Genomic DNA, 57,478 nt, shown 5'->3' with positions numbered 1-57,478 from the left:
TGGGCGCCGAGGCCGAGGTCGGGCGTGCCGACGCCGTGGGTGTGCAGCTCGGCGTTCTGGACGTACAGCCCGCCGGTCACGGCGGGGTCGGCGGCGACGCGGTAGTCGCCGTCGACGGCGAAGCGGCCGCGGTCGTCCCAGCGGATCAGCGCCGCCATCGGGGTGAGGCAGGTGGGGACGTCGGAGCCGTAGCCGGTGGCGAGCACGACCTTGTCGGTCGTCACGCCGAACTCCTCGTCGCGCTGCAGGTGCCGGCAGCCCAGCTCGATCCGCGAGCCGTGCCGGTCGGCGGTGACGACCTCGGCATTGGGCAGCAGCTGGGGAGCAGGCTCCGTGCCGGCGACGAGCCGTTCGTACAGGACATCGTGGATCTCGGCGATCGTCTCCGCGCTGATCGCCTTGTGCAGCTGCCACTGCGCGGGGACGAGATCGTCGCGCGTCCCGCGGTCGAGGGAGCGGAAGTACTCGGTGTACGCGGGGGTGAAGTGCTCCAGGCCGAGCTTGGAGTACTCCATCGGCGCGAACGCCGGCGACGAGGTGAGCCAGCGCAGCCGCGTGCCCGACCGCGAGCCACGGCGCAGCAGGTCGAGGAACACCTCGGCGCCCGACTGGCCCGAGCCCACCACGGTGACGTCGGACGCACCGTCGAGCGTGTCGGCGCGCGGGAGGTACTCCGCTGCGTGGAAGACGTCGTCGCCGAGCAGTGGGCGCAGCGGGTCGGGGACGGTCGGCTCGGCGCCGACACCGAGGACGACGTTCGCGGCCCGCACCGACGTCCCGCCCGCGGTGACCGTGAACGCGGTGCCGTCCCATCGGACGGAGTCCACGGTGCTGCCGAACCGGCACGACGGCAGCGCCGTCGCGACCCAGCGGCAGTAGTCCTCGTACTCGTGCCGCGAGACGTGGAAGCGCTCGGCGAAGTAGAAGGGGAACAGCCTGTCGTGCGCGCGCAGGTAGGAGAGGAACGACCAGCGACTGGTGGGGTCGACCAGCGTGACGAGGTCGGCGAGGAACGGCACCTGCAGCGTCGTGCCCTCGATGAGCATGCCCGGGTGCCAGCGGAACGTGTCGTCGCGCTCGAAGAACGCGGCCCGCAGGCCGAGCGGGTCGGCGAGGGCGGCCAGCGCCAGGTTGAACGGCCCGATGCCGACCCCGACGACGTCGTACGTGTCAGTGCTCACGCGCGCCCGCCTCCGCGAGGGGGTTGGCCACGTCGACGTACACCGACTGCGTCTCGACCGGACCGACGAGCTCGTCGAGGCCGTGGACGCGGGTGAGCAGGTTTCCCTTCGCGCGCAGCGTCGGCGCGTCGAGCAGCAGCGCGGCCGGCGGCGCGCTGTCGGCCAGCGGCTCCAGCGCGCGGCGCGCGTCGGCGAGGAGGTCGTCCTCGCGGGCGAGCCCGGCCGACCCGAGGGCACCGACCACGCCGAGCAGGTTGTTCACGCCGAGGTAGTACGTCAGCCGCTCGTCGATCACGGCGTCGGCGGTCACGATGTCGGTCTGCGTGCCGAGCCCCGGCAGCAGGGCGTACGCGTCGTGCGCGCGCTTCTCCGAGAGGTAGTAGCCCTGGTTGTCGCGGTACCACCCCCCGACCGGCCAGCCCTGCCCGTCGAGCGCGACGAGGGTGTTCTGCTGGTGGGCCTCGACGGCGAGGCCGTACGTGCCGTACAGCCAGAGCACCGGCAGCACGAGCACGTCGAGATACCGGCCGAACCACTCCGCCGCGACGTCGCCGGTCGTGCGTCCGGTGCGTTCCGCCGTACGCCGCACGATCGCGGTCAGCCGCGAGTCGGCGCCGAACGCGCCGGGCGCGGTCAGGCCGGCGACGCACGCGACGTCGTCGGTGCGCCCGAACGGGTTGTCGCGGACGACCAGGTTGAGGCCGGTCTCGTGCGGCTCGACGGCGAGCCAGCCGGGGTCGCGCAGCAGCCGGAACGCCGGGTGCGCGGCGGCGATGCGGTCGGCGAGTCCGGCGTCGAGCAGCCGGCAGATCTCGGTGCCGCGCAACAGCTCCTCCCGCAGGTTCTCCCTGCGGGAGTTGGTGATGCGCATACCGAGCGAGAGCTTGAGCATGACCGGCTCGCCGGCGCGGTAGACCGTGCGCAACGAGCTCGTCGGATGCCACGGCGGCCCGTCGGGGCCGAGGTAGCGCAGTCGCCCGTCGTCGAGCAGAGACCGGACGGCCGGGCGGTCGAGCAGGTCGCGCGCCTGCCAGGGATGGGCGGGCACGAGCGCCGTGCCGTCGGGTCCGTGGCCGAACAGCGCGCTCGACGGCCGCCCGTCGGCGGAGTCGTAGCGCACGACGTCGAACGCGGCGGCGAACCAGTGCAGCGCGAACGACCCGCGCAGCTCGGGCGAGTACGCGCGCGCGGCGACGTCGCCGATGCCCTCGCGGCTCTTCGGCGCGGGATGCCACGGATGCCCGTCGAGGAGCGCCTGCTCGGCGGTGAGGAACGCCGGCGTGCCTGGCGGGCCGTGGGGACGTTGCTGCCGATACGCGTGGTGTGCCGCGATCCGCCGCGTCGAGTCGGCGACCCGCCCCACCAGGTCCGCGACCGAATCCGCGTCACCGGACAGGTCGGCGGTGAGCAAAGCCGCCAGCGTCGTCGCGTCGACCGAGCGGCCGGTCGCGAAGCGTGCCGGACCGAACAGGTGCCAGCCGGTGGCCGAGCGGTACGTCACCGGCGCCACGATCTCGGTGCCCGCCCGGGGCAGCGGGATGCGCAGCTCGTCGCCCGGCTCGGCACCGCACTCGCGCGCCCAGCACCGCAGCAGGTTGCCGGCGGCGACGAGGTCGGCGTGCTCGAACGCATCGGTCACGAGCCGTCCTCCGGAGTGGGCATCGCAGCGGTCCGTAGTGCAGAGCATGGGCACAGTGCAACCGAGCGAGGAGCGGAGCGGAGGAGGGCGGCGGGAGGCACAGTCATGATGACCGCCCCGCCTCGCGGACTGCGTCGAGGACGGCATCGACGTCCGACTCCGCCGTCGACGGGTTGAGCAGTGTGAGCTTGAGCCACACCGCGCCGCCGATCTCGGTACGGCCGACGACCGCCCGGCCCGACGCCAGCAGCGCGCGCCGTACCTGCGCGTTGACGAGGTCGCCGCCGCGGAGCCGGAACACCACCGTCGTGAGCACCGGGTCGGCGTACAGCTCCAGGTCGTCGTGCGCCTGCACGCGGTCGGCCGCGTACGCCGCCAGCGCGTGGCAACGGTCGACGCGCGCGCCGAGCCCGTCGCGGCCGAGTGCGCGCAGCACGACCGCGATGCGCACGACGTCGGCGCGTCTCGTGGTGCGCAGCGAGTGGCCGAGCAGGCTCGGGTAGCCGGCCTCCTCGTCGTCGGCCGCGTTGAGGTAGGCGACGCTCCTGGCCAGCGGCGCGAACGCGGCGTCGTCGCGGACGAGGAACACCCCCGATGCGGCCGGCAGCCAGCCCACCTTGTGCAGGTCGAGGCCGACGGAGTCGGCGAGCGCGATGCCGTCGAGAAGCGGCGCGAGGGCGCGGGAGAACAGTGCCCCGCCGCCGTACGCCGCGTCGGCGTGCAGCCAGGCGCCGTGCTCGCGGGCCGCCGCGGCGACCTCGCGGAGCGGGTCGATCGCGCCGAGGTCGGTCGTGCCCGCGGTCGCGACGACGGCGACCGGACGCTCACCGCCCGCCTCGACCGTGGCGAGCGCCGCGCGCAGCCCGGCGGCGTCCATCCGGTGGTCGGCTCCGGTCGGCACGACCACGACGCTGTCCTCGCCGAGGCCGAGGAAGCCGGCGTTGCGCGCGACGGAGAAGTGAGCGGCCGCCGAGCACAGCACTCGTGCGCGCCGGCCGTCCGTGCCACGGTCCCTGGCGAGCAGCAGGCCCATCAGCATCGACTCGGTGCCGCCGGTGGTGACCACACCTCCGGCCACGCCGGGGTCGTACCCGACGAGTGCGGCGAGCGAGCGGATCACCGGGGGCTCCAGGGAGGTGCCCGCCGGCGCCTGGTCCCAGGAGTCGAGCGACTGGTTCAGTGCCGAGATCGCCACGTCGGCCGCGACGGCGATCGGCAGCGGTGGCGGCTGCAGGTGCGCGACGCACGCCGGATCCGCGGGGTCGACGGAGCCCGCCGCGTACCGGCGGACGATGTCGGCGAGCGCGTCGGCGCCGAGACCCTCGTCGGGCACGTTCTCGAGGTCGAGCCAGGACGCGGCGAGCTCCTCCGGCGTGGTCGACGGCGCAGGCCCGCCGCGCTCGGCCGACCCGGCGGCGAGCGCGTGGACGACGACGTCGAGCAGGCCGCGTAGGTTCGCCAGGTCGGCGGAGGGCACGGTCACACCTCCGCCAACGGGTTGCGGACCGTGCCACTGATCTCGTCGAACGCCTCGTCCTTCTCGGCCCGGTCGTGGAACGCGCCGCTGGTCAGCTGCTCGGTGTTGAGCACGACCCGGCCGAACTCCGCCGCGGTGAGGCCGTACGGGTCGCTCGCGGTGGCGGGGAACGTCTCGCGGTACGCGTCGACCTCGGCGCGCAACAGCCGCCAGAACGCCTGCTCCGGCACGCCGAGGTGCTCCTCGACCAGCGGCGCCAGGTGCCTGAAGTGGCCGGCGACCAGGGCGCTGAGGATCGAGTGGGCGAGCTCCTCGTGCGGCCAGCGCAGCAGCAGCCGCGGCGCCTCGGTCGACGGCAGCACGTTGACGTCGTCGGCGAGGTCCTTGACGAGGATGCGGTCGGGCACGCCGTCGGTGTCGTACACGACCACGGTGTTCTCGCCGTGCGGGCAGAACGCGACGCCGTACGCGTGCAGGAAGTGCAGCAGACCGGGCAGCACCGCGTGCGCGAGGCCGGTGAGCCAGCCGGTGGCGTCGCGCCCGGAACGGTCGACCAGCTCGATGACCAGCGCGCGTCCGTCCGAGCCCACCTGGAGCAGCCCGGCGAGGCTGCGTGCCCGCTCGCCGGCCGCGAGGTGCGCCTCGACGGGCTCGCGCCACACCGCGCCGAGCAGCTCGTGGTAGCGGTACGGCGCGTCGGGCACCTCGGCGTACGCCGGATGCGTGACCGCGACGGACGCCACCTCGCCGAGGATGTCGAAGCGCGTGACGTCGCGCAGGTACGGGTCCGCGTCGCGGATGCCGCGCAGCCAGCCGGTGACGGCGGGCGCCTCGGCCGTGGTGTCGGCGGGCAGGCCGCGCCAGACGAGGGTGTTGCGGATCTGCAGCGGCAGCTTCACGGTCCTGCGCAACGGGTGGTCGGTGTTGACGAGCGTGCGCACGGACGCCAGCGGACGGTACGCGTCGGGCGCCTCACCGAGCTCCACGACGCGCCCGTCGGCGAGGTACGGCGCGAACAGCGTGCGCACCACGTGATCGAGGTGGTACGGGTGGACCGGCAGCCAGACGTGGCCGGGACGCGGGCACGCGGCGGAGAACCGCGCGCGGGTGTCGTCGTCGAGCTCCTCGGCGAGCAGCCGGTCGGCCGGCACCCCGTGGTGGCCCGCCAGGCTCTCGTCGACCGCGATCCACGGCAGGCAGAAGGTACGGCCGGACTCGGGTGCGTACGCCGCGGCGTCGGCGGCCGAGAAGCCGAGCCGCCCCTTGTTGAGCACCATGCCCGGGTGCCCCTGCTGCCACGACTCGAGCTCGGCCGTCCCGGCGTCGGCGAGGGCGGCGGCGGTCGGCGTCGTCGCGAGCAGCCGGGCGTCCGCCGCCCAGGTCGCGGTCATCTCGTCGACCGCCTCGGCGAGCCGGAGCCCGTCGAGGCCGAGCGCGGGGGCGGCGTCGAGGAGGAAGCGGACGGGGTCGGTGGCCTCGGCTCCGTCGCGGCGTACGGAGTGGGGGTCGACGGTCCAGTGCCCACATCCGCCGCGGGTCGCGGCGAAGGTGTGGCCTGCCACGCGGTAGCCCGCGGCGTCGGGTTCGGGGCGGAGCAGCTCCTCGTAGCCGAGCTCGGCGACGGCCTTGGCGACCAGGAGGCGTCCGGCCCGCCGCCAGTGCTCGGCCTCGTCCACAGCGCGGCCCTCCGTCGAACTTAGGTCTACCTAACTTCAGGCTATCGGGAGGGTGATGCGCTCCGCAGGTGGGTGTCCGAGGAACGCGGGCATCGCGAACTCGAAGCCGTACGCGCCGGCGTTGGGGAACACGACGACGTCGCCGGCCCGCAGCGCGCCGACGGTGACGTCCCTGGCGAGGACGTCCTCGGGCGTGCACAGCTCGCCCACGACCGTGACGGGCGCGTCGCGTGCCTCGGGACGCGGCAGGCCGTCGGGCCAGGCGTCGACCGGCAGCACCGCGAAGTTGTGCCTGATGTCCCACGACGTCGGCAGCTGGAAGTGGTTGATGCCACCGCGGACGACCGCGAACCACGCGCCGCGCGACTCCTTCACGTCGGTCACCTGCGCCGCGTACCAGCCGACGGGCGCCGCCAGCCAGCGTCCCGGCTCGAGCGCCACGCGCACGCCGGGCGGCGGCTCGATCTCGCGGAGCAGCGCGCCGAACCGGTCGAGGTCGAACGGCGCCTCGTCCTCGAACGGCACGCCGATGCCACCGCCGGCGTCGACGGTGCGCAGCGCGATGCCGTGTGCGGCGGAGCGTTCGACGGCCAGCCCCAGGCACTGCCGGACGTACGCCGCGTGGGCGTCGGCGTCGAGGTTGCCGCTGACCGCGTGCACGTGGAAGCCGACCGGGTCGAGGCCAGGCAGTCGAGCCGCCAGGGCGATCGCGGCGTCGAGCCGTTCCTCGGGGATGCCGAACGGGCTGGCCACGCCGCCCATCCGCAGCGACCCGGCCATGTCCGTGCGATCGGGGTTGACCCGCAGGGCGACCGGGACGACCCGGCCGGCCGCGACCGCGGCGCGGGAGAGCCGGTGCAGCTCGAGCTCGCTCTCGGCGTTGACGATCGCTCCGTCGAGGCGGGCGAGGTCGTGCAGCAGCGAGTCCTGCTTGCCGGGACCGCTCGCGGTCACCCAGGTGGGCACGCTGGCCTTCGCGCAGGCGTCGTCGGCGAGGGCGACCTCGCTGCATGACGCGACCTCGAAGCCCGTCACCGTGCCGGCGAGCGCCTCGACGAGCGGGCCGTACGGGTTGGCCTTGACGGCGTAGTAGACGTCGACCCATGCGGGCAGCGCCGCGGTCAGTCGCTCGGCCCGCGCCACGGCGGCCGCGGTGTCGTACAAGTAGGCCGCCACCGGCTCGGGACCCGCGGCACGCCGCGCCAGCTCGTCGCGCACGGCGGCGGGCAACCGGTCGACCGGCACGGCGGGCGCGCCGTCGAACGACGGCGGCAGCTCGATGGACACGCGGCCACCATAGACAGGCCCGCGATCACCTTGACCTGTCGAAGGCGTCGGCGGGCGGTGGTGGGGAGGGCGCCGCGGTCGCGTCGGTGACGACGGGAGCGCCGGACGCGAACGCGGCGAGGTCGCCGCCGGTCACCAGCCGCGCGGGGAACGGTCCGCCGGCGAGCCTGCGGCGCAGGGCGGGCCACCACGGCACCGCGGTGCCGGACGCGACGAGCACGACGTTGCCGAAGCGGCGGCCGCGCCAGGTCGAGGCGTCGGAGATCGCCCCGAGGTCGGTGAAGACGGTGCGCGCGGTCGCGGTCATCGCGCGTGCGAAGGCCAGCGGCCTGCCGTCGGCGAGGTTGACCACGAACGTGCCGCCGGGACGCAGGGCGCCCGCGGCGAGCACCATCGCCTCACGGCAGGCCAGGGAGGCCGGCATCCGCGCGCCGGCGTAGACGTCGAGGACGACCACGTCGTACGTGCCCGGCCTGGTGCGTTCGAGCAGGTCGCGGGCGTCGCGGCGGCTCACCGTGATGCCGTGGCCGCGTGGCAGCGGCAGCGCCTCGCGGACCAGCTCGACGAGGGCGTCGTCGAGCTCCGCGACGCGCTGCCGCGAACGGGGACGCGTGGCGTGGACGTACCGTGGCAGGGTGAGGCCGCCGCCACCGAGGTGGAGCGCGCTGATCGGGGCTCCGGCCGGGAGGACGAGGTCGAGCACGTCGCCGATGTACCGCACGTACTCGAAGGCGAGGTACTCCGGTTCGGCGAGGTCGACGTGCGACTGCGGGGTGCCGGCGACGTACAGCTCGGCGGCGTACGGCCGGCCGGGATCGGGCACGATCTCGGCCATGCCGCCGGCGACGTGCGCGCGTGCCGGGCTCGGCTTCGGCGGCTCCCTCCGGCGTGTCATGGCACCAGTATCGTGGGACCTCCCCTTCCGTAAAATGGGATACTCTCTCGTATGCCAGAAAGTCGTAGGGGCGTCCAGTCCATCGACCGCGCCGTCGCGATCCTCCGCTGCTTCACGGCGCGGGAGCCGGAGCTCGGCATCAGCGAGCTGTCCCGCCGCACCAGCCTGTCCGTGAGCACGACGCATCGCCTGCTCGCCGCCATGCAGGACAACCGGCTGGTGCGCCAGTCGGCGGACCGCCGGTACGCCCTCGGCCCGCTGCTCGTGCAGCTGGCCCGCAGCGGTGCCGTGCCGACCACCCTGCGCGACGCCGCCTTCCCGATGATGCGCAGGCTGTGCGACGAGGTCGACGAGACGGTCGGGCTCCACGCGCTGCTGCCGACGTACGAGCGCACCGTCGTCGACCAGATCGAGAGCCACCAGCCGTTGCGTCGCACGTACACCGAGTTCGGCACACCGATCGCGCTGACGCTCGGTGCGCCGGGCAAGGCGTTGCTCGCGTACCTCCCCCGCGAGCGGCAGGAGTCGATACTCGCCCAGCCCATCCCGCACGTGACCGCGACCACGGTGACGGATCCCGGCGAGCTGCGCGCGGAGCTCGCCGAGGTACGGAGCCGCGGCTTCGCCGTCTCGCTCGCCGAACGCATCGCGGGCATCCGCACGGTCGCGGCACCGATCTTCGAGCGCGCCGACGGCGTCGTCGGCGCGATGAGCGTCTCCGCCCCGGAGGGACGGATGCCACTCGACCTCATCGACGACGTCGGTGCCCGGTTGGCGGCCACCGCGTGGACGGTCTCGGAGCTGCTCGGCGCCACCCGCGACGGGCTCGAACGCCTCGGCGAGGCCGCGTCCTAGCATTCGGCGGCATGGTCCGGGGAGGCGGTTCTCGCTAGGGTGCCGCTGTGGAGCGCGGCGAGCTGGTGGACCGGTTGGGGCGGCATCTCCGGGAGTACCCCTGTGACAACGGGCGCCGGCTGCGCCACGGCATCTGGTCGCTGGCCGTCGTGGTCGTCTTGGTGCCGATCGGCCTGGTGTCGTGGTTCCTCCACGACGACTTCGTCAGCAGCGTGCCCAACCCGCCGACCTATACGCCGTTCACGCTGGTGGGCAGTGCGGCCTTCGGGATATCCGTGCTGCTGCTGCCGTACGGTTGCCGGCGACTGATCCAGGGCCTGCGGAGCCGGGGTGAGCGGATCGACCTGCACGAGAACGGCTTCGTGCACCACCTCCCCAGGGGTGACGAGGCGTTCGCCTGGCACGACATCACCGTCGTCGACCCCAGAGGGGTGTGGCAGATGAACAGGGTCAGCCACGCGATCGGCATCGACTACCGGTGCGTCGTCCGCCGCTCGGACGGGCGCAAGGTCGTGCTCAACTCGTTCTACTCCGACGTTCTCGAACTGGTCGCACACATCAGCAACGCGGTCGACAAGCGACCGGGCTGACGGTCGGCTGTCGATCGGGCGGATCTCGTTCGTCATCGGAACGACCGCTATGGCGAAAACGGAGGACCCACCGTGAAGTACGCACTGCTCATCTACACAGGCGGCGGCTTCGCCGCCCTGACCGAGGCCGAGGGAAAGGCGGCGCACGCCAGGCACGACGTCTTCGGCGCGACATACGGCGACCGCCTCAGAGCGGGAGCCGAGCTGCGTGATCCCGACACCGCCACGAGCATCCGGCACCGGCCCGAGGGGATCGTCATGACCGACGGGCCGTTCGCCGAGACCACCGAGGTGCTGGGCGGCTTCTATCTGATCGAAGCGGACGACCTCGACCAGGCGATCGAGATCGGCAGGGAGGTACCAGCCCTGCCCGGTGACGTGATCGAGGTGCGCCCGCTCGTCCGCCCCTCCTGACGACGCCGCACCCCGGCGCCCATCGCGCGCACGTGAAACGGCCCCCGAGCAACTTCTCCGCCAGAGAGGCGGAGCCGGTCGGACTGAACCGGTGCTCGGGGGCCGGGTGGATGCCTGGAATTCGCCGTCGCCACTGTCGCAAGACCGCCGAAGGCGGTCAGCACTGCAACGACCTGCGAAGCAGGTACGAAGGTGCGGCGACTAGCTGACAGCCACCTCACGAGTCCGATAGCTACACATCTACTGGACCACCTCCTCTCGCGTGTACGGCCACCCTATGCCAGTGATCACCTGGCTGTGCACCATTTTTTCGCGCTCGGTGTTTCGCGCAGCGCGTACGCGGAGGTGGTCAGGCGACCTCGGGCGGGTTGCCCGTCTCACTCTCCATCGGCTTGCCGGCGAGCGACCACGCGGTCATGCCGCCGGCGACGTTGACCGCGGGGTAGCCGGCCTGGCCGAGCGCCTCGGTGGCCCGCGCCGAGCGGCCACCGCCCCGGCACACGACGTACATCTTCTCGTCGCCCTCGACCGCGGGCAGGTCGGCGAGTCGGGCGCCGAGCTCTCCGAGGGGCACGTGGACGGCGTTCGGCGCGTGGCCGGCCACCCATTCGTCGGGCTCGCGAACGTCGAGCAGCACGGCGTCGTCGGGCAGCGCGGCCGCCTCGACCTCGGGGACGGGAGAACCGAACATCACACGCCTTTCCTCGGGAACACCGGGACTCACTTGAGCAGCCGCGACATGCGCCGGTCGGCGAGCACCTTGCCGCCGGTCTGGCAGGTCGGGCAGTACTGCAGCGAGGAGCTGGCGAACGACACCTCGCGGACCGTGTCGCCGCACACCGGACACGCCTCGCCCTTGCGTCCGTGCACGGCCATGTTGGTCTTCTTGTCGCGCTTGAGGTCGCCGGCGGCGAGGCCTCTCGACCGCTCGACCGCGCCGGTCAGCACCTCCATCATCGCGTCGTAGAGTCCCTGGACGCCCTCGGCGTCGATGTCGGCCGCGAGCCGGTACGGGGACATGCGGGCGGCGTGCAGGATCTCGTCGCTGTAGGCGTTGCCGATGCCCGCGATGACGGACTGGTCGCGGAGCAGGCCCTTGACCTGGGTACGCCGGCCGGTCAGCAGGTCGTGCAGAGACGCGACGGTGAAGTCGTCGGCGAGCGGGTCGGGCCCGAGTCGCGCGATCCCGAGGACCTCGCCCGGGTCACGGACGAGGTAGGCGGCGACCTTGCGCTGGGTGCCGGCCTCGGTGACGTCGAAGCCCGAGTCGTCGGCGAACCGCACCCGCAGCGACAACGGCCCCTTGCCCCTGCGCGGCACGCCGCCGGGGAGCTCCGCGCGCCACCGGAGCCAGCCGGCCCTCGCGAGATGGATGACGAAGTGGAGCGGGTCGTCCTCGACGGAGAAGTCGAGCACGAGGAACTTGCCGCGCCTGGCCGTCCCGCGCAGGGAACGGCCGGTGAGTGCGGTGACGGGCGGGTCGTACGTCTTCAGCGCGCTGAACGCGAACACCTCGACGCCGGTGACGGCGGCCCCGTGGGCCTGTTCGTCGAGGAACGACGCCAGGGACTCGACTTCGGGAAGCTCGGGCACCAGTCCAGTGTGCCTGAGCGCCCGCCCGGAGGTGCGGGCTAGGACGCTAGTTGCCGCAGAGGGCCTGGACGAACGGGTACGGGTTGATCGCGCTGCCGCCGCCGGGCCACAGCTCGAAGTGCACGTGCGGCACGGTGCCCTGGGCGTTGCCGGTCATGCCGACCTTGGCGATCTGCTCGCCGGCGACGACCTTCTGGCCCGTGTTGACCAGGTTGGCGCTGTTGTGCGCGTAGTAGTACTGGTCGCCGCTCTTGCCCTGCAGGATGATGACGATGCCGCCGAGGCCGTTGTTGCCGGCCCGGTTGATCGTGCCGTCCTCGACGGCGAAGACCGGGGTGCCCATCGGCGCGAGCATGTCGGTGCCCTGGTGCGCGCGACCGCCGCTGCGCGAGGCGCCCCAGGTGTCGGAGATCGTCAACGGGTCGCCGACGGGGCAGGCGCCGCCGTTGGCGAACTTCGCGCCGCGCGAGGCCTTGCCGTTCTTGCGCTTCGCGAGTGCCTGGGCGGCCTCGAGCAGCGCGGCGTTGAGCTTCTTGCGCTGCTTCGCGATCTTGGACTGCTCGGACCTGGCGTCCTTCTTCGCACGCTCGAGGTTGTCGACCTGGATCTCGAGCCGCTTGCGCTCGCGGTCGGCCGCGCGGAGGGCCGCGTCGTCGGTCGCGCTCATCATCGACATTGTCGTCATGCGCTGGACGAGCTCGTTCGGGCCGCTGTCGTGGGTCAGGGCGAGCACGGTGCTGTCGGAGCTGCCGTTGGTGTACGCGATCTCGGCGGTCTGCGCGACCCGGCTCCGGCGCTCGGCGAACAGCTTCTTGGTCGCCGAGATCCTCCGGGTGAGCGTCGTGCGCTGGTGGGTGAGCCGGTCGAGGTTGTCCTGGCTCTGCTCGTACTCGTCGGCGATCCTCTTGATCTGTCCGCGGATCTCGTCGGGCGACCTGGTGTCGTTCTTGTCCTTGCTGTCGACCTTCTTCGCGGACTTCTTCTCACCGGACCGGTTCTTGCCGGTCATCGCGTCACCGTTCGCGGTCGGCGCGGCGGCAGCGGTCCCGCTGGAGAGCACCAGGGCGACCGTCGCCACGAGGACGGCGAACAGGCTTCGGGGGCGTTCGGGGCGTTTCATGGGGCTGGACGTCACTGTAGACGATGATCACGGGGAGGTCACGCCTCCCCCCGTCTTTACTTTCCGACCAGGTCAGGACGGGTGTGGGCGGGCCGTGACGCCCCGATTTCGGAGCGTGGCGAAGGGTCGGCGCGCCCCTGCCGAGTTTGCCGATGCCTTACCTTGGCGGGAACGTCGACACACGTACGAAACCAGCCAGGGAGGGGCAGTGGCCAACTGTCCACGGTGCGGCATCTTCGCCCCGCCGGACGACCGCTTCTGCCAGGAATGCGGTACGCCGCTCGAGGCGTCCTCGCCGAGTTTCGACGACCTCGAGGAGCAACGCCACGGACCCGCCGGCCACGAGACGGGGACCCAGCCGTTCTCGCCGGTGCAGTTCTCCGGCCCGCCCGTCCCCGCGATCGACGACACCGGGCAGCCGATGTCGCCCTACCCGGTGGAACGCCCGACGGACGAGACGTGGGGCGATGAGCCGACGCGGGAGTGGTACCCCGGATACCAGCAGGCCGATCACCAGACCACCCAGTACCAGCAGGCCGACTACCAACAGACCGAGTACCAGCAGGCGCAGTTCCCGCCACCCCAGTACCCGCCGCCGGACTACCCGCCGCCCGGCGGGTACGACCAGCCGCGGCGCGAGTCGCGGGGTGGTCGCCGGCAGGGCGTGCTCATCGCGGCGCTGGCGGTGCTCGCCGTCATCGCGATCGCGTCGGTGAGCATGCTGGTCGTCGACGCGCGCGGCGACGACAGCGCGGAGCCGGTCGCGTCGTCCAATGCGCCGTCGCCGAAGGTGAGTGAGTCCTCGCCCGAGCCGACCGATGCCCAGTCGCTGCCGGTGAGCTCAGCGGAGTCCCAGGCGAAGGCCGTCGACGTGCTGCTCACCCGCGCGGCCGCGGGCAAGAGCATGCTCACCACCACATACGACAGCGCGCTCGCGTGCAAGATCTCCCCGGCGTCCGCGGAGCGGAAGTTCGAGGCAGCGGCCGAGAACCGGCGTGGCATCGTCGCGTCCGGCCGCAAGCTCGACACGTCGCAGCTCGAGAACGGCGAGCAGATCAAGAGCCTCATCATCTCGATGTACGGCACCTCCGCGCGGGCCGATGACGCCTTCGCGGCCTGGGCTGGCGCGGGTGACGCCAAGAACGTCAAGTGCCTGAAGGGCAACAAGCTCCGCACCAAGGGCAACGACCTCTCCATCCAGGCCGGAAAGACCAAGCAGCGGTTCGTCAAGGTCTGGAACCCGGTCGCCGGCTCGTACGGCTACACCAAGCGCACCAAGGCCAGTCTCTAGCGGTTGCCGGTCAGCGCATCCCGCCGGCGTCGCAGGAACGCGCGCTCGGATGCGTTCTCGGTACGCGCCATCGCCTCGTCGTACGCGGCGGCCGCCTCGGTGTCGCGGTCCAGGCGCCTGAGCAGGTCGGCGCGGATAGCGTGGAACAGGTGGTACCCGCCGAGGCCGAGGTCGTCGACGAGCGCGAGCGCGGCGCCCGGTCCCTCGACCTCGGCCACGGCGACCGCGCGGTTGAGGGCCGCGACCGGGTTCGGCGCGATCGCCACGAGCTGGTCGTAGAGTCGCACGACCTGGTGCCAGTCGGTGGTCTCCGCCGTCGATGCGTCGCTGTGGACGGCGTTGATGGCCGCCTGGATCTGGTACGGGCCCGGCCGGTTGCGCCGCAGGCACCGGCGGACGAGGTCCTGGCCCTCGGCAACGAGGCGAAGGTCCCAGCGGCTGCGGTCCTGGTCGCGGAGCAGGACGAGGTCACCGCCCGCCGTCGACCGGGTCGCGCGACGCGATTCGACCAGCAGCATGAGGGCGAGCAGCCCGAGGACCTCGGGCTCGTCGGGCATCAACTCGGCAAGCAGGCGGCCGAGCCTGATGGCCTCCGCGCAGAGGTCCTCGCGCGCGAGCCGGTCACCCGAGCTCGCGGTGTGGCCCTCGTTGAAGATGAGGTAGACGACGGCGAGGACGGCGCGCAGGCGGTCCGGGAGGTCGGCCTCGTACGGGATCCGGTACGGGATGCCGGCGTCGCGGATCTTGCCCTTCGCCCTGACCAGCCGCTGGGCCATCGTCGGCTCGGGCACCAGGAACGCCCGCGCGACCTCGGTGGTGGTGAGCCCGCCGAGCAGCCGCAGCGTCAGCGCGACCTGAGCCGTGGTGGCGAGCGCGGGGTGGCAGCAGGTGAAGATCAGGCGCAGCCGGTCGTCTCGCACGGGTCCCTCCTCCGCCGGTTCGTCGCGGGCGTGCAACAGCGCGGCCTGGGCGTGCCGGTCGTCGCGGGACGCCTCGCGCCGGAACCTGTCGACGGCCCGGTTGCGCGCGGTGGTGATGATCCAGCCGGCCGGGCTCGGGGGGAGTCCTGCGGACGGCCAGCGCCGCACCGCGGCGGCGAACGCCTCCTGCACCGCCTCCTCGGCCGTGTCGATGTCACCGAGGAGGCGGACCAGGACGGAGACGGCGCGTCCGTACTCCTCGCGGAACACGCGCTCGATCTCGCTGTGCGGGACGGCCGGCACGCCAGGCAACCTCCTAGGCCAGGTGGGTGTCGGGCTCGCCCTGGAACGGGCGTACCTCGATCGGCAGCGTCGTCGCCGCGGCGAGCTTCCTGCCCCACTCCAGGGCGGCGTCGAGGTCGGGTGCCCGCAGGACGGTGAGCCCGCCGACGTGCTCCTTGCCCTCGACGTACGGGCCGTCGGTGGTGAGCGTCTCGCCGTCCGTCACGCGCACCACGGTGGCCGTCGCGGCGTCGTGCAGGCCGCCGGCGAAGACCCACGCGCCCGCCGCCCTGAGCTCGTCGTTGAACGCGCCGATGTCGCGCATGATCGGCTCGATGACCTCGGGCGCGGGCGCGCCGCCGTCGGGCTGCTGGATGCTGAGCAGGTAGTGCTTCATCGGTGATGCCTCCTCGGTTCCGTTGCTGTCACCCTCCACACGAACGGCCGTCCGCGGAATCGACACCGGAGGCCCGAACCTAGTCGTATGGCGGCCGGCCTACCAGCATGGCGGCCGCCGCCCGACCCGCGCTGGGGTCCCCGGTCGTGGCGCTGACCACCGCTGGGGTCCCCGGTCGGGGTAGGCGCAACGCCACGGCTCCCCACAGAGGGCGGGCGCACCTGATCAGCCGAGACGCCGAGACCCAGCGCTTCGTCGTGGCGGCCAACGTCGCGCACCCGGAGCAGCACCGTCCCAGCATGATCGTCTCGCCGCGAGGCGAGGTCCTCGCGGAAGCGACCGGCGGTGGTCCGGCCCGGTTGGAGCACGCCCTCGATCTCGGTGCCGTCCGCGACGACTACCTCGGCCAGCGGCGTGCCGACGTCGTGAGTGTCAGCTACCTGCCGACGCCGGGGGTCGGCTCGCGGTGAGGATGCGGAAGTCCCACGGGCCAAGGGCGAGCCCGGTCGCCGGCGCCGGCGCGTCGGCGAACAGGTCGGTGCCGGTGATCGACGGGTCGATCACGGTGTGGGGGTCGAACGACCAGTTGGCCACGAAGGTCAGCGGGTCGCCGGTCGTCGTGCGCGCGGTGGTGACGCGGACGGGCTCGGGCAGCGCGGCGCCGAGCGTACGTACGCCCGACTGCTCCAGCACCCACGACGCGATCGCCCGGCCGAGCGGCGGTGTCGGGAGCGTGCCGACGTACGTCACGCGGCCGCTGCCGACGCGGTGGGTGACGACGGCGGGGTAGCGGCCGAAGTGCGGGTGGTCGTAGTGCACCAGCGCGTCCGCGCCCTCGAGCTCCAGCTCGTCGGCCCATCCGGTCGCCCGCGACCCGGTGGGGACGTCGATCGCCGATGACGTCGCGCGCACGTCGATCGGCGTCGCGAGGTTGGAGTAGAGGTGGTAGCTCGCGCCCACGGCGGCGCGCAGCGGTCCCGGCGCGCGCTGCCAGCGGGCGCGGGCGAACTCGTCGGCGTAGCCGGAGCGGAACGTCAGCACGAGGTGGCCGCCGGCCTCCGCGTACGCCGCGAGCCCGTCGAGGGTCGCCTCGTCGGCGATGTAGAGCGCGGGCGCGACGACGACGGGGAACCCGCTGATGTCGTCGCCGGTGTCCAGGACGATCGACTGGGCGCGGGCGTCGAAGAACGACCGGTAGGCGTTGTCGAAGATGTGGGCGTACGTCGAGTGGTCGGGCCTGCCGTCCGGCGTCTTCAGGCAGGGCTGGCACGACAGCGCGTACCTGCTGTCGTAGGAGTAGAGGAACGCAACGTCGGCGTCCGGGGTGAGTCCGGTGAGCCGGTCGCCGTGCCGCTGCAGGTCAGCGCCGATCGTGGCGAGCTCGTCGTAGCAGCGGTTCGGTTCGAGGTCGTGGTTGAGGATGCCGTGCGAGTACGTCTCGTGCCCGTAGTGGAGGCTGTGCCAGTGCCAGTACGCGACCATGTCGGCGCCGCGCGAGATGGTCGCGAACGCCGCCTGCCGCCACTGCCCGTCGTACTCGGGGAAGGTGTTCTCCGAGCCGCCGACGCTGAGCGGGTTCATCTCGGTGATGAAGAAGTTCGCGCGCTTGGCGCCGTACGCCATGTCGGAGCGCTGGTACAGCTGCGCGGGTCCCGTACCGAGCGACCGTGCGGGGAACATGACGGTGCTCTCGATCGGCGGGTGCAGCAGTCCGTCCTGCGGCGCGTGCGGGAAGTTCTCCGCCTGTACGTCCATCGCGGCGCCGATGCGGTACCTGTCCGCCTCCGGGCGCCCGTGCAGCCCGACGAGGTCCTGGGTGACGAACTGGTCGTCCCGCGCGTACTCCCGGACGATCTCCGCCTGCCAGGTGAGGAACTCGGTGACCTGCTCCGCCTCGAACCGGCGCCACTCCAGGTCGTAGCCAGGGCTCGTGTTGCCCGCCGGCGGCCACAGGTCGGCCCAGTCGGCCAGCCGGTGCGACCAGTACGTGAGGCCCCAGGTCTCGTTGACGGCGTCGACGGTGCCGTACTTCGCCTTGATCCGCTCGACGAACCTGTCGAACAGCGCGGGGTTGCGCGCGCCCGCGATGCCGGTCTCGTTGTCGACCTGGAAGCCGACGACGGACAGGTGCCGCGCGTACCGGTCGAGCAGCACGCGGGTGATCCGCTCGGCGTGGAAGCGGTACGTCGGGTGCGAGATGTCGACGTTCTGCCTTCCCCCGTACGGGACCGCGCGCCCGTCCGCGCGGATCGCCATCACGTCCGGGTGTCGGCGGGCGAGCCACGGCGGGATCGCGTACGTTGGCGTCACGAGCACGACCGCGATCCCGGCCTCGTGCAGAGCGTCGAGCACCGGCCGCAGCCAGTCGACGTCGATCTCGCCCTCGACCGGCTCGCACAGCGACCAGATCGAGTCACCGAGCCGCGCGTAGTTGATGCCGGCGCGGCGCATCATCGCGATGTCCTCGTCGAGCCGGTCGTACGGCTGGTACTCGGGGTAGTACGAGACTCCGAACAGCACGGAAGACCCTCCAGGTGTCGGTGCGGTGCGTAGGTGGCTGGTCAGGCGCGGACGGCTCCGGCGACGCCCTCGACGAAGTAGCGCTGCAGCAGCAGGAAGACGACGACGATGGGCAGCAGCGCGATCGTCGACGCCGCGGCCATGCCGGACCAGTCGGTGAAGTTCTCGCCCTGGAACGAGTACACGCCGACGGCCAGCGTGCGCAGCTCAGGTCGCGGCAGCGTGAGCACGAGAGGGATGAGGAAGCTGTTCCACACCCGCATCAGCGTCATGATGATCGCGGTGGCGATGGCCGGCTTGGCGAGCGGGAGCATCACCTGCCAGAAGATCCGCAGGAACCCGGCGCCGTCCATCCGCGCCGCCTCCTCCAGCTCCCTGGGCAGCTGCCGGAAGTAGCCGGCGAACAGCATGATCTGGATGACGTGCGCCCCGCCGGACTCCGCGAGGATGATCCCCCACAGTGAGCCGGACAGGCCGAGGCTGTTGACCAGGTCGAAGACGGGGATGATCGTGTAGCCCTCGGGCAGGAACAGCGACGCGACGAGGACGCCGACGAGCACCTTCTTGCCCGGGAACGGGTACCTGCCGATGACGTAGCCGATCATCGCGGTCGTCACCGTCACGATCGCGATGACCGCGACGGTGACGATGAGGGTGTTGAAGAAGTACGGCCCGATGTTGGCCTCGTACCAGGCGCGGGCGTAGTTCTCCCAGACCGGCGTCTCCGGCAGGATGCCGACCCGGCCGAAGATCTCCGAGTCGGACTTCAGCGACGCCCCGACCATCCACAGGAACGGGTAGATCCAGAGCAGGCAGATCGGCAGCAGGATCAGGCTCACGATGATCTCGCGGGCCAGCCCGCGCCCGCCGCCGCGGCGCCGGCGGCGTGGTGTGGTCACTGGCGGTGCGGTGCCGGCGACCGCGGGGACGGTCCCGGTGGCACTCATGAGCCGTCCTCCAAAGCGAGCATCGCAGCGAGGATGGAGTCCGCACCCTCGACGCGTAGCGCAAGTGAGCGAGGAGCGGAGCGGAGGAGGGCGGCGGGAAACACTGTCACGACGCACCGCCGATGTCGCGCTTGAACGCGCCCGCACGGCGGATGCCCCAGGCCTGGGCGAGGGTGAGCACCAGCACGGTGAGGCCGAAGAAGACGGCGACCGCCGAGGCGTACCCGAGTCGCGGGGTGCTGTCGGCGGCGAACGCGAGCCGGTAGATGTAGACCTCGACGAGCTCGGACGAGAACGCCGGGCCGCCCTGGGTCATCGCCTGCACCAGCGGGAAGGTCTGCAGGGCGCCGACGAACGTGACGAGGATGATGATGATCGCGAACGGCGTGATCAGCGGCACGGTGATGTGCCGGTGCGTCCGCCAGCGCGACGCGCCGTCGACGCGCGCCGCCTCGTACAGCTGTTCCGGCACGGTCTGCAGCGCGACGAGCCAGTAGATCATCGACATGCCCATCCACTTCCACACGAACACCCCGGCGACCGACCACAGGGCGAGGTTCGGGTCGCCGAGGAAGTCGATGGGCGCGTCGACGATCCCGATGGTGAGCAGCGCGGAGTTCAGCGGTCCGTCGAACGGGTTCATGATGAGCGACATCACGACACCGACGATCGCGGTGGTGGTGACGACCGGCAGGAAGAACATGGTGCGGAACACCGCGCGCATGCGCAGCGCCTGGTCGTTCAGCGCGAGTGCGGCGAGCAGCGCGAGCACCAGCATGACCGGCACCGCGACGAGCGTGAACGCGAACGTCCTGCCGAACGCGTCCCAGAACGCGGCGTCGCCGAGCGCCTCGCGGTAGTTGGCGAGCCCGACCCACCGCCGGTCGGAGTCGAGGCCCGACCAGTCGAGGAACGAGATGTACCACGACGCGACCATCGGGTAGAACGTGAACAGGGCGCCGAGCACCAGGGCGGGGAGCATGAACAGGTAGCTCCAGCGTGCGTGCCACAGCCGCTGCCGCAGCGACCCGGCGTCCTGCCCGCCCGTACGCCCAAGCCGCGCTGTCTGCATCATGCGCGCCCGCTCGCTCGCTCGCCTCCGGCAGGTGTCGCGGTAGCTATCGCGCCGGTACAGGACCGCGTCGCGACCCCTACCTCCGGCTCTCTCGCTCTCTCCTGCGCTGTCTGTCCGAGTGCCGCCACGGATCACCGGCCCTTGTAGTCGGCGGGCAGGTAGTCCTTCTTCGGGTCCCAGTTCGAGAAGACGTAGTCCTCGCGGCTGACCTTCGCGCCCTTCTTCCCGGCCTCCTTGATGGCCGCGTCGAGGTTGCCGTTGCATCGGTCGGCGAGGGCGGTGAGCGCCTTCTTCGGGGCGTCCTCCTTGCCCACGAGGATCGCCTGGATCACCTGGCCGAACTCGAACTGCGGCGGGATCTTCAGTAGCGGCGCCACGGCCGAGGTGTCCGGGTTGACGATGACCGCCTCCGGGTTGATCACCATGGTGTCGGCCACCGCCAGGCAGTCCTTCGCCTGGGCGCTGTAGTCCTTTGCGCCCGCCTCGCGTGCCTTCTCGACGATCGGCGGGTTGCCGACCTTGACGATCTCTGCCCACCGGGCCTGACCCTGGTCGCTCAGGACGTACGAGATCACGTCACCGGCGATCGCCTTGTTCTTGCTCTTCGAGAACACCGAGAGCCAGTCTCCGCCGAACGCGGGGTAGCCGATGGGCAGCGGGTCGTCGGTCGGCGTGGGGTGCGCAGCGACCCCGAACTCGAAGTCCGGGTTGTCGTTCTCCCACTGCACCGTCACCCACGGACCCGCGCTCACCATGCCCACGGCACCGCGGGGCAGCCGGGGCCACGCCTCGGGCGCGGTGAGGGAGTTGGAGCCGGGGAACAGGCTGCCGTCGCTCTTCAGCGCCAGGATCAGCTCGATGGCGTCGAGCACCTCGGGCCGGTCGTAGACGTACTCGCCGTTCTTCGGGTCGATGCCATTGACGCTCGCGACCCCGAGCTGGCGGGTCATGTAGTCGACCCAGGGCTGGAGCCGGTCGGGCTGGGCGATCTCGAGCACGACGCCGTAGACCTTGCCCTTGCCCGCCTTGGTGATCTTCTTCGCCGCGTCGCGGTACTCGTCCCAGGTGAGCGTCTTGGTCGACGGGTCGTAGCCGGCGTCGTCCATCAGCTTCTTGTTGTAGTGCAGCAGGCAGAGGTACCGCTGCTCCGTCGAGAGCGGCAACTGGTAGATCTTGCCGTCGAAGATCTGGACGCCGTCGGCGAGCGTGCCGGGCGGGAGCCGCTTCTTCAGCGCGTCGATGTCGGGGATGAGGTCGTCCAGTGGCGACACCCACTTCTCCTCGACGGCCTGGGGCAGCGTCATCGACGGCGGCAGCATGAAGACGTCGTGCGCGGTGCCGTTGCGGATGCCGAGCGGGATGATCTCGTCCATCCGGTTCTTCGGCAGGCCGTCGTACTTGACGGTGATGTTGCTGTGCTTCTTGCTGTACGCGTCGAAGAACGCGTCCCAGAACGGCTTCTTGGTGTCACCGCTGTCGATGAGGCGGAACGTGACGTCGCCGGACGGCAGGGACGTCTTCGGGTCGGGGATGTTGAAGCCGCCGAGCCCCTTGGTGGCGGGGTCGCGGTATCCCGTGTCGCACGCGGTGAGGCCGGCCATCGCGGCCACACCGAACCCCGCCGCTGCACCGAGGAAGCCCCGCCTGCTGAGGCCGGCGCGGATGTCGTCGTTGTCCATCGTCGTGACCTGCACTCTCTCCGCGAACGGACGCCCACCTGCCAACGGCATCGGCCCTCCGCACGGTAATCGATTTCCCTTGTGTGTCAACGAGCCCGGCGGGATGCCGGGAAAGCTACACGGTCAGTGACAAAATCACCAGACCTCTGACCACACAGCGTCGAGTTTGTCCCAGGTGATTGACGGCTCTCGACGCCGGTCGCCAGGCTCTGCACCAACCGTCCGGCGCGCGCCGCCGGTGTGCCTCGCAGGCGAGGAGCGGGTCGATGGCCGAACGTCAAGGACGGCATGCCGGAGGTGCGCGGCGCCGGCTGACGGTCGCGCTCACCGTCGCCCTCGGCCTGCTGGCCGCTCTCCTGCTGCCGGTGACGGAGCGGTCCGCGGATGCGGCGCCGGTGCAGGCCGTGACGCTCGATGGCGACGACACCGGTCTCAGGTTCGACGGGGTGGGCGGCGTCAGCGCCGGCGGGTTCACCCGGCTCCTGCTCGACTACCCGCCACGGGAGCGCGCGGAGATCCTCGACTACCTGTTCCGGCCGGACTACGGCGCGGCGCTCGACCTGCTCAAGGTCGAGATCGGCGCGGACATCGACTCGACCGTCGGCTCGGAGCCGACGCACATGCGTGCGCGCGACGAGGTCCGTTGCGACCGCGGGTACGAGTGGTGGCTCATGCGCGAGGCGCAGAAGCGCAACCCCGACATCGAGTTCTACGCGCTCGGCTGGGGCGCTCCCGGGTGGTTCGAGGGCGGCTACTGGTCGCAGGACCGCGTCGAGTACCTGATCGGCTGGCTCGACTGCGCGAAGAGGAACGGCTTCGACATCGCGTACCTCGGCGCCGGCAACGAGAGCGGCTACGACCGCGACGTGTACGTGGAGCTCGCGGCGGCGCTCGACGAGCACGGCTACTCCGATGTGAAGGTCGTCGGCACCGACAACCACCACCCGCCGGACTACTGGAACGCGACGACGGAGATGGTCGGCGACCCGGAGTTCGCCGACGCCGTCGACGTCCTCGGCGAGCACGACGTGTGCGTCTGGCGCACCCTTCAGCAGAAGTGCCACGTCAGCGACGACGCGGCGTCGCTGGGCAAGCCGTTGTGGGACAGCGAGAACAGCACGCAGGACTTCGACGTGGGTCCCGGCCCGCTCGCCCGCGCGATGAACCGGCACTACACGGACGGGAAGATCACCGGCAACCTCAACTGGGCGCTGCTGTCGGCCTGGTACGACCACTTCCCGATCGGCGGCACCGGGCTGATGCTCGCCGAGCGCCCGTGGTCGGGGTTCTACGAGGTCGGACCGAGCATCTGGGTCGACGCGCACACGACGCAGTTCACCGATCCCGGCTGGCGCTACCTCGACCACGGCTCCGGCTACACCGACGCCGGCGCGAGCTACGTCAGCCTGCGTTCACCCGACTCGGGCGACTACTCGACGGTGGTCGAGACGCTCGACTCCACCGGGCCGGAGACGCTGCGGTTCGACGTGGACGGGCTGTCGCGGTCGCCCGTGCGGGTGTGGTCGACGAACCTGGAGACCAGGAGCACCCACGACGACTTCCTGCCCGCCGGCGCGATCCGGCCGGACGACGGCACGTACTCCCTGACCGTCGAGCCCGGTCACGTCTACACCGTGTCGACGACCCGCGGGCAGTCCAAGGGCGGCGCGCACCCGCACGCCGACCCGGGCGAGCAGCTGCGCGTGCCGTACACGGAGGACTTCGAACGCGTCGGGCCGCTGAAGCTGGCGAGGTACTGGTCCGACGTGCACGGCGGGTTCGAGGCGGTGCCATGCGCCGGCGGACGTCGCGGCACGTGCTACGAGCAGACGGTCACGACACAGCCGTTGCCGTGGCACGGCGTCGACCTGCTGCCCATGACGTTCGCCGGCGACCCGCGCTGGTGGGGTGACTACGAGGTCTCCGCCGCCGTCATGCTCGACGAGAAGGGCTACGTCGAGCTGCTCGGCCGGGTGGACAGCCAGCAGCACAGCGCCCTCGGCTACCACCTGCGGGTCGCCGACACCGGCGAGTGGACGCTCTACTCGCAGGAGCTGCAGACCGCGAACCGCGTCCTCGCGTCGGGCACGACCGCGGCCCTCGGCACGGACCGCTGGCACCGGCTGGCGATGCGGTTCGAAGGGGACCGCATCACGGTGAGCCTCGACGGCGAGCGGCTCGGCGAGGTGCGCGACGACCACCACACGACCGGGCAGGTCGGGTTCACGGTCGGGGACTGGCAGCGCGCGCAGTTCGACGACGTCCGCGTGACACCGACGGCGCCCGCGCCGAGGTTCGTGCCGCACTCGCGGATGTCGGTGACGGCCACGAGCGAGCATGCCGCCAACGACTTCGGCCACGCGTACACGAAGGACCTCGCGGCCGACGACCGCCTCTGGTCGCTGTGGCGGTCGGAGTACACCCCGCTCGCCGCGCTCCCGCAGTCACTCACCCTCGACCTCGGGAGGCGGACGGCGGTGCGCGGCGTCGCGTACACGCCGTCGGTGACGACGAGGGACGGCACGATCACCTCGTACCGCATGCACGTCAGCGACGACGGCGAGACGTTCCGCCCGGTCGCGAGCGGCCGCTGGGAGCCGACCGGCGGCGTGCGCACCGCCTCGTTCGACCCGACGGCAGCGCGCTACGTCAGGCTCGAGGCGCTCGAGGCGCACGGCGTACCAGGCAGTGTGTCGGTCGCCGAGCTCGGCGTCGCGACGACGCGGATTCCCTCGCTGGGTGCGCCGTAGGTCAGCGCACCCCACGGCCCGCTCGGTGCGTGGGGCGGCGGCTCACTCCTTGGTCGCGAGGAGCGGCTGCAGGCCCTTCTGGATGTTCGCCGCCGCGGCCTCGGCGTCCTGCTGGCCGAGGATCACCTTGTCGATCTCGTCACCGATGACCTTGCGCGCCGAGCCCTGGTCGTCTGCCGGCGGGCCTACCTCGCCCGTGCCGGTGGCGAGGATGTCGGTCACCGACGTCACCCAGTCCTTCTTGGCGGGTGAGGCGTGGAGCTTCTGGAACGCCGGGTCCTCCCAGGTCTTGTCGCGCGGGGGCGCGACTCCGTCCTCGGCGAGCGTCAGCATCATCTCCGGCGACGTCGCCCACTGGATGAACTGCCAGGACTGGTCCTTCTTCTTCGAGAACTTCGACACCCCGAGGTTCCAGGCGAGCAGCGTCGGCTGGCTCCTCGCCGTCCCGCGGGGGATCGGCATGATGCCGATCTTGTCGGCGACCTTGGACTGCTCGCCGATGACGCTGTCGAGCTCGTTGCTCGAGTCGATCTGGAACGCGGCTCTGCCCGATGCCATCAGGGCCGACGTCTGCACCGGCCCGTTGTTCACGGCGCCCTTCGGTCCGTACGTCCCCGCGAGCTTGACGTAGTCGTCGATGGCCTTGACCACTCGGGGGTCGCCGAACGCGGGCTTGCCGCCCTTCGCCCACTCGGCACCCTCGTTGTGGAGGAAGTTGCCGAACGTGTAGACGACGGTGGGGGACTGGCCGCGGGTGGCACTCACGTACCGCCCCTTGGAGGCGCTGTGGATCTTGGCGGCCGCGGCGACGAGCTCGTCGATCGTCTTCGGTACCGCGATGTCGTACTGCTTCAGCAGGTCCTTGCGGTAGTAGACCACCGGACCCTCGGCATTGACCGGGATGCCGACGAGCTCCTTGTTCAGGCGCGAGGCGTCGAGCATCGCCGGAGTGAGACCCTTGGCGTCGTAGTCGGCGTCGGCCTCGGCCAGCCGGCTCTCGAGGTCCTCCAGGAGCCCGGCCCGCTGCCACTTGATCCCCTCGTTCGACGGCAGGACGTTGAACACGTCGAGGTCGGAGCTGCGCGACGACAGGCTGACGAAGATCTTGTCGCGTGCCTGGGGCTGCGCGAACTGCTGCAGCTTGACCTTGATCCCGGTCTCCTTCTCGAACTCCGGGATGTGCGGCGTGATCGCCCGCGCCCACGGCGTGTTGACGAGGACGACGTCGAGCTCCTTCGCGTCGGCCTCGGAACCTCCCGAGCCGCACGACGAGAGGACGAGAGCGCCCAGCGCCACTGCCAGGGCGGTGGTTCGGAGCGTGCGCCGGCGAATGGACATCCAGACCCCTTGCTCAGTCGTGCCGGTCGACCCATCTTGTGATGGTGGTCAGACCTCAGCTAACCTTACCTCGATGTTGACCGACGGTAACACGAGCAGACGATGCCGACAACGCCGAGACCACGAGACGGATCATGGCCGCGGGTAGGGCACGAGCGCCGAGGAGCATGTCGCCGGAGCGGCGTCGTCGACGCGAGTCATGGCCGCTGCTGTTCCCCGCGATCGCCCTCTCACTGCTGCTCGTGGTCTTCCCTATCCTCTACGCCCTCGGCCTCGCGCTGTCACCGACCTCGGCGACGTCGCTGCGCTTCGACCAGCTGACGTTCGAGACGTTCCGCACGATGGCCGCCGACCCGGTCTTCTGGTCGTCGGTGCGGGTCACCCTGCTCATCTACGTCGGATCGTTGATACCGCAGCTCGTGCTCGGCATCGGCATCGGCTATGTCCTGAGCAGGGAGGTACCGGGCGGACGCTATCTCCAGACGCTCGTTCTCGTCCCGTCCCTGACGGCGGCCGTCGTGGTCGGTCTCGTCTGGCTGCTCATCTACGACCCCACACTCGGGGTCTTCAACTACCTGCTCGGTCTCGTCGGCATCCCGGCGCAGGACTGGCTCGGCGATCCCGACCGCGTGGTGTGGTCGCTGATCCTCGTCGACGTCTGGCACTGGACGCCGCTCGTGGCGCTGATCGTGGCGGCGGGCATCAGGAACCTGCCGGCAGAGCCGTTCGAGGCGGCGCGTGTCGACGGCGCGAACTCGTGGCAGATCGCGCTGCGCATCGGGCTGCCGCTGTTGCGTCCGGTCATCACCGTCGTCGCGCTGCTGCGGACGGTGGACCTGATCCGCTACTTCGACACCGGTTACATCATGACGCAGGGAGGCCCGCTGAACGCGTCGACGACGATGAACATCTACGCGTACCGCAAGGCGTTCGACGAGCTGCAGCTCGGCTTCGGCAGCGCCGCACAGCTCGCCCTGTTCGCGCTCGTGCTGCTGCTCGCCGCCGCACTCACGTGGCTGAGGAGGCGCAGTGAGCTCGGCGCGTAGCAGGAGCAGAGTCGCCATCGCGCTCACGTACCTCGCGTACGCGGTGATCCTCGCCGTCTTCCTCGGTCCCGTGCTGTTCATGGCGTGGGGCAGTCTGCACGGGACGGGCGCGATCGCCGCCTCACCTCCCGACCTCACCGCACCCGCGAGCGTCGACAACTACGTCAACCTGTTCCAGAGCATGGAGTTCGGCAGGTATCTCGGCAACAGCATCATCATCGCCGGCGGCTCGACGTTGCTCGGGCTGATCGCGGGCGCGCCGGCTGCGTACTGCATCGCGAGGCTCGGCCTGAAGTCGTTGTCGATCCTGACGATCGTCGCGCGGATGGCGCCCGGTGTGCTGTTCCTCATCCCGGTGCGCACGGTGGCGATCCGGGTGGGCGCGATCGACTCGATCCCGCTGAACTACGTGCTCCTCGTCCTCGTGCACCTCATCATCACGCTGCCCATGTGCATCTGGCTGCTCATCCCGTTCTTCGAGAGCGTGCCGCGGGCGATCGAGGAGGCCGCCGAGATCGACGGCTGCAGCATGCGCCGGACGTTCCTCACGATCGCGCTGCCGATGGTGCGACCGGGGATCGCCGTGGCCGCCGTCATCTCGTTCATCTTCTCGTGGAACTACTTCCTGTTCGCGCTCGGGCTGGCGAACGCGGACACGGTGCCGATGCCGGTCATCGCCTTCAACTTCATCGGTGTCGGTCAGTACGACTGGGGCGGGCTGATGGCCGCCGCGGTCATCATCGCGGCGCCGACGACGGTCCTCACGTTCGTGGCGCAGCGCTTCCTCGTGCGCGGGCTCACGGCCGGCGCGGTCAAGTAGGGCGGAGGTTCGCGACAGATGGACGGTCTCGTCGACGGCACGTCGATGCTCGGTGTCACGTTCCCCGGCGACTCGACGGTGGAGCTCGGCTGGCACGAGATCCCTGTGCCGGGACCAGGCGAGGTGCTGTTGCGTACGGCCGCGTCCGGCATCTGCGGCAGCGACCTGAGCAACGCGTACCGGGAGCGCCGTGACCGCGGACCGCGGACGTACACCGGTTGCATCGGAGGTCACGAGTTCGCCGGTACCGTCACCGACCTGGGTCCAGGCGTCCGCGCGGTCGCCGAGGGCGACCTCGTGCTTGTCTACCACGTGGCGGGCTGTGGGCAGTGCGACATCTGTCGCGAGGGCTACATGATCCACTGCGGCTCCCCGCGGCGCCGCGCGTACGGCAACCAGCGCGACGGCGGGCACGCGCCCTTCGTCCTCGCCGACGCGAGCACCTGTATGCCTGCGCCCACCGGGTTCTCCGCGGTCGACGCGGCGCTGATGGGATGCGGGTTCGGCACGGCGTACGAAGGACTGCGCCGGGTGGACGTGAGCGGCGCCGACGACGTCCTCGTCGTCGGGCTCGGCCCGCTGGGTCTCGCGACGGCGATGGTCGCGCGTGCCCTCGGGGCGCGGCGCGTCGTCGGTGTGGAGGTCGAGGAGAGCCGGCGTCGCTGGGCGAAGGGGTTGCCCTTCGTCGACGAGGTCGTGGAGCCCGGCGAGGTCGCCACGCGCGACCAGGAGGAGGCGATGGAGGCCGGCTTCCAGGTTGCCGTCGACGCGTCCGGTTCGGCGGCGGGACGTCAGCTCGCGATACGCGCGCTGCGTGCGTGGGGACGCTGCGCCCTGCTCGGCGAGGGCGGTGAGGTGACCCTCGACGTCTCCGCCGACCTGCTGCACAAGGAGGTCACGGTGTCCGGGTCGTGGGTGACGTCGGTGGGCAACATGGCCCGGTGCGCACGCCTGCTCGCCGAGCACGACCTGCATCCGGAGGCCGTGGTCGAGCACGTCCTGCCGCTCACCGACGCGGACCGGGCGTACGCCCTCGCCGCGGGTCGCGGCACCGGCAAGGTCTGCTTCGTCTTCGACACCTGAGCGGCGGCCCTTGCCGATCCCGACGGTCAGGGCGCCCGGCGGGGGAGGCGGACCTGGAACGTCGCACCCTTGCCCGGGGCGGTCTCGACGCCGACGCGGCCGCCGTGGCCGGCGACGATCGCCGCCACGATGGACAGGCCGAGACCGGTGCCGCCGGCCGCTCGGCTGCGGGACGGGTCGACGCGGTAGAAGCGTTCGAAGACCCGGCGGGCGGCCTCGCGGGAGAGCCCGGGGCCCTCGTCGCTGACGTCGAGCCTGACGTACCGGCCGTCGTGGGGGTCGTCGCCGATGCGGACGACGATCGGGGTGTCGGCCTCGGTGTGGGTGAGCGCGTTGCCGACGAGGTTGCCGAGCACCTGGCGCAGCCGCGCCTCGTCGCCGGTGACCAGCACGCCCTCGCCGGCCTCGGTCTCCAGGCCGATGTCGCGCTCGGGGGCGATCGCGGCAGCGTCGCCGACGGCGTCGCGGGCGAGTGCGACGAGGTCGACGGGCTCGCGCTCCATCGGGCGTTCCTGGTCGAGGCGGGCGAGCAGCAGCAGGTCGTCGACGAGCAGGCCCATGCGGGTGGCCTCGTCCTCGATCCTGCGCATCAGCCGCGCGATGTCGTCGGCGTCGCCGACCGCGCCCTGCCGGTAGAGCTCGGAGAAGCCGCGGATCGACGTCAACGGCGTGCGCAGCTCATGGCTCGCGTCGGCGACGAACTGCCGCATCCGGCCCTCGGACTCCCGCGCCGCGGCCTCGGACGACTCGCGTGCGCGGAACGCGTCCTCCACCTGGGTGAGCATGCTGTTGAGCGCCCCCGAGAGCCGGCCCACCTCGGTGCGCGGGTCCTGCTCGGGCACGCGCTGGGACAGGTCGCCCGCCGCGATGGCGGCCGCGGTCGACTCGACCTCGACAAGGGGGCGGAGGCTGCTGCGGACGAGGACGTAACCGAGCGCGCCGACGAGGACGAGCACGCCGCCGCCGACCACGACGATGATGCCCACGAGCCGGGCGATGGTGGCGTCGGTGCCGGCGAGGCTCGCCGCGACCACGACGTTGCCAGAGCCGTCGGACAGCGGGAGCATCACCACCCGCCAGCGCGTGCCGTCCGTCGAGCCGAGGTCGAACGGCTCACCGCCGAGCTGCCTGACCTGCTCGGTGTCGTAGACGGGGAGCTCGGGCGGGAACCGCGACTCGCCCATGATGGAGCTGAGCGTGCGCCCGGTCCTGCCGGTGACGTCCGTCCGCGCGATCCAGTACGTGCTCGGCAGCCGCGTCTGCGTGACCGGCCCGGCCTCCCAGCCGCCGTTCTCGATCGCGGCGACCGTCGACCGCGCGGTCGTGTGGAGCCCGCTGTCGACCTTCGCGTACAGGTACGTGCGCAGCGCCGTGACCGCGGCCGCCCCGGTGATCGTGAGGCCGACGGCGACGAGCAGGAGCACCGCGGCGACGAGCTTGACCCGAAGCGGCCACGTCGACGACGGCTGCAGCGCTCGTCGTACGACGGCGTGCAGCCGCCCGCCGCGACGTGTCGCCGCGCCGTTCTCGATCGTGTCGCTCGGCTGTGGGGTACCGCTCACCAGGTCGTTGCCTCACTCCCTCGGCTTGCGCAGGACGTAGCCGACGCCCCGCACCGTGTGGAGGAGCCGCGGCTCGGTCGTGTCGATCTTGCGCCGGAGGTACGAGACGTACGACTCGACGATGTTCGCGTCGCCACCGAAGTCGTACTGCCAGACGTGGTCGAGGATCTGCGCCTTCGACAGCACGCGGCTGGCGTTCTCCATCAGGTAGCGCAGCAGCTTGAACTCCGTCGGCGAGAGCGAGACCGTCTCGCCGGCCTTGTAGACCTCGTGCGAGTCGTCGTCGAGCTCGATGTCGGCGAAGGTCAGCTTCGCCGGGCGGATGCCCGCGTCGGGCCCCGACGTACGCCGCAGGACCGCACGGATCCGGGCGACGAGCTCCTCGAGGCTGAACGGCTTGGTCACGTAGTCGTCGCCGCCGAGGGTGAGCCCCTGCACCTTGTCGCCGGTCGCGTCGCGCGCGGTGAGGAACAGCACGGGCACCCGCACGCCGTCGGCCCGCAGCCGGCGGACGACGGAGAAGCCGTCCATGCCGGGCATCATCACGTCGAGCACGAGCAGGTCGGGCCGGACGTCCTTGACCGCGGTGAGCGCGTCGTGGCCGTTGGCCGCGGAGGTCACGTCGAAGCCGGCGAACCGCAGGCTCGCCGACAGCAGTTCGACGATGTTGGGCTCGTCGTCCACCACGACCAGCCGCGCCTCGGCCTCACGGGTCGCGTTCATGAGACGAGTATCCAGGTCCGGCCTGACGAGATGCTGGCGACTTCCTGGAAGAACCCTGGACGCGCCGGTGCGGCCCGTGCCTCAGCGGCGGCCGGTCGCGGCCCTCAGGTAGTCGCGGTTCAGGTGGGAGATCGTCGAGAGGGGGATGCCCTTCGGGCAGACCTCGGTGCACGCGCCGGCGTTGGTGCAGCCGCCGAAGCCGAGCGCGTCGTGCGTCTCGATCATGGCCGTCACGCGTTCGTAGCGCTCGGGTGCGCCCTGCGGGAGCAGGCCGAGGTGGGACGTCTTGGCGGCGGTGAACAGCATGGCCGAGCCGTTGGGGCACGCCGCCACGCAGGCACCGCAGCCGATGCACGCCGCCGCCTCGAACGCCTCGTCGGCGTCGGCCTTCGGGACGGGTGTCGCGTGGGCGTCGGGCGCGCTGCCGGTGGGCGCGCTGACGTAGCCACCGGCCTCGATGATGCGGTCGAACGCCGACCGGTCGACGACGAGGTCCTTCACGAGCGGGAACGCGCGCGAGCGCCAGGGCTCCACCGTGACCGTCTGGCCGTCGTCGAACGAGCGCAGGTGCAGCTGACAGGCCGTCGTCGCGCGTTGCGGGCCGTGGGCGAGGCCGTCGATCACCATGCCGCATGCGCCGCAGATGCCCTCGCGGCAGTCGTGGTCGAAGGCCACCGGGTCCTCGCCGGCCCCGGCGAGCGACTCGTTGAGCACGTCGAGCAGCTCGAGGAACGACATGTCGGGCGACAGGTCGTCGACCTCGTACCGCACCAGCCGTCCCTTGTCGTCCGGGCCGCGCTGCCGCCAGATACGCAGGAAGAGTTTCATGTGTAGCTCCTGGTCGTCGGGTGGACGTACTCGAAGTCCAGGTGTTCTCGGTGCAGCACCGGTGGACTGCCGGTGCCGGCGAACTCCCACGCCGCGACGTACGAGAACCGCTCGTCGTCACGCAGCGCCTCGCCGCCGGCCTGGTGCTCGACGCGGAAGTGGCCGCCGCACGACTCCTCGCGGTGCAGGGCGTCGACGCACATCAGCTCCGCGAGCTCGAAGAAGTCGGCGACCCGGCCGGCACGCTCGAGCGACTGGTTGAGCTGGGCGCCGTCGCCGGGGACGTGCACCCGCTGCCAGAACTCCTCGCGCAGCTCCGGGATGCGGTCGAGCGCCTTGCGCAGTCCCGCCTCGGACCGTTCCATGCCGCAGTGGTCCCACATCAGCCTGCCCAGCTCGCGGTGGAACGAGTCGACGGTGCGGTCGCCGCGGACAGCGAGCAGTCGGTCGACGCGTTCGCGTACCTCGTGCTCGGTGGTGGCGACGTCGCGGTGCCGCGGGTGGACGGGCTCGAACGGGCCGTCCGCGAGGTAGTCGCCGATCGTGTTCGGCAGCACGAAGTAGCCGTCCGCGAGTCCCTGCATGAGCGCGCTCGCGCCGAGCCGGTTGGCGCCGTGGTCGGAGAAGTTGGCCTCGCCGATGACGAACAGCCCGGGGATCGTGGACGCCAGGTCGTAGTCGACCCAGAGCCCGCCCATCGTGTAGTGGACGGCGGGGTAGATGCGCATCGGCACCTCGTACGGGTCCTCGCCGGTGATGCGCTCGTACATCTCGAAGAGGTTGCCGTAGCGCGTGGAGACGCCGTCGTGGCCGAGACGTTCCTTCGCCTCGGCGAAGTCGAGGTAGACCCCGAGCCGACCGGGCCCGACACCGCGACCCTCGTCGCACACGTTCTTCGCCGCGCGTGACGCGATGTCGCGCGGGACGAGGTTGCCGAAGCTCGGGTACATCCGTTCGAGGTAGTAGTCGCGGTCGGCCTCTGGCACGTCGTTCGGCGGACGGTCGTCGCCCGCACGCGTCGGTACCCAGACGCGTCCGTCGTTGCGCAGCGACTCGCTCATCAGGGTCAGCTTGCTCTGGTGCGGGCCACTGACCGGGATGCACGTGGGGTGGATCTGCGTGTAGCAGGGGTTCGCGAACAGCGCGCCCCGCCGGTGGGCGCGCCAGGTGGCGGTGACGTTGCAGCCCTTGGCGTTGGTCGAGAGGTGGAAGACGTTGCCGTAGCCGCCGGTCGCGAGCACGACCGCGTCCGCGAGGTGCGTCGACACCCGGCCGGTCACCAGGTCGCGGACGACCACGCCGCGGGCACGGCCGCCCGAGAGCACGAGGTCGAGCATCTCCGTGCGCGGGTACGACGTGATCCGTCCGGCGTGGATCTGGCGGGCCATCGCCTGGTACGCGCCGAGCAGTAGCTGCTGGCCCGTCTGGCCGCGGGCGTAGAAGGTACGCGCGACCTGGGTGCCGCCGAACGACCGCGTGTCGAGGAGTCCGCCGTACTCCCTGGCGAACGGCACGCCCTGCGCGACGCACTGGTCGATGATCTCGACACTCACCTGCGCGAGCCGGTGGACGTTCGACTCGCGTGAGCGGAAGTCGCCGCCCTTCACGGTGTCGTAGAACAGCCGGTGGACGCTGTCACCGTCGTTGCGGTAGTTCTTCGCCGCGTTGATGCCGCCCTGCGCCGCGACGCTGTGCGCACGGCGCGGGCTGTCCTGGTAGCAGAAGCTCGTCACCTGATAGCCGAGCTCGGCGAGCGTGGCGGCGCAGGCGCCTCCCGCGAGACCGGTGCCCACGACGATGACCGAGAGCCGCCGCTTGTTCGTCGGGTTGACCAGGCGGGCGCCGAACCTGCGGCTCTCCCACCGTTCCTCGACCGGGCCGTCGGGCGCCTTGGCGTCGGCTATCGACGCGCCCTCGACATAGCGTTCCATCGTCACCTCACGAGTCCGAGGAGTACGGCCCACGGGACGATCACGAAGCCGCCGCAGATCACGAACGCGACCGCCGTCGCGCCCCACCGCGTCACCCGCTCGCGACCGCCGACCACGCCGAGGGTCTGCAGTGCGCTCCACAGGCCGTGCCTGATGTGCAGGGCCAGCGCGGCCATCGCGGCGGTGTAGAAGAGCGTGACGAACCAGACGCCGAGGCTCGCGGTGAGGTTGTGGAACGGCTCGCCGGTACGGAAGTCGGGGTTCACCGTGCCGACCGTGAGGTCGAGCAGGTGGTACACGACGAACAGGGCGATCAGCACGCCACCCCAGCGCATCGTGCGTGCCGCGTACCCGCCGCGCACCCGCGTACGGCCGGCGTACCCGACGGGCCGCGCCCGCTTCGCGCGCAGTGCCAGCTGTGCCGCCGCGACGATGTGCAGCACCACGGCGGCGAGCAGGACGGCACGCAGGATCCAGAGGAACCAGCCGAACGGCAGCACGGGCTCGCCGAGCGTGCGCAACCAGTGGGCGTAGTGGTCGTACGCCGCGGCGCCGAAGAAGACCTTGAGGTTCCCGATCATGTGCGCGACCAGGAAGAGCAGCAGCAGCGCGCCCGTGGTCGCCATGACCGCCTTCTTGCCGACGGTCGCGTGCCAGAAGCGGGCCGGCGCCGAGTTGGTCAGCCACTCCGGCGCCGGTGGCCTGCGCAGGGACACGCTCATGACATCGACGCTAGGCGGCGCGACGTGCATTCGTCCAATGCATCGTCAACAGGTGTTCGATAGCATCAGGCTATGACGCTGCTTCCCGCCGTCCTCCTCCGCTCCGCTCCTCGCTCGCTGATCGGGTGGTCGAGGCGTGCGCTTCGGACCGCTGCGATGCTCGCTTTGGCGGATGGCTCGTGACGCTCCAGCAGCTCGCGTACTTCGTGGCGGTCGCGGAGACGCGGCACTTCACCCGGGCGGCCCAGGCGAGTCATGTCGCGCAGCCCTCGCTCAGCCGGCAGGTGCACGCGCTGGAGCGCGAGCTCGGCGCACCGCTGTTCAGCCGCACCCGCGGCAACGTCGCCCTCACTCCGTCCGGCGAGGCGTTGCTCCCGCTCGCGCGGCGGATCCTCGCCGACACCGAGACGGCACGCACCGAGGTGCTCGAGCTGATCGGCCTGCGCCGCGGCCGGCTGCGGCTCGGCGCGACCCCGAGCCTGTGCGTCACGCTCGTCGCCGACGTCCTGCGACGGTTCCACGACAGCTATCCGGGCATCGAGCTCGAGGTCACCGAGAACGGGTCACGTGACCTCGTCCGCCAGCTCGACCAGGGCGAGCTCGACGTCGCCCTCGTGATCGTGCCGGCATCGGGCGCGGACGAGCGGCTCGTCCTGCAGCCGCTGCTGCGCGAGGACCTCGTCGTCGCGTCACCGGCGGGGGAGCCGCCGCCCACGCGGCGCAGCAGGTTCCGGCTCGCGGACCTCCGTGACCGGCCGCTCGTGATGTTCCGCGAGGGTTACGACCTGCGTGACGTCACGCTGCAGGCGTGCCAGCAGGCGGGCGTCCGTCCGCGGCTGTCGGTGGAGGGCGGCGAGATGGACGCGGTGCTGCGCTTCGTCGAGGCGGGGCTGGGCATCGCGATCGTGCCGAGCATGGTGCTCGCTGACCGTGCCGGCCTGCGGGCGACCCCGCTCGCGGCGCCCGGGCTGTCGCGCACGATCGCGCTCGCGCACCGCAGCGGCGTGACGCCGATCCACGCCGCCCGTGCGTTCGGGACGACCCTGCTGGAGACGGTCGCCGACTCGGCGGCCCGCGGTGGCCTGCCGTCCGGGGTGCGGCGGGTGCGCGCGGCGACCTGAACCCGTGAGGGGCACCCTCACCGTGCCAGGACACGGTGAGGGTGCCCCTCACGGGTGGCCGGCCGTGACGACGTCACGGTGTGCTGGACGGGCCTAGGTGATGCCGCGGCGCTTGAGGATGTCCTCGATGTCGCCCATCCCGTCGTCGTCCGCGGACTTGTCCTTGGCGGCGGACGTCTTCGCCTTGGCGTCCTTGGCGGGGGTCGACGAGGAGCCGGCCGTGACCTCCTTGCCGGACGACCGCGACGTGACGGCGTCGGTGTCGCCGTCACCCTCGACGGCGGCGCTCCGCCTGCTGAGGAGCCGGCCGGACACGATCCACACGAGCACGGCGAGCGCGAGCAGGGCGACGCCGATCCACGCGGTGAGCGAGAAGACGGCGTCGGTCACCCAGGTGACGAGCCTGATGCCGAACGGGACGATGACCGGAAGCACGCCGATGAGATAGACACCCATCGGCAGCAGCGACCACGAGAAGATGCGCAGCCCGGACGGGGCCCCGCGGCGACGCCACACCAGCACACTGAACAGCACGCCGATCGCGGTGAGGCCCGCACAGATCGGCAGCCACAAGACCTGCCCGTAGTTGTCCATGACGCTCCATCCTTGCACGCCCGCCCGGCATGCGCCCCCGGGTCACCCCTGATGTCGACCCTGGTTTCGTCCGCTTGCGCCGGCGCAGCGGAGGAGCTCCGTCGCGGGTTCGGACAACCGCACGCCGCTCGGCCAGACAGCGCGCAGCGACCGCCGCATGTCGAGACCCTCGACGTCGATGGCCACGAGCCGGCCGGTGTGCAGTTCGTCCGCGACGACCAGGCGGCTCAGCACGGTCACGCCCTCGCCGGACTCGACCGCCGACTTGATCGCGGCGGACGACGCGAGCACCAACCGCGGGGCGACGTCGACGCCGGTCCTGGCGAGCGTGCGCTCGAGTGCCTCGCGAGTGCCGGAGCCCGGCTCCCTGAGCACCAGCGCGGCGGTGGCGAGCTCCGTGACAGGGAGCGGCCGCCTGCGGCGCGCCCACGGGTGGCGTCGTCCGACGACCACGACGAGCTCGTCCCGCGCGACCTGATGCCTGCGCAGCTGTGCGGGGACGCCGACGCCTTCGACGAAGCCGAGGTCGGCGGCGCCGGACATGACGTCGGCGGCGACGTCGCGCGAGTTGCGCACCCGCAGCGCGACCGTGGTGCTCGGCGAACGGTGGGCGAGCTCGGTGAGCCATCGGGGGAGCAGGTACTCGGCGATCGTCATGCTCGCGGACAGTCGCAGCTCGCTGTTGCGGGTCGCCCGCAACGCGCGGACTCCCGCCTCCAACCGGTCCGACGCGACGAGGACGTCGCGTGCCCAGTCGGCGAGCGTCGCCCCGACGGTGGTGAGGCGGGACCCCCGCGGTGTGCGCTCGACGAGGTCGAGCCGAGTCCGTCGCTCGAGGTCGCGGATGCGGGCCGACACCGCGGGCTGGCTGACGCCCAGCTCGCGCGCGGCCGAGCCGATGCTGCCCTGCTCAGCCACGGCGAGCAGCATCTCGAGCGCGCGCAGGTCGGACCGCATGTCGTCAGCGTACAGCTCCTCCCATAACCGTTCCTTATGCATCGACAGGACGTTCGCCCTACTCGCGGAAGCGTCCCGGCGCGAAGCTGAGGTGGTGAGACACCCCGGCACCCCCGTGACGTCCGAAGAAGTGGTCGCTCCGGCCACCGGTTCCTCGGACGCGAGGACCAGGGTGACCACCTACCTCCCCGGGCTCGCGCTCGTCGCCGGCGGTGTCGCGGTGGCGTTCGCCGTCAGCCGGGTCGCGCCGTTCGTGAGCGCGCTCACGGTCGCGGTGGTGCTCGGTGTCCTCGCTCGCAACGTGGGTCTGGTACGCCCGCGGGCGCAGCTCGGCACCAGGGTGGCGACCCGCAGGCTGCTGCGCGCGGGCGTGGTGCTGCTCGGCCTGCAGCTCGCGGTGGGCGAGGTCCTGCGCCTGCCGCGAGGCGTGCTCGGCGTCGTCGCGGTGACGGTCGGCCTCACGTTCGTCGCCACGCTCGCGGCGGGTCGGCTGCTGCGCGTGCGGCCGGGCACGACGTTGCTCGTCGCCACCGGGTTCTCGATCTGCGGTGCGTCGGCCGCGGTCGCGATGAACGCGGTGGCCGACAGCGACGACGAGGACCTTGCCACCGCGGTCGCGCTCGTCACCCTCTACGGCAGCGCCGCGATCGTGCTGCTGCCACTCGCGTACGGAGCGCTGGGTCTGGGGGAGGCCGCGGCGGGCGTCTGGGCGGGCGCGAGCGTGCACGAGGTCGCGCAGGTCGTCGCGGCCGCCTCGCCCGCGGGTGCGGCCGCGCTCGGCACCGCGGTCGTGGTCAAGCTCACCCGCGTGGTGCTCCTCGCGCCGCTCGTCGCGGGTTATGGCCTGGTCCGCCGCGGCCGAGCGCGTCCGACGAACGGTGGGAAGCGTCCGGCGCTCGTGCCGTTGTTCGTCGTCGGGTTCCTCGTGATGATCGCCGTCCGCAGCATCGGCGTCGTCCCTGCACCCGTGCTGGCCGCTGCTCAGGTCGTCACGACGCTGCTGCTCGCCGGGGCGCTGTTCGGGTTGGGCACCGCCGTGCACCTGCGCACGCTCGTCCGCACCGGTGGCCGCGCCACCCTGCTCGGCTTGGTCTCGACGCTGGTGGCGGCAGCGACGTCGCTCGCCGCGATCCACCTCTTCACGTGAGGGTGACCTATCCTCGACGCCATGAGCCATCCGCGCGCCGGCACCCCGGCCGAGCCCGCCGACCTGGTCGACGTCGCGAGGCTCGTCACCGCGTACTACGCCGAGCACCCGGACCCGGCCGTGCCCGAGCAGCGGGTCGCGTTCGGCACGTCGGGGCATCGCGGCTCGGCGTTCGACGCCGCGTTCAACGACGACCACATCGCCGCGACGAGCCAGGCCATCTGCGAGTACCGCTCCGAGCAGGGCACCGACGGTCCGCTGTACCTCGCCCGCGACACCCACGCGCTGAGCGAGCCGGCATGGACGACGGCGCTCGAGGTCTTCGCCGCCAACGGCACGACGGTGCTCGTCGACGGCCGTGACGGCTACACGCCGACGCCTGCTCTGTCGCACGCCGTGCTCGCGTACAACCGTGGCAGGACGTCCGGCCTCGCCGACGGCGTCGTCGTCACGCCGTCGCACAACCCGCCACGCGACGGCGGCTTCAAGTACAACCCGCCGAACGGCGGCCCGGCCGACACCGCGGCCACGAAGTGGATCGAGGAGCGCGCCAACGCCCTGCTGGTCGACGGCCTTCGCGGTGTGCGCCGCATCCCGCTGTCACGCGCGCGGGCCGCCGACACGACGGGGACGTACGACTTCCTCGACGCGTACGTCTCCGACCTCGGGGCCGTGGTGGATCTCGACCTGGTGCGGTCGGCGGGCGTGCGCATCGGCGCCGATCCGCTGGGCGGCGCGAGCGTCGCGTACTGGGGTGAGATCGGCGAGAGGTACGGCCTCGACCTCACCGTGGTGAACCCGCTCGTCGATCCCACGTGGCGGTTCATGACGCTCGACTGGGACGGCAGGATCCGTATGGACTGCTCGTCGCCGTCGGCGATGGCGTCACTGATCAGGCAGCGCGACGCGTACGACATCGCGACCGGTAACGACGCCGACGCCGACCGCCACGGCATCGTGACGCCGGACGCCGGGCTGCTCAATCCCAACCACTTCCTCGCGGTCGCGATCGACTACCTCTACCGCTCCCGCGCGGACTGGCCGGCCGGCGCCGCGATCGGCAAGACGCTCGTGTCGTCGGCGATGATCGACCGGGTCGCGGACGACCTCGGTCGCCGGCTCGTGGAGGTGCCGGTCGGGTTCAAGTGGTTCGTGTCCGGGCTGCTCGACGGCTCGCTCGGGTTCGGCGGCGAGGAGAGCGCCGGTGCCTCGTTCCTGCGCCGCGACGGCGGTGTGTGGACCACCGACAAGGACGGCATCGTGCTGTGCCTGCTGGCGAGCGAGATGCTGGCGGCGACGGGTGCGAGCCCGAGTGCGCGCTACGCCGAGCTCGTCGGACGGTTCGGCGAGCCCGCATACGCCAGGGTCGACGCTCCGGCGAGCCGCGCCGAGAAGGCGGTGCTGGCGAAGCTCACCGCCGACCAGGTGACCGCCACGGAGCTCGCCGGCGAGCCGATCGTCGCCAAGCTCACCGCGGCCCCGGGCAACGACGCCCCCATCGGCGGGCTGAAGGTGCTCACGGAGAGCGCGTGGTTCGCGGCCCGACCGTCGGGCACCGAGGACGTGTACAAGATCTACGCCGAGTCGTTCCGCGGTCCCGAGCACCTCGCCCGGGTGCAGGAAGAGGCCCGCACCGTCGTCGCCGCCGCGCTGGCCTGACGGCGTACGCCGGGCGCGGTCAGATGCCCTCGAGGCGGCTCGCGACCTCGCCGAAGTCGGGTACGTCGTCCTGGCTGATCAGGACGTTGCCGCCCCCGTAGGACTCGGCGAACACCTCGGCGACCTTCTTGTGGTTGTAGTGCCAGACGTCCTGCGGCGTGGGCGGCAGGATGTCCTCCCACAGCGGCAGGCAGGTGCCGCGCAGCTCGCCGAAGCCCTCGGGCCTGGCGTAGACGAAGACGCACAGGTGGGCGTCGGTGTCACCCCACCGCGCGACGTGGACCCGTCCGATCGACCCGAGCCCGAAGATCGCGCGCTCCAGGTGGACGACGATCCGACCGAGCTCGCCGGCACGTTCGTCGTCGAGGTCGCCGAGGTCGACGTGCTCGCGGGGGAAGACCTGGACGGCCGCCGGCAGGCCGGTCGGCTCCTTCTCGATGGCGAGGATCCAGTGCTCGTCGGACCAGATCCCACCCTCCTCGAGGTACTCGCAGCGGGGGCAGTCGTCGGCGCCGGTGTCGCCGCGCCTGGGCGGCTCGGGAATGCGCGGCTCGACGACGCGCTTCACGTCGAGCTGTCCCTCGTACGGGAACTGCGGCATGACCACGTAGATCGGGACGGGCAGCCGGCCGTCGTTGTCGGTGATCGCCTGGATGCGCTTGTAGATGTCCCGCGGGTCTTCGGGCATGCGAACCTCAGCTGTCTCGGTCGGTGACTCAGGTGAGTGTACGGGCCGGGTGGGCGATCCTGGTGCGCGCGACCGCAGTTCACGTCCCTCGTTCGAGGCTCCCGACAGTGCCGTCTTGCCCGACGACGGCGGGCCGTAGAGCGGGACGAGCACCGGGGCGTAGAGCGCGACGAGCACCGGGGCGTTCTGTCCGGCACGACTGCTCCCTGGACCGTCCGTTGACAGCCTCGTGCGCCACGTCGTACCGTCACGGCAGAATGTCGAAGGAGCTTCGATAATGTCGAACGACCAGGCGGTCGAGGGCGGCACGGACGGACCGTGGCGCAGGACGCCGATCCAGGCGATCGACCGCACCATGGCCCTGCTCGACGTCACCGCGCGCGCCGGGGCCGCGGGCACGTCGCTCAAGGCGCTCACCACCGCGGTCGGGCTACACGCCTCCACCGGGCGCACGCTGCTGGCGTCGCTCGTTGCCCACGGGCTGATCCGCCAGGACGAGGGCACCAGGCACTACCTGCTCGGCTCCCGCTTCTTCGACCTCAACCGCGCCTACCTGGCGCAGAGCGACCTCTCGGCGGTCGCCGCGCCGGTGCTGAAGGACCTGTGGGAGCAGACCAGGGAGACCGTGCATCTGGCCGTCCTCAAGGACACCCAGCGGGTCGACATCGCGGTGCTGGTCAGCCCGCAGCTGCTCAACATCAACCCGACGACCACCCAGTTCACCGACAAGTCGGCCGCTCCGCTGTTCCGCACGGCGGCGGGCAAGGTGCTCTTCGCCGGGCTCACCGACGCCCGGCGCGAGCGCATGCTCGACACCGCGCCATGGCGCGACGCCGTCGCGTCGGGTCCCGGTGCCGACAGCCTCAGGATGCTCGTCGACACCGTGCGGCGGCAGGGGTTCGCGACCAACCTCGAGGAGGAGGCCGCCGGGGTGTGCGGGGTCGCCGCACCTGTCAACGACCACACCGACCAGACGGTCGCCGCGCTCTGCGTCGGCTATCCGGCGGCGCGCCGGTCTCGCACGCTCGACGAGTCGTTGCGGGTGGCCGTCGTCGACGCGGCGGCCGAGCTGTCCGTCCTGCTGGGGCGTGCCTGATGGCCCTGGGCGACGAGTACGACGTCCTCGTCGTCGGCGGCGGGCCGGCGGGGGCGCCGGCCGCCGTGCAGGCCGCGCGGCTCGGCGCGCGCACACTGCTGGTCGAGAAGAACGGCGCGCTCGGCGGCACCACGACCGTGGCGGGCGTCGCCCTGCCCGGCCTCTTCCACGCGTGGGGACGCCAGGTCATCGCGGGCATCGGCTGGTACATGGTGCGTCGCTCGGTCGAGCTCGCCGGCACGGAGCTCCCCGACTTCTCCCGCTGGGACCTCCCGCACTTCAAGCTCCAGGTGCCGGTGAACCCCGCGGTGTACGCCGCGGTGGTCGACGAGACCGTCACCTCCGCCGGCGTGCACCTGCTGCTGCACACGATGGTCGGCGCGGTGGCCTGGCAGGGGAACCACTGGGACGTGACGCTGTGCACCAAGGAGGGGCTCGTCCGCACCCGCGCGGCGCGCATCCTCGACTGCACCGGTGACGCCGACGTCGTCGCGCTGGCCGGATGCCGCCGGCTCAGCAACGCCGAACGCCAGCCGGGCACCATCATGATCCGGCTCGGCGGTTACGACCTCGACGCCCTCGACCTCCCCGCCCTCGAACGCGCACGCGAGCAGGCGATCACAGGGGGCACGCTCCGCGCCGAGGACATGGCGTCGCATCCGATCGAGAAGTTCCTGCGCAGCCGCGGTGAGAACGCGATCCACGTGACCGGGGTCGGCGGCGGCACGAGTGCCGCCAGGACGGCGACCGAGCTCGCCGGCCGCCGCACCATGATGCGCGTCTACGCGTTCCTCAAGGCCCAGCCGGGGCTGCACGACCTGCGCATCGACGGCTGGGCCGTCGAGACCGGTGTGCGGGAGACGTACACCATCGACGGCCTCGACCGGATCACCGAGGACGACTACGTGTCGGGGCGGCTCTGGGACGAGGCGCTCTGCTACAGCTTCTACCCCGTCGACGTCCACCGGCCCGAGGGCGACGGCATCGACATCCGGCCGCTGCCGCACGGCACGTTCCCCACCATCCCGCGCGGCGCGTTGATCCCCCGCGAGAGCGGGTACCTCGCGGTCGCCGGCCGCGCCGTCAGCGGCGACCAGGCCGCCAACTCCGCGTACCGCGTGCAGGCCTCGTCGATGGCCACCGGCCAGGCGGCCGGGGCGCTCGCCGCGCTCTCCGCGCGAGCCGGTGAGCCGATGCAGGACGTGTCGATCGCGGAAGTGCGCGGCGCACTCCTCGACTCGGGCGCGATCGTGCCGGGTGCCCCCGGCACGCCGCACTCCCCGACAGGTCCACCAGAACCGTCCCAGGCGACCCGACTGACACCGTCCCCCGTCGCACCGGCCCTGCCCAGGAGTGCCCCATGACCACGCGCATCGGATCCACCGGCCCACGCCCGACCGCCCGCACGAGACGGGGTGCGCGCACCCGCGGCGCGGTCGCCGGCCTCGTCGCGTGCGCGTCGGTGCTGAGCGGCTGCGGCTTCGTCAACACCGGCGGCGAGGAGCAGCCGGAGGGCAAGCTCACCGCCTACGTCAACACCGAGGTCAACGCCGGCCTGAAGAGCTTCTTCGCGGCGTACGAGAAGTCGTCCGGCGTCACCGTCGACGCCTCGGCCGCGGCGACGGACGAGCTCAACCGGCAGCTGCGCGTCCAGCTCACGTCCGGGACCGCGGCGGACGTCATCAGGGTGTCGCCCGGCTACTCCAGCCCCGTCGCGGTCGGAACTCTGGGCACCGACGGCGAGCTCGCCGACGTCTCGGCCGAGCCGTGGACCAAGTCGTTGCCGTCCGACGCCCGTCCGCTCGCCGACGTGAACGGCAAGACCATGGCCTTCCCGGTCAGCCGCAACGCGATCGTGATGGCGTACAACAAGAAGGCCTTCGCCAAGGCGAAGGTGGACGTGCCGACCACCTGGCCCGAGTTCCTCGCGGCGAACCACCGGCTGCGCAAGGCGGGCATGACGCCGATCGCCGCACCGCTGCAGGGTGGTGTCTACCTCCAGTTCTGGATGTACGCGCTCGCTGCCACGCTGGTCTACGCCGACAACCCCGACATCGACGAGCAGCTGAAGGCCGGCAAGACGAACCTCGTCGACGACGAGGGCTGGCGCGAGGTGTTCGCGAAGTTCCTCGAGCTGCGTGACGCCGGGTACTTCAGCGAGGGCGCGCTCGGCGTGCCGCCCGAGCAGGGCATGCAGTCCGTCGCCACCGGCGAGTCCGCGATGATCCTGATGGTCTCGGCAGGGCTGCCGCAGCTGCACGGGTACGCCGAGGGCGGCGCCGACGACATCGGCGTGTTCGCGCTGCCGGCGACCGACGACGCGGACGAGACCTTCGTCCCCATCGCGCCCGAGTTCCTCGCCGTCAACGCCGCGTCGAAGAACGCCGACAACGCGAAGGCGTTCCTCAGGTTCCTCGCGCGGAAGGACAACGTCGCGAAGTACGCGAACACCAACGGCGTGCTGCCGGGCCTCGACGTCGGCGCGAAGCTCGAGAGCACCACGCTCGACCCGATCATGCCGCTGCTCGAGAAGCGCAGGACGGCGCCGTTCGCCAACTACCTGTGGCCGAACGGGAGCACCCAGCAGACCCTCCTGCAGTCCGGGCAGGACCTCTACGACAAGAAGCTCACCACCAGGCAGCTGCTGACCCAGCTCGACGCGGAGTACGACAAGGGAACTCCGTGACGTCGACGGTCCCGCTCACCGCCGGCGTCGGCCGGACGGCCCGGGGTCCGCTCCGCGAGCCGGGGCGGGTGCCGTACCTATTCGTCCTCCCTGCGCTCGCGCTGTACGCGCTGGTGGTGCTCTACCCGACCGTGTCGAGGTCGGTGTTGCCGCCGGCGTTGTTCACGAGCACGTCGATCCGTGCCGGCAGCTCGGGAAGTGCCGCGGTGAGCGAGTCGGCGTCGGTGCTGTCGCACACGAGAGCCGAGACGCGGTCACCGAGCTCCTTCGCCGTACGCTCGAGCGGCTCGCGGCGGCGGCCGGTCACGACGACCGTGTCGCCGGCGGCGGCGAAGCGTTCCGCGACGGCGCGGCCGATGCCGGTGCCACCACCGGTGACCAGGACGGTGCGGGTCATCAGATACCTTCTCCTCAGTTCGTTCAGGTCTAAATTTAGCTCTAAACTAACCGGAGGATCCGACATGGGCAAGTCGGACGACCCGACGTCCGCGGCGTACCCGCTCGACGAGCCGTCCGCTTACCCGGTGGAGGCGATCGCGGCGGCGTGGGAGCGGGAGCGGCCGGGGACGCCGGTGTCGTCCATCGGCGTCGTCACGCCGATCTTCCGGCTGGCGAAGCTGCTCGCCGACGACCGGCGCCGGGTGCTCGCCGAGGCCCGCGTCGACGGTGCCACGCTCGACCTGCTGAGCGTGCTGCGCCGCGGCGGGCCGCCGTACGCGCTCAGCACGCGCGAGCTCGCCGCGCGCTCGCTGATCACGCCAGGGGCGATCTCGCAGCGCGTGGCACGGGCCGAGCGCGCCGGCCTCGTGGCGCGGGGGCCAGGGCCGGGCCGCCGTGAGGTGCTGGTCGAGCTGACGGAGAAGGGGCACGACGTCGTTGAGACCACGGTCGACGCGGTGCTCGGGCGCGAGGCGGAGCTCCTCGACGGGCTCGGCGCCGACGAGCGGGCCCGGCTCGCCGGGCTGCTCGGCGACCTGCTGCGCGACGTGCACACACGGCTGCGGTGAGGGCCGCGTTCGCGATACCTCTGGTACAGAGGCTATTGTGGACGGCATGGGAACGGAGAACGGACACGCGCCGGCGGGAGCCGCCGTGCACGTCCGCGGGCTCACGTACCGCTTCGGTGAGCACACGGCGGTCGACGCGGTCGATCTCGACGTCGCGGCCGGGGAGGCGTTCGGCCTGCTGGGCCCCAACGGGGCGGGCAAGACGACCACGATCCGCGTGCTGACGACCCTGCTGCCGGTGCGGCTCGGCAGCGTGACCGTGTTCGGGCGCGACGTCCGCAGGAACACGATGGCCGTGCGCCGCACGATCGGCTACCTGCCGCAGCAGCTCTCGGCCGACGCCGCGCTCACCGGACGCGAGAACGTCATGCTCTTCGCGCGGCTGTTCGACGTGCCGCGCGCGACCCGCACCGAGCGCGCCGGCGACGCGATCGCCGCCATGGGGCTCACCGAGGTGGCCGACCGACTGGTGAAGACGTACTCGGGCGGCATGGTCAGGCGCCTGGAGCTGGCACAGGCGCTCGTCAACCGTCCCCGGCTGCTCATCCTCGACGAACCGACGATCGGCCTCGACCCCATCGCCCGCGGCGAGGTGTGGGAGCGCGTGGCCGAGCTCCGTGAGCGCACCGGCATGACGGTGCTGATGACCACGCACTACATGGACGAGGCCGACCAGATGTGCGACCGCGTCGCGCTCATGCACCGCGGCGCCATCCGCGCCCGCGGCACGCCGACCGACCTGAGGGCCGCGCTCGGCCCCGACGCGGCGCTCGAGGACGTCTTCCGGCACCACACGGGCGACAGCCTCGGCGCGGCGCACGAGGGAGGTGACACCTTCCGTGACGTCCGCAGGACCCGACGCACCGCGGGTCGACTCCGCTGACCCCCTGACCGCAGAACCGTTGCCCGACGGCGCGGGGACGTACCTGCTGGTCCTGCCGCGCAGGATCGGCGCCCTGTGCCTGGTCGAGCTGCAGAAGCTGCGGCACGACCGTACCGAGCTGCTCACCCGGACGATCCAGCCGGCGCTGTGGCTGCTCATCTTCGGCACGACGTTCACCCGCATCAAGGCCATCCCGACCGGCGACACGCCGTACCTCGACTTCCTCGCGCCGGGCATCCTCGCGCAGTCGGCGCTGTTCATCTCGATCTTCTTCGGCATCCAGGTGATCTGGGAGCGCGACGCCGGCGTGCTCGCCAAGCTCCTCGTGACGCCGACACCGCGCGCGGCGCTGGTCACGGCGAAGGCGTTCGCGGCCGGCGTACGCGCCATCGCCCAGGTGCTGATCGTGCTCGTCCTCGCCGCGCTGCTCGGCGTCGGCCTCACCACGAACCCGCTGCACTGGCTCGCGGCGGCCGGCATCGTCGTGCTCGGCGCGGCGTTCTTCTGCTGCCTGTCGATCACGATCGCGGGGCTCGTGCTCACCCGTGAGCGGCTGATGGGCATCGGGCAGGCGATCACCATGCCGCTGTTCTTCGCGTCGAACGCGCTCTACCCGGTCGAGGTGATGCCGACGTGGCTGAAGGTGCTGAGCCACGTCAACCCGCTCAGCTACGAGGTCGACGCGCTCCGCGGCCTGCTCGTCGGCACTCCGCACCACCTGCTGCTCGACGTCGCCGTGCTGCTGGGTGCCGCCGTCGCCGCGATCGCGGTGGCGTCCGCACTACTCGGCCGCCTCGCCCGCTGACCGCCTGCTCTTTCACCACACTGGGTCGCGGTGCGCGGCCTCGATCTCCGGCAGACTGTCGGCCATGATGATGGACCACTGGCCCATGAAGGGGCTGCGGGTGACGACCGCGCGGCTGGAGATGCGGCTGCCCACCGAGGACGAGCTCGCCGAGCTGGCCGAGGTCGCGGCGCGCGGCGTCCACCCGCCGGGCTCCCGGCCGTTCCTCTCGCCGTGGACGGACCAGCCGCCCGCGGCGCAGGCGCGGCACGTGATCCAGCAGCACTGGGGCAGGCTGGGCGAGTGGACGCCGGGGGACTGGGCTCTCGAGCTCGCGGTCTTCCACGAGGGTCGAGCGGTGGGCATCCAGGACATGCGGGCGGAGGAGTTCCCCATCCGGCGTGAGGTGATCACCGGATCGTGGCTGGGCCTCGAGCACCAGGGCCGCGGGATCGGCACGGAGATGCGCGCCGCGATCCTGCACCTGGCCTTCGCCGAGCTCGGTTGCCAATCGGCGACGACGATGTCGTTCGACGACAACCTCGCCTCGCTCGGCGTCTCGCGGAAGTTCGGCTACCGGCCGGACGGGATCACCAGGGACGTCCTCGACGGCAAGGTCGTCGTGTCCCAGCGGCTACGGCTCTCGCGCGACGACTGGGAGTCGACGGACCGCCCACCGGTCACGGTCACCGGCGTGCGGCCCTGCCTCGAGTTGTTCGGCGCCGGCTGACCCGACCCGTTTACGCGACCTCGTCCGGGTGGCCGCCGGTGCGCACGCCGGTGTGGAGTCCGTCGATCCGCGCCATGTCGTCGTCGGACAGCGTGAAGTCGAAGACGTCGATGTTCTGCCGGATCCGTTCGGGCGTCACGGATTTCGGGATCACGATGTTGCCGAGCTGCAGGTGCCAGCGCAGCACCACCTGGGCCGGCGACCGGTCGTGCTTCTCGGCCAGTTCCACGAGCGCCGGTTCGGCGAGCAGCTCACCGCCGCGGGCCAGCGGCGCCCACGCCTCGGTCGCGATGCCGTGCTCGGCGTGGTACGCGCGCAGCGGAGCCTGGGTGAGCAGGGGATGCAGCTCGACCTGGTTGACGGCGGGGACGGTGCCGGTCTCGGCGACCAGCCGGCCGAGGTGCTCCTCGGTGAAGTTGGAGACGCCGATCGACCTGGCGCGTCCCTCGTCGCGGAGGCGTTCGAACGCGCGCCACGTCTCGACGTACAGGTCGCGCGACGGGACGGGCCAGTGGATGAGGTACAGGTCGACGTAGTCGAGGCCGAGCTTGCCGAGGCTCTCGTCGAACGCCGCGAGTGCGGAATCGTGGCCGTGCCAGTCGTTCCACAGCTTCGTGGTGACGAACAGCTCCTCGCGCGGCACGCCTGACTCGGCGATCGCGCGACCGACGCCCTCCTCGTTGCGGTACAGGGCAGCGGTGTCGATGCCGCGGTAGCCCGCGTCGAGCGCGGTGCGCACGGACACCGCCGTCTCGTCCGGCGGCACCTTGTAGACCCCGAACCCCAGCTGCGGCATCGACCGTCCGTCGTTCAGTTCGACATTCGGCACGTGTGTCATGGACTCTCCTTGAAGGTGGGTTCACGCGTCGAGGCGTCGAGGATCTCACGCTTGGTTCGACGCACCAGACGGTGGCCCGTCGGCGTCCGGCGACCAGCCGTGCACCATCTCGCCGCGTGTCTCGGGCAGCAGCGCGACGCCGATGAGCGCGATGAGCCCGATGGTCGCCACGACCATGACCGCCTGCGGGAGACTGCCGCCGAACCAGGACGCGGCCACGACCCCCGCGACGACCGGGCCGGGCGCGGTGAGGATGCGCCCGAAGCTGTTCGTGAACGACATCGCGGTCGCGCGGACCGGTGGGGCGAACAGCTCGGGGAACCAGACGGCGCAGCCGGAGAACGCGCCGAAGACACCGAACCCGATGACCGGGAGCACGACGAGGTACATCTGGTAGCCCCAGCCCCACGGGAAGAGGACCGCGGAACCGACCCACATGCACGCGATGCTGACGACGAAGGCGGGCCGGCGGCCGAGGGCGTCGGCGATGAAGCCCCAGCTGGCGTAGCCGAGGAAGCCGCCGAGGTTGAGCAACGCCGTGCCGACGGCGACACGCGTGAGGGCCTCCCCGTCCGTCGATGCGAGGTCGCGGATCATCTGCGGCGCCCACGTCGTGATCGACCAGAACGCGAGCAGTGTGCCGGCGCACAGCACCATCGCGAGGACCGTGGTCCTGCGCAGCGGCCGGGAGAACAGCTCGACGAGCGTGAACCTCGGCGGGCGGGCGCCCGGGACCTCCCGCAGGGCGCGCCGCTGCCGTCGGGCGGCGATGGCGGTCTCCGGCTCCTTCAGGAACCGCCTGATGACGAAGACCAGCAACGCCGGCACCAGGGTGACCGCGATGGTCACCCGCCAGCCGAACCCGCCGATCAGCCCGTACGTCACCGACGCCAGGAAGTAGCCGGCGGCGTAGCCCGACGCCATGACGCTTGCGGCTCGTGCTCGGTGCCGGTTCGTCCAGACCTCCGCGATCAGCGTCGCGCCCACGGGGTACTCCACGCCCGATCCCACCCCGGCGAGGAAGCGGAACACGGCGACCTGCCAGAAGTCTGTCGCGAGGGCGGTGAGCGCGGTGAAGACGGCGAACACGAGGATGCCGGCGGTCAGCACCCGCAGTCGGCCGAGGTAGTCGGCGAGCACGCCGAGGACGACGGCACCGAGCGCCCAGCCGAGCAGGTAGATGCTGATGGCGACGCCGCTGTAGAACTTGACGGTGTCGGGATCCGCGGGCACGCCGCCGGTGGCGAGGATCTCGGTCATGGCAGGCCCGACGACCAGCGTGAACAGGCTGCCGTCGAACCCGTCGAGGCCCCAGGCAAGGGTCGTCGCGAGCAGCGTCAGCCACTGCGCCCGCGTGATGCGGTCCCGCACGCTCGCCGGCGGATCGGTACGCTTCCTCGGTCTCACTGCAGGTCTCCCTCGACGCATGCGGTGGACGGCAAGCTCGCACCGTACGAGCCGTCGGCCCGCGCGGACGTCCTCGTCGTGACGAACTTGTCCCCTGTCATTTCCTCGGATCGGCACTAGACAGGTCGACGGATGGGTCCCGCGGAGGAGTACGCGCCGGGCTGGTCCACGGACGCGCTGGCGATGATGGGCCGGCGCACCGCGGACACGCGCGCGGCCGCCGTGCGCCCGCATCTGTCCGACGCGAGACTCGTCCTCGACATCGGGTGCGGGCCGGGCACGATCACGCGCGACCTGGCGGCGTCCGTCCCGGACGGCTCCGTGCTCGGTGTCGACCGCCAGGTAGATCAGCTCGCGCCGACGGTCGCCGCCGCGCGGCAGGCGGGTGTGCGCAACCTCCGCTTCGCGCAGGGATCGGTGTACGCCCTGCCCGCGCGCACCGGTTCCGCGGACGTGGTGTTCGCCCATGCGCTCGTCGAGCACCTGGCGCGCCCGGGCGACGCGCTCGCGGAGCTGCGTCGCGTCCTGCGCGCCGGCGGCGTGCTGGTGGTGTGCAGCTCCGACTGGTCCGGGGCGGTCCTCGACCCGCGCACCCGCGACGTCGACGACGCGCTCGCCGGCCACTACCTGCTGCGTCGCCTCGCGGGCGGGGACCCCTCGCCGGCGGACGGCTGCCCGACCTGGTGGTGGCTGCCGGCTTCACGTCCGTCCGGACCGTCGCCGACGACCGGGTCGACATGGCGTACGCCGAGCTCGCCCGCTACGTCGGCACCCGCGTCACCGCGGCGCTCCCCGGCGCCGACGCCGCCACGCGGGACGTGCTCGTCCCCGCCGCCGAGGCAGCCGAGCGATGGGCGACGACAGACGGCCGTTTCGTCCAGCGCTGGGTCGAGGTCGTCGCCCGGCGCGCGCCGATCTGAGATCCGTTGCGTCCGAGGAACCGGTGGCGATGGCCACCACTTCTTCGGACGTTACGGCTCGCGCTCGCTTACCAGAGGACCAGGGAGGCACTCAGGACGCCGGCCACGGTGTCCGATGTCACGTCGATCGGTGCGGTGGCGAGCAGGCGTTGCTGCTTCATCGCGCCCTCGGCGAGGTCGGGGACGTCGTCCGCGGTGTAGCCGACGGCGGCGAGGCCGTTCGGGATGCCGATGTCACGCATCAGTCGCACCAACACGGCAGGCAGGCGTTCGGACGGTTCGCCGAAGTCGCCGGCGTCCGGGTCGAGCAGAGCGGCGGCGCGGAGGTGGCGTTCCGGCGCGGCGTCGAACGTGACGCGGAACGCCTCGGGTGCGGTGAGTGCCACCGCCATGCCGTGCGGCACCATCGGCTCGTCCGGTGGGTAGCCGTCGGGGTGGAAGTCCCTGACCCGCCCGGCTATCGGGTACGCGTTGGCGTGCGGGATGTGCACGCCGGCGTTGCCGAACCCCATGCCCGCCATCGTCGCGGCGAGCGCCATGTCCGAGCGTGCCTCGCGGTCGTCGCCGTGCGCGACCGCGTCGCGGAACGAGCGGCCGAGCAGGCCGAGCGCCCGCTCCGACCACATGTCGGAGATCGGGTTGGCGCCGCAGTACGGCACGCGCTGCTCCGCCTGCTTGCGCGGGAAGGCGGTGTACGGGCGGGCGGTGTAGCTCTCCAGCGCATGGCACAGCACGTCCATGCCGGCCGCCGCCGTGACACCGGGCGGCTGGCTGAGCGTGAGGTCGGGGTCGACCACGGCCAGCGTCGGGCGCAGCCACGCGTGGCTGATGCCGGCCTTGACCTTCTGCGCCAGCACGTCGAGCACGCACACCGTGGTGCTCTCCGCGCCGGTGCCCGTGGTCGTCGGCAGCGCGACGAGCGGCTTCAGCCGCTCGGTCGGTGCGCGGCCGCCGCCGATCGGCGCGTTGACGTAGTCCATCAGCTCGCCCGGATTGCTGGTGAGCAGCGCGATCGCCTTCGCGGTGTCGATGGACGACCCGCCGCCGACCGCGACGAACGCGTCCCACGGTCCGGTGTGCCGCGCCTGCTCGACGGCCGCGGCGAGGCTCGCGTCCGTCGGCTCGACGTGCGAGCCGTCGTAGACCGACGCCGTGATGCCGAACCTGTCCATCTGGTCGGCGACGCGCTGCGGGTGGCCGGTGTCGGCCACCCGCGGGTCCGTGACGACGAGCACTCGGCGTACGCCGTACCTGGAGAGCTCGTAGCCCACTTCCGCTGCGGCGCCGGCGCCGTACGTGAGGTTCGGTGCGCCGTACGTGAAGACGGTCTCAGTGGTCATGAGCTGCCCTCCTACCCTTTGGGCACCCACGCTAGTCGCCCGCGCCCGCTGTCGAATGATCACGTTCAGTGGGTGAATACGCGCTTCCCACGGTCCATGCGCCATGTTCGGTACACCTTCACCAACTGAACATGATCATTCGCGCGGAGGCGACAGGCGGTGGGCGACGCGGGTGGTAGGGCAGAATGCCCGCTGATGAGGCGGATTCGGATCGGCATCGACACCGGTGGCACGTTCACCGACGTCGTCGCCGTCGACGAGGACACCGGCGAGATCGTCACGACGAAGACGCCGTCGACGCCCGCCGACCCCGCGGACGGCTTCCTCGCCGGCATCGACAAGGTGCTCGGTCTCCTCGACGTTGACGGGCGCGCGGTCACGGCGGTGAGCCACGGCACGACCGTCGCGACCAACCGGCTGCTCGAGGGCAAGGTCGCCGACCTCGGCTTCGTCACCACCGAGGGCTACCGCCATCTCCTCGAGATCGCGCGTCAGGCCGTGCCCGACGGGTACGGCAACTCGTACTTCTGGGTGAAGCCCGACCGCATCGTGCCGGCTGACCTCGTGCGCACGGTCGGCGGTCGGCTGGCTGTCGACGGCGCCGAGATCAGGCCGTTCGACGAGGACGGCGCCGCCGCCGTCGCCCGGTGGTTCCGCGACCGCGGCATCACCTCGCTCGGCGTCTGCTTCCTGCACGCGTACGCCAACCCGGCGCACGAGCACCTGATGCGCGACGTCCTCGCCCGCGAGCACCCGGACGCCACCGTCAGCATCTCCAGTGACGTGCTGCGCGAGTACCGCGAGTACGAACGCAGCGTCACCACGCTCGTCGACGCCGCGGTGAAGCCCGCGATCCGCGGCTATGTCGACAACATCGCGCGCCGCCTCCGCGACCTGCGCGACGACGAGATCCCGTTCTACGTCATGAAGTCCAACGGTGGCGTGCTGTCCGCGACCGAGGTCGTGCACCAGCCGATCAGCACCGTGCTCTCCGGCCCCGCCGCCGGCGCGCTCGGTGCGGCGCTCGTCGCCGAGCGCGCGGGCGTCGACTCGGTGGTGACGCTCGACGGCGGTGGCACCTCGACCGATGTCGCGGTCGTGGTGGGCGGACGTCCGGCGCTCACCACCGAGGGCAGCATCGGCGCGTACCCGAGCAAGATCCCGATGATCGACGTCGTCACGGTCGGCGCGGGCGGCGGCTCCGTCGCGTGGGTGAGTCCCGAGGGCACGCTCAAGGTCGGGCCTCGCTCGGCCGGCGCGGAGCCGGGTCCGATCTGCTACGGCCAGGGCGGCGACGAGCCGACCATCACCGACGCGCACGTCGCGCTCGGCCGCATCCCGCCGCACCTGCTCGGCGGCGAGATCCCGCTGGACGTCGACGCCGCGCGGACCGGTCTCGTCGGCCTGGCCGGCCGCCTCGGCCTGGGCGTGGAGCAGCTCGCCGAGGGCGTCCTCGAGGTCTCCGCGTGGAACCAGGCCAACGCGCTGCGCCAGGTCACCGTGAAGCGCGGCCTCGACGTCCGCGACTTCACCATGGTCACGTTCGGCGGGTCGGGGTCGCTGCTCGCGTGCCGGCTCGTCGACGTCCTCGGCCTGCGCGGCGTGCTCGTCCCGCCGGACCCGGGCAACCTCTCCGCGTACGGCCTGCTCACCGTCGACGTCCGCAACGACTACGTGCGCACGCACGTCCGCCGGCACGACCGGCTCGACCCCGTCGCGGTGGCCGCGGTGTTCGGCGACCTGCGCGACGAGGCCGACGCCGCGCTCGCCAGGGAGGGCTTCGCCGACGCCGACCGCGTGTTCTCCCTGACGGCCGACCTGCGCTACTACGGCCAGGCGTTCGAGGTGCGCGTCGACGTCCCTGCCGGCGAGATCGACGACGCCCTCTGCGAGCGGGTCGCCGGCGCGTTCCACGCCGAGCACCGGCGGTTGTACGGCTACGACTTCGCCGGCGACGACCGCCAGCAGGTCGAGTGGGTGAACCTCCGCGTCACCGGCGTCGGCCCGATCCGCAGCCCGCAGCCGCGCGAGGTCGGCGAGGGCGCCGGCGCCGACGCCGCGCGCACCGGCTCGCGCAAGGCGTACTTCGGCGAGTGGTTCGACGTGTCGACGTACGACCGCGCGCGGCTGGGCCGGGGCGACGTCGTCGAGGGGCCCGCGGTGCTCGAGGAGTTCGGCTCGACCGTGCCGATCCACCCCGGCTTCCGGGCAGAGGTGGATCGCCACGGCAACGTGCTGATCGCCAGGCACCCCACCGTCGCGTCCGAGAATCCGGTGGCCATGACCACCACTTCCTCGGACGCAACGGAGGAGGAAGCCGAGGACGAGGAGGACGCCGCGTGACCGGAGCGCAGGAGCTGACGAGTGCGCCGGAGGTAGGGACCGCGGTTGGCCGCCGGACCGGCGCCGACGTCGTCGCGGTGCCTGCCGGAGGCGCGGGAGGAAGCGGGCGCGCATGAAGCAGCATCCGTACGGGTACCGGCTCACCGACGCGTCCGCGGAGGCGGTCGATCCCGTGCTCGTCGAGATCGTCGAGGGCTACCTGGCGAGCGTCGAGCAGGAGGTCGAGACCGCCATCGAGCGCACGTCGCGCTCGCCGATGATCCGCGACGCGCACGACTTCCGCGCGGGCATCCACGACCGGCACCTGCGCAAGCTGACCGGCCGCTCGTACTCCGCGCTCGTGCACCCGGTGGCGCGCGACTTCCCGCCGGAGACGATGCGTCCTGGCGACGTGTACTTCCACAACGACGTCTACCTCTCCGAGGGCGGCATCGGCCACCTGCCCGACCTGTGCGTGACGGTGCCGGTCTTCGCCGAGGGCGACGACGGTCCGTACGTCGTGGCGTTCGTGCAGGCGTTCGGCCACCACGACGACATCGGCGGATCGGTGCCCGGCTCGATGCCGTCGCACACGACGACGGTGTTCGAGGAGGGGCTGATGGTCCCGCCGATCAAGCTGTGGGACCAGGGCGTGCGCAACGACGCGGCGCTGCGCATCATGACCCGCAACTCGCGGATGCCGGAGAGCCTCGCCGCCGACCTCGACGCCGAGTGCTCGGCCTGCCTGATGGGGGCGCGACGGCTCGGCGAGCTGTTCGACAGGTATGGCGTCGCGACCGTCGAACGCTGCTTCGACGCGTTGCTCGACAAGACGACCGAGACGTTCCGGCGCGAGGTGCTCGCGAAGATCCCCGCTGGCACGTACGTCTGGGAGGACTACGCCGAGCACGACGGCGTCGACGAGCCGCGCCTGCACACCCAGCGCATCACGCTGACGAAGGTGGACGACACCGAGAACGAGCACCTCGTCGTCGACTTCACCGGCACCGCACCGCAGGCGAGGGGCCCGATCAACCACTGCGGTGACTATGCCGAGGGCGTGTTCCTGAAGAAGTGGCTCGCGCCGATCCTGCGCAACCTCGCCGACGGACCCGAACGGATGGCCGAGCTCGATGTCAACGAGGGTGTCGTGCCACTCATCGAGATGCGCTTCCCCGACAAGGGCACGCTGCTCACACCGGTCTTCCCCGCGCCGACGAACGCGCGGACGTTCGTCATCCTGCGCATGCTCGGCGTGCTGGCCGGCGCGGTGGCGAAGGCGGTCGACGGCGAGATGCCGGCCGACCAGGAGACGATCAGGTACACCGGCGTCTACGGTGACGACGCCGAGGGCCGGCCGTACCTCATGCGCGAGGTGCTCGGCGGCGGTTCTGGCGGACGCCCGTACGCCGACGGCGAGGACACGATCCACGTGGTCCCCGACTCGCGCAACCTGCCGACGGAGTTCTCCGAGGGCCGCTTCCCGTTCGTGGTCGAGGCGCTCGGCCTCGCTGTCGACTCCGGCGGGCCCGGCCTGCACCGCGGCGGGCTCGGCTACGAGAAGCACGTGCGGATGCTGGTCGACGCCCACTTCATGTCGATCGCCGACCGGTCGATCCTGGCGTGCTGGGGCGTCAAGGGCGGGCGCGCAGGACGGTCGTTCTCGGTGACGATCGACCCCGGCGGCCCGCGGGAGCGCGAGGTCGACGCGCTCGCCGACGCCGAACCCGTCGGCGCCGGCGAGGTGATCCGCATCCGCACCACCGGAGGTGGCGGCTGGGGTGATCCGCTCGACCGCCCGTACGCCGACGTCGTGCGCGATCTGCGCTGGGGAAAGGTCTCGCTTGCGGGCGCCAACGACGACTACGGCGTCGTCGTCACCGGCACCGCGGACGACCCGGAGCTCGACGAGCCCGCGTCGGACGCGCTCCGCGGCCGGCTGCGCGCCCACCGTGGCGACCACCAACCGTTCTTCCAGCGCGGACCCGGCTACGCACGGCTGGCCGACGGCGTCCCCGCCCCCCAGGTCGACTGGCTCTGAGGGGTTGTCAGAACCGCAGCAGGCCATAGCCTGTTCAGGTTCTGACAGGTCGCGGGGGCGGAGCGGGAGCGTGCGCGCACATGACCAAGGAGATCTTCGTCGCCTACGGGGTGGATGTCGACGCGGTGGGCGGGTGGCTCGGCTCGTACGGCGGTGAGGACTCGCCGGACGACATCTCCCGCGGCGTGTTCGCCGGTGAGGTCGGCGTGCCGCGGCTGCTCGAGCTGTTCCGCCGCCGCGAGATGACCCAGACGTTCTTCTGGCCCGGGCACTCGGTCGAGACGTTCCCGGCGGAGTTCGACGCGTGCGTCGCGGCCGGGCACGAGATCGGGGTTCACGGTTACAGCCACGAGAACCCGATCGCGATGAGCAGGCAGCAGGAGACCGACGTCCTCCACCACTGCATCGACCTCCTCGAGGGCCGGTCGGGCAGGCGGCCGACCGGTTACGTCGCCCCGTGGTGGGAGTTCAGCGGTATCACCAACGAGCTGTTGCTCGACCGCGGCCTCACGTACGACCACTCGCTCATGCACCGCGACTTCGAGCCGTACTACGTCCGCGTCGGGGACAGCTGGACGAAGATCGACTACGAGAAGCCGGCGGCGGAGTGGATGCGG

General features: G+C 71.6%; 50 protein-coding genes and 1 pseudogene (1 of these 51 cut by a window edge). 23 read left to right on the top strand and 28 right to left on the bottom strand.

All coding sequences use genetic code 11. The annotated features are described in order from the left end of the window. The 6 genes in view from GEV10_10665 to GEV10_10640 are tightly spaced (at most 55 nt apart) and all read right to left on the bottom strand, a layout consistent with a single transcriptional unit that may run on beyond the window. Positions 1–1,181: the 5' portion of a SidA/IucD/PvdA family monooxygenase gene (locus GEV10_10665; GenBank protein ID MQA78920.1), read on the bottom strand. 103 nt of this gene lie to the left of the window's left edge; only the first 1,181 of its 1,284 coding nucleotides appear in the window; the start codon lies at positions 1,179–1,181; the stop codon falls past the left edge of the window. Continuing rightward, positions 1,171–2,868: a siderophore biosynthesis protein gene (locus GEV10_10660; protein ID MQA78919.1), complete on the bottom strand. Its 1,698-nt coding sequence runs from the start codon at positions 2,866–2,868 to the stop codon at positions 1,171–1,173. Before GEV10_10660 ends, GEV10_10665 begins: the two co-directional genes overlap by 11 nt. Positions 2,869–2,923: 55 nt before the next feature. Then, positions 2,924–4,303, bottom strand: a complete 1,380-nt coding sequence (locus GEV10_10655) for an aminotransferase class V-fold PLP-dependent enzyme (GenBank protein ID MQA78918.1) — start codon at positions 4,301–4,303, stop codon at positions 2,924–2,926. Continuing rightward, on the bottom strand, positions 4,300–5,973 hold the full coding sequence (locus GEV10_10650; protein MQA78917.1) for an IucA/IucC family siderophore biosynthesis protein: 1,674 nt from the start codon (positions 5,971–5,973) through the stop codon (positions 4,300–4,302). Before GEV10_10650 ends, GEV10_10655 begins: the two co-directional genes overlap by 4 nt. Positions 5,974–6,009: 36 nt before the next feature. Continuing rightward, a complete protein-coding gene (locus tag GEV10_10645; GenBank protein ID MQA78916.1) occupies positions 6,010–7,254 on the bottom strand; it encodes a hypothetical protein in 1,245 nt (414 codons plus the stop codon). A gap of 31 nt (positions 7,255–7,285) precedes the next feature. Next, entirely contained in the window at positions 7,286–8,155 is an 870-nt protein-coding gene (locus GEV10_10640) for a spermine synthase (protein MQA78915.1), read from the bottom strand. A gap of 51 nt (positions 8,156–8,206) precedes the next feature. On the opposite strand from GEV10_10640, the gene GEV10_10635 reads away from it, so the two are divergent. From GEV10_10635 to GEV10_10625, 3 genes are all read left to right on the top strand, one after another. Then, entirely contained in the window at positions 8,207–9,010 is an 804-nt protein-coding gene (locus GEV10_10635; protein MQA78914.1) for a helix-turn-helix domain-containing protein, read from the top strand. 47 nt (positions 9,011–9,057) lie between these two features. Next, positions 9,058–9,600 (top strand): hypothetical protein, encoded by a 543-nt coding sequence (locus GEV10_10630; protein ID MQA78913.1) that lies wholly within the window; start codon positions 9,058–9,060, stop codon positions 9,598–9,600. Positions 9,601–9,858: 258 nt separating this feature from the next. After that, positions 9,859–10,014 carry a hypothetical protein gene (locus GEV10_10625; protein MQA78912.1) on the top strand — a complete coding sequence of 52 codons (156 nt, stop codon included), beginning with the start codon at positions 9,859–9,861 and terminating at the stop codon, positions 10,012–10,014. A 349-nt stretch (positions 10,015–10,363) separates the two neighbouring features. On the opposite strand, the gene GEV10_10620 is transcribed toward GEV10_10625, so the two are convergent. Genes GEV10_10620 through GEV10_10610 form a run of 3 tightly spaced genes read right to left on the bottom strand, consistent with a single transcriptional unit; the run spans position 10,364 to position 12,727 of the window. Beyond that, the gene (locus GEV10_10620; GenBank protein MQA78911.1) at positions 10,364–10,705 is read right to left on the bottom strand and encodes a rhodanese-like domain-containing protein; all 342 of its coding nucleotides are present in this window, start codon (positions 10,703–10,705) and stop codon (positions 10,364–10,366) included. Between the two features lie 29 nt (positions 10,706–10,734). After that, entirely contained in the window at positions 10,735–11,607 is an 873-nt protein-coding gene (locus GEV10_10615; GenBank protein ID MQA78910.1) for an Fpg/Nei family DNA glycosylase, read from the bottom strand. A 46-nt stretch (positions 11,608–11,653) separates the two neighbouring features. Next, on the bottom strand, positions 11,654–12,727 hold the full coding sequence (locus GEV10_10610) for a peptidoglycan DD-metalloendopeptidase family protein (protein ID MQA78909.1): 1,074 nt from the start codon (positions 12,725–12,727) through the stop codon (positions 11,654–11,656). 208 nt (positions 12,728–12,935) lie between these two features. On the opposite strand from GEV10_10610, the gene GEV10_10605 reads away from it, so the two are divergent. Further along, positions 12,936–14,018 carry a hypothetical protein gene (locus GEV10_10605; protein ID MQA78908.1) on the top strand — a complete coding sequence of 361 codons (1,083 nt, stop codon included), beginning with the start codon at positions 12,936–12,938 and terminating at the stop codon, positions 14,016–14,018. Here the strand turns inward: GEV10_10605 and GEV10_10600 are convergent. Together GEV10_10600 and GEV10_10595 are read right to left on the bottom strand one after the other, a co-directional pair. After that, the gene (locus GEV10_10600) at positions 14,015–15,241 is read right to left on the bottom strand and encodes a sigma-70 family RNA polymerase sigma factor (protein MQA78907.1); all 1,227 of its coding nucleotides are present in this window, start codon (positions 15,239–15,241) and stop codon (positions 14,015–14,017) included. The two genes, GEV10_10605 and GEV10_10600, sit on opposite strands and share 4 nt — an antisense overlap. Before the next feature lie 13 nt (positions 15,242–15,254). Beyond that, entirely contained in the window at positions 15,255–15,617 is a 363-nt protein-coding gene (locus GEV10_10595; protein MQA78906.1) for a hypothetical protein, read from the bottom strand. A 107-nt stretch (positions 15,618–15,724) separates the two neighbouring features. Between GEV10_10595 and GEV10_10590 the strand changes: the two genes are divergently transcribed. Beyond that, on the top strand, positions 15,725–16,087 hold the full coding sequence (locus tag GEV10_10590) for a hypothetical protein (GenBank protein ID MQA78905.1): 363 nt from the start codon (positions 15,725–15,727) through the stop codon (positions 16,085–16,087). Here GEV10_10590 and GEV10_10585 read toward each other — a convergent pair. From GEV10_10585 to GEV10_10570, 4 genes are all read right to left on the bottom strand, one after another. After that, on the bottom strand, positions 16,050–18,137 hold the full coding sequence (locus GEV10_10585) for a beta-galactosidase (protein MQA78904.1): 2,088 nt from the start codon (positions 18,135–18,137) through the stop codon (positions 16,050–16,052). The two genes, GEV10_10590 and GEV10_10585, sit on opposite strands and share 38 nt — an antisense overlap. Positions 18,138–18,178: 41 nt before the next feature. After that, on the bottom strand, positions 18,179–19,084 hold the full coding sequence (locus tag GEV10_10580) for an ABC transporter permease subunit (protein MQA78903.1): 906 nt from the start codon (positions 19,082–19,084) through the stop codon (positions 18,179–18,181). 106 nt (positions 19,085–19,190) lie between these two features. Continuing rightward, positions 19,191–20,159, bottom strand: a complete 969-nt coding sequence (locus tag GEV10_10575; GenBank protein MQA78902.1) for an ABC transporter permease subunit — start codon at positions 20,157–20,159, stop codon at positions 19,191–19,193. 131 nt (positions 20,160–20,290) lie between these two features. After that, complete coding sequence (locus GEV10_10570; GenBank protein ID MQA78901.1) at positions 20,291–21,889, bottom strand: extracellular solute-binding protein; 1,599 nt, start codon at positions 21,887–21,889, stop codon at positions 20,291–20,293. A 215-nt stretch (positions 21,890–22,104) separates the two neighbouring features. On the opposite strand from GEV10_10570, the gene GEV10_10565 reads away from it, so the two are divergent. Continuing rightward, positions 22,105–24,588, top strand: coding sequence for a galactosylceramidase (locus GEV10_10565; GenBank protein MQA78900.1), 2,484 nt, complete (start codon positions 22,105–22,107; stop codon positions 24,586–24,588). A gap of 42 nt (positions 24,589–24,630) precedes the next feature. On the opposite strand, the gene GEV10_10560 is transcribed toward GEV10_10565, so the two are convergent. Continuing rightward, positions 24,631–25,926, bottom strand: a complete 1,296-nt coding sequence (locus GEV10_10560; GenBank protein ID MQA78899.1) for an extracellular solute-binding protein — start codon at positions 25,924–25,926, stop codon at positions 24,631–24,633. 134 nt (positions 25,927–26,060) lie between these two features. Between GEV10_10560 and GEV10_10555 the strand changes: the two genes are divergently transcribed. Genes GEV10_10555 through GEV10_10545 form a run of 3 tightly spaced genes read left to right on the top strand, consistent with a single transcriptional unit; the run spans position 26,061 to position 28,875 of the window. Next, on the top strand, positions 26,061–26,972 hold the full coding sequence (locus GEV10_10555) for an ABC transporter permease subunit (protein MQA78898.1): 912 nt from the start codon (positions 26,061–26,063) through the stop codon (positions 26,970–26,972). After that, positions 26,956–27,792 carry an ABC transporter permease subunit gene (locus GEV10_10550; GenBank protein MQA78897.1) on the top strand — a complete coding sequence of 279 codons (837 nt, stop codon included), beginning with the start codon at positions 26,956–26,958 and terminating at the stop codon, positions 27,790–27,792. Before GEV10_10555 ends, GEV10_10550 begins: the two co-directional genes overlap by 17 nt. A gap of 18 nt (positions 27,793–27,810) precedes the next feature. Then, positions 27,811–28,875 (top strand): alcohol dehydrogenase catalytic domain-containing protein, encoded by a 1,065-nt coding sequence (locus tag GEV10_10545; GenBank protein MQA78896.1) that lies wholly within the window; start codon positions 27,811–27,813, stop codon positions 28,873–28,875. 26 nt (positions 28,876–28,901) lie between these two features. Here the strand turns inward: GEV10_10545 and GEV10_10540 are convergent, their stop codons facing one another. The 5 genes from GEV10_10540 to GEV10_10520 form a co-directional block, all read right to left on the bottom strand. Continuing rightward, entirely contained in the window at positions 28,902–30,407 is a 1,506-nt protein-coding gene (locus tag GEV10_10540; protein MQA78895.1) for a HAMP domain-containing protein, read from the bottom strand. Positions 30,408–30,449: 42 nt separating this feature from the next. Beyond that, positions 30,450–31,160: a response regulator gene (locus GEV10_10535; protein MQA78894.1), complete on the bottom strand. Its 711-nt coding sequence runs from the start codon at positions 31,158–31,160 to the stop codon at positions 30,450–30,452. 81 nt (positions 31,161–31,241) lie between these two features. Then, the gene (locus tag GEV10_10530) at positions 31,242–31,988 is read right to left on the bottom strand and encodes a succinate dehydrogenase/fumarate reductase iron-sulfur subunit (protein ID MQA78893.1); all 747 of its coding nucleotides are present in this window, start codon (positions 31,986–31,988) and stop codon (positions 31,242–31,244) included. Continuing rightward, a complete protein-coding gene (gene sdhA / locus GEV10_10525; GenBank protein MQA78892.1) occupies positions 31,985–33,919 on the bottom strand; it encodes a succinate dehydrogenase (quinone) flavoprotein subunit in 1,935 nt (644 codons plus the stop codon). Before sdhA ends, GEV10_10530 begins: the two co-directional genes overlap by 4 nt. Positions 33,920–33,921: 2 nt before the next feature. Beyond that, entirely contained in the window at positions 33,922–34,641 is a 720-nt protein-coding gene (locus GEV10_10520) for a succinate dehydrogenase (GenBank protein ID MQA78891.1), read from the bottom strand. A gap of 179 nt (positions 34,642–34,820) precedes the next feature. Here GEV10_10520 and GEV10_10515 point away from each other — a divergent pair, with 179 nt between their 5' ends. Continuing rightward, complete coding sequence (locus GEV10_10515; protein ID MQA78890.1) at positions 34,821–35,762, top strand: LysR family transcriptional regulator; 942 nt, start codon at positions 34,821–34,823, stop codon at positions 35,760–35,762. A 93-nt stretch (positions 35,763–35,855) separates the two neighbouring features. On the opposite strand, the gene GEV10_10510 is transcribed toward GEV10_10515, so the two are convergent. Continuing rightward, positions 35,856–36,356: a cellulose synthase gene (locus tag GEV10_10510; protein MQA78889.1), complete on the bottom strand. Its 501-nt coding sequence runs from the start codon at positions 36,354–36,356 to the stop codon at positions 35,856–35,858. A 42-nt stretch (positions 36,357–36,398) separates the two neighbouring features. Next, a complete protein-coding gene (locus tag GEV10_10505; GenBank protein ID MQA78888.1) occupies positions 36,399–37,313 on the bottom strand; it encodes a LysR family transcriptional regulator in 915 nt (304 codons plus the stop codon). On the opposite strand from GEV10_10505, the gene GEV10_10500 reads away from it, so the two are divergent. Both GEV10_10500 and GEV10_10495 read left to right on the top strand, forming a co-directional pair. Further along, entirely contained in the window at positions 37,312–38,460 is a 1,149-nt protein-coding gene (locus GEV10_10500) for a putative sulfate exporter family transporter (GenBank protein MQA78887.1), read from the top strand. The two genes, GEV10_10505 and GEV10_10500, sit on opposite strands and share 2 nt — an antisense overlap. A 21-nt stretch (positions 38,461–38,481) precedes the next feature. Next, positions 38,482–40,119: an alpha-D-glucose phosphate-specific phosphoglucomutase gene (locus tag GEV10_10495; GenBank protein MQA78886.1), complete on the top strand. Its 1,638-nt coding sequence runs from the start codon at positions 38,482–38,484 to the stop codon at positions 40,117–40,119. Positions 40,120–40,138: 19 nt separating this feature from the next. On the opposite strand, the gene GEV10_10490 is transcribed toward GEV10_10495, so the two are convergent. Then, positions 40,139–40,807 carry a hypothetical protein gene (locus GEV10_10490; protein MQA78885.1) on the bottom strand — a complete coding sequence of 223 codons (669 nt, stop codon included), beginning with the start codon at positions 40,805–40,807 and terminating at the stop codon, positions 40,139–40,141. Between the two features lie 277 nt (positions 40,808–41,084). Between GEV10_10490 and GEV10_10485 the strand changes: the two genes are divergently transcribed. The 3 genes from GEV10_10485 to GEV10_10475 are packed head-to-tail and all read left to right on the top strand — an operon-like array spanning position 41,085 to position 44,589. Next, positions 41,085–41,903, top strand: coding sequence for a helix-turn-helix domain-containing protein (locus GEV10_10485; protein MQA78884.1), 819 nt, complete (start codon positions 41,085–41,087; stop codon positions 41,901–41,903). Further along, positions 41,903–43,267, top strand: coding sequence for an FAD-dependent oxidoreductase (locus GEV10_10480; GenBank protein ID MQA78883.1), 1,365 nt, complete (start codon positions 41,903–41,905; stop codon positions 43,265–43,267). The genes GEV10_10485 and GEV10_10480 overlap by 1 nt, the downstream gene beginning before the upstream one ends. Next, positions 43,264–44,589, top strand: coding sequence for an extracellular solute-binding protein (locus tag GEV10_10475; GenBank protein MQA78882.1), 1,326 nt, complete (start codon positions 43,264–43,266; stop codon positions 44,587–44,589). The genes GEV10_10480 and GEV10_10475 overlap by 4 nt, the downstream gene beginning before the upstream one ends. A 121-nt stretch (positions 44,590–44,710) precedes the next feature. On the opposite strand, the gene GEV10_10470 is transcribed toward GEV10_10475, so the two are convergent. After that, positions 44,711–44,986 carry an SDR family NAD(P)-dependent oxidoreductase gene (locus GEV10_10470; GenBank protein ID MQA78881.1) on the bottom strand — a complete coding sequence of 92 codons (276 nt, stop codon included), beginning with the start codon at positions 44,984–44,986 and terminating at the stop codon, positions 44,711–44,713. 64 nt (positions 44,987–45,050) lie between these two features. Between GEV10_10470 and GEV10_10465 the strand changes: the two genes are divergently transcribed. From GEV10_10465 to GEV10_10450, 4 genes are all read left to right on the top strand, one after another. After that, on the top strand, positions 45,051–45,596 hold the full coding sequence (locus GEV10_10465; GenBank protein ID MQA78880.1) for a MarR family transcriptional regulator: 546 nt from the start codon (positions 45,051–45,053) through the stop codon (positions 45,594–45,596). Between the two features lie 46 nt (positions 45,597–45,642). Continuing rightward, complete coding sequence (locus GEV10_10460; GenBank protein MQA78879.1) at positions 45,643–46,479, top strand: ATP-binding cassette domain-containing protein; 837 nt, start codon at positions 45,643–45,645, stop codon at positions 46,477–46,479. A 4-nt stretch (positions 46,480–46,483) separates the two neighbouring features. Continuing rightward, positions 46,484–47,284, top strand: a complete 801-nt coding sequence (locus GEV10_10455) for a multidrug ABC transporter permease (GenBank protein ID MQA78878.1) — start codon at positions 46,484–46,486, stop codon at positions 47,282–47,284. A 64-nt stretch (positions 47,285–47,348) separates the two neighbouring features. Continuing rightward, a complete protein-coding gene (locus GEV10_10450; protein ID MQA78877.1) occupies positions 47,349–47,993 on the top strand; it encodes a GNAT family N-acetyltransferase in 645 nt (214 codons plus the stop codon). 10 nt (positions 47,994–48,003) lie between these two features. Here GEV10_10450 and GEV10_10445 read toward each other — a convergent pair whose 3' ends face one another. Both GEV10_10445 and GEV10_10440 read right to left on the bottom strand, forming a co-directional pair. After that, on the bottom strand, positions 48,004–48,831 hold the full coding sequence (locus GEV10_10445) for an aldo/keto reductase (GenBank protein ID MQA78876.1): 828 nt from the start codon (positions 48,829–48,831) through the stop codon (positions 48,004–48,006). A 45-nt stretch (positions 48,832–48,876) separates the two neighbouring features. Next, a complete protein-coding gene (locus tag GEV10_10440) occupies positions 48,877–50,259 on the bottom strand; it encodes an MFS transporter (protein ID MQA78875.1) in 1,383 nt (460 codons plus the stop codon). Positions 50,260–50,370: 111 nt separating this feature from the next. Here GEV10_10440 and GEV10_10435 point away from each other — a divergent pair. After that, positions 50,371–51,158, top strand: a pseudogene (locus tag GEV10_10435) (methyltransferase domain-containing protein). A 68-nt stretch (positions 51,159–51,226) separates the two neighbouring features. Here GEV10_10435 and GEV10_10430 read toward each other — a convergent pair. Next, positions 51,227–52,498 (bottom strand): iron-containing alcohol dehydrogenase, encoded by a 1,272-nt coding sequence (locus tag GEV10_10430; GenBank protein MQA78874.1) that lies wholly within the window; start codon positions 52,496–52,498, stop codon positions 51,227–51,229. Between the two features lie 195 nt (positions 52,499–52,693). Here GEV10_10430 and GEV10_10425 point away from each other — a divergent pair, with 195 nt between their 5' ends. From GEV10_10425 to GEV10_10415, 3 genes are all read left to right on the top strand, one after another. After that, entirely contained in the window at positions 52,694–54,841 is a 2,148-nt protein-coding gene (locus tag GEV10_10425) for a hydantoinase/oxoprolinase family protein (protein ID MQA78873.1), read from the top strand. A 112-nt stretch (positions 54,842–54,953) separates the two neighbouring features. Continuing rightward, the gene (locus GEV10_10420) at positions 54,954–56,861 is read left to right on the top strand and encodes a hydantoinase B/oxoprolinase family protein (GenBank protein ID MQA78872.1); all 1,908 of its coding nucleotides are present in this window, start codon (positions 54,954–54,956) and stop codon (positions 56,859–56,861) included. A gap of 80 nt (positions 56,862–56,941) precedes the next feature. Then, positions 56,942–57,478 (top strand): polysaccharide deacetylase family protein (locus tag GEV10_10415; GenBank protein MQA78871.1); only part of this gene is annotated, 537 nt, incomplete at its 3' end.

This window comes from Streptosporangiales bacterium, from assembly GCA_009379955.1.
In the GTDB taxonomy this organism is placed as follows: Bacteria; Actinomycetota; Actinomycetes; order Streptosporangiales; family WHST01; genus WHST01.
The sequence above is the reverse complement of the archived record's forward strand: the minus strand, read 5'-3'. Positions and strand labels throughout refer to the sequence as shown.

Excerpts from the sequence above, each read along its gene's own strand:
- GEV10_10450 (MQA78877.1), top strand. The coding sequence starts at position 47,349 with ATGATGATGGACCACTGGCCCATGAAGGGGCTGCGGGTGACGACCGCG.
- GEV10_10445 (MQA78876.1), bottom strand. The coding sequence starts at position 48,831 with ATGACACACGTGCCGAATGTCGAACTGAACGACGGACGGTCGATGCCG.
- GEV10_10555 (MQA78898.1), top strand. The coding sequence starts at position 26,061 with ATGGCCGCGGGTAGGGCACGAGCGCCGAGGAGCATGTCGCCGGAGCGG.
- GEV10_10595 (MQA78906.1), bottom strand. The coding sequence starts at position 15,617 with ATGAAGCACTACCTGCTCAGCATCCAGCAGCCCGACGGCGGCGCGCCC.
- GEV10_10420 (MQA78872.1), top strand. The coding sequence starts at position 54,954 with ATGAAGCAGCATCCGTACGGGTACCGGCTCACCGACGCGTCCGCGGAG.
- GEV10_10565 (MQA78900.1), top strand. The coding sequence starts at position 22,105 with ATGGCCGAACGTCAAGGACGGCATGCCGGAGGTGCGCGGCGCCGGCTG.
- GEV10_10625 (MQA78912.1), top strand. The coding sequence starts at position 9,859 with ATGACCGACGGGCCGTTCGCCGAGACCACCGAGGTGCTGGGCGGCTTC.
- GEV10_10495 (MQA78886.1), top strand. The coding sequence starts at position 38,482 with ATGAGCCATCCGCGCGCCGGCACCCCGGCCGAGCCCGCCGACCTGGTC.
- GEV10_10570 (MQA78901.1), bottom strand. The coding sequence starts at position 21,889 with ATGCCGTTGGCAGGTGGGCGTCCGTTCGCGGAGAGAGTGCAGGTCACG.
- GEV10_10470 (MQA78881.1), bottom strand. The coding sequence starts at position 44,986 with ATGACCCGCACCGTCCTGGTCACCGGTGGTGGCACCGGCATCGGCCGC.
- GEV10_10465 (MQA78880.1), top strand. The coding sequence starts at position 45,051 with ATGGGCAAGTCGGACGACCCGACGTCCGCGGCGTACCCGCTCGACGAG.
- GEV10_10520 (MQA78891.1), bottom strand. The coding sequence starts at position 34,641 with ATGAGCGTGTCCCTGCGCAGGCCACCGGCGCCGGAGTGGCTGACCAAC.
- GEV10_10535 (MQA78894.1), bottom strand. The coding sequence starts at position 31,160 with ATGAACGCGACCCGTGAGGCCGAGGCGCGGCTGGTCGTGGTGGACGAC.
- GEV10_10530 (MQA78893.1), bottom strand. The coding sequence starts at position 31,988 with ATGAAACTCTTCCTGCGTATCTGGCGGCAGCGCGGCCCGGACGACAAG.
- GEV10_10580 (MQA78903.1), bottom strand. The coding sequence starts at position 19,084 with ATGAGTGCCACCGGGACCGTCCCCGCGGTCGCCGGCACCGCACCGCCA.
- GEV10_10440 (MQA78875.1), bottom strand. The coding sequence starts at position 50,259 with ATGCGTCGAGGGAGACCTGCAGTGAGACCGAGGAAGCGTACCGATCCG.
- GEV10_10505 (MQA78888.1), bottom strand. The coding sequence starts at position 37,313 with ATGCGGTCCGACCTGCGCGCGCTCGAGATGCTGCTCGCCGTGGCTGAG.
- GEV10_10425 (MQA78873.1), top strand. The coding sequence starts at position 52,694 with ATGAGGCGGATTCGGATCGGCATCGACACCGGTGGCACGTTCACCGAC.
- GEV10_10660 (MQA78919.1), bottom strand. The coding sequence starts at position 2,868 with ATGCTCTGCACTACGGACCGCTGCGATGCCCACTCCGGAGGACGGCTC.
- GEV10_10640 (MQA78915.1), bottom strand. The coding sequence starts at position 8,155 with ATGACACGCCGGAGGGAGCCGCCGAAGCCGAGCCCGGCACGCGCGCAC.
- GEV10_10430 (MQA78874.1), bottom strand. The coding sequence starts at position 52,498 with ATGACCACTGAGACCGTCTTCACGTACGGCGCACCGAACCTCACGTAC.
- sdhA (MQA78892.1), bottom strand. The coding sequence starts at position 33,919 with ATGGAACGCTATGTCGAGGGCGCGTCGATAGCCGACGCCAAGGCGCCC.
- GEV10_10545 (MQA78896.1), top strand. The coding sequence starts at position 27,811 with ATGGACGGTCTCGTCGACGGCACGTCGATGCTCGGTGTCACGTTCCCC.
- GEV10_10590 (MQA78905.1), top strand. The coding sequence starts at position 15,725 with ATGGCGGCCGCCGCCCGACCCGCGCTGGGGTCCCCGGTCGTGGCGCTG.
- GEV10_10475 (MQA78882.1), top strand. The coding sequence starts at position 43,264 with ATGACCACGCGCATCGGATCCACCGGCCCACGCCCGACCGCCCGCACG.
- GEV10_10490 (MQA78885.1), bottom strand. The coding sequence starts at position 40,807 with ATGCCCGAAGACCCGCGGGACATCTACAAGCGCATCCAGGCGATCACC.
- GEV10_10485 (MQA78884.1), top strand. The coding sequence starts at position 41,085 with ATGTCGAACGACCAGGCGGTCGAGGGCGGCACGGACGGACCGTGGCGC.
- GEV10_10500 (MQA78887.1), top strand. The coding sequence starts at position 37,312 with ATGTCGTCAGCGTACAGCTCCTCCCATAACCGTTCCTTATGCATCGAC.
- GEV10_10635 (MQA78914.1), top strand. The coding sequence starts at position 8,207 with ATGCCAGAAAGTCGTAGGGGCGTCCAGTCCATCGACCGCGCCGTCGCG.
- GEV10_10610 (MQA78909.1), bottom strand. The coding sequence starts at position 12,727 with ATGAAACGCCCCGAACGCCCCCGAAGCCTGTTCGCCGTCCTCGTGGCG.
- GEV10_10510 (MQA78889.1), bottom strand. The coding sequence starts at position 36,356 with ATGGACAACTACGGGCAGGTCTTGTGGCTGCCGATCTGTGCGGGCCTC.
- GEV10_10480 (MQA78883.1), top strand. The coding sequence starts at position 41,903 with ATGGCCCTGGGCGACGAGTACGACGTCCTCGTCGTCGGCGGCGGGCCG.
- GEV10_10560 (MQA78899.1), bottom strand. The coding sequence starts at position 25,926 with ATGTCCATTCGCCGGCGCACGCTCCGAACCACCGCCCTGGCAGTGGCG.
- GEV10_10460 (MQA78879.1), top strand. The coding sequence starts at position 45,643 with ATGGGAACGGAGAACGGACACGCGCCGGCGGGAGCCGCCGTGCACGTC.
- GEV10_10575 (MQA78902.1), bottom strand. The coding sequence starts at position 20,159 with ATGATGCAGACAGCGCGGCTTGGGCGTACGGGCGGGCAGGACGCCGGG.
- GEV10_10620 (MQA78911.1), bottom strand. The coding sequence starts at position 10,705 with ATGTTCGGTTCTCCCGTCCCCGAGGTCGAGGCGGCCGCGCTGCCCGAC.